General features: G+C 37.9%; 36 protein-coding genes, 16 tRNA genes and 3 riboswitches (1 of these 55 running past the window's edge). Of the genes, 10 read left to right on the top strand and 42 right to left on the bottom strand.

Annotation, left to right across the window (positions count from 1 at the left end; translation table 11 throughout):
* The 11 genes from ACMZ42_RS12365 to ACMZ42_RS12415 form a co-directional block, all read right to left on the bottom strand.
* Positions 1-600 carry the 5' portion of a cytochrome d ubiquinol oxidase subunit II gene (locus ACMZ42_RS12365; RefSeq protein WP_415731664.1) on the bottom strand. 429 nt of this gene lie to the left of the window's left edge, so 600 of the gene's 1029 nt are visible here — the first part of the coding sequence; it begins with the start codon at positions 598-600; its stop codon lies off the left edge, out of view.
* Positions 597-1940, bottom strand: a complete 1344-nt coding sequence (locus tag ACMZ42_RS12370) for a cytochrome ubiquinol oxidase subunit I (RefSeq protein WP_370080790.1) — start codon at positions 1938-1940, stop codon at positions 597-599. The genes ACMZ42_RS12365 and ACMZ42_RS12370 overlap by 4 nt, the downstream gene beginning before the upstream one ends.
* A gap of 129 nt (positions 1941-2069) precedes the next feature.
* On the bottom strand, positions 2070-2846 hold the full coding sequence (locus ACMZ42_RS12375; protein ID WP_415731666.1) for a sulfite exporter TauE/SafE family protein: 777 nt from the start codon (positions 2844-2846) through the stop codon (positions 2070-2072).
* A gap of 1191 nt (positions 2847-4037) precedes the next feature.
* Positions 4038-4670, bottom strand: a complete 633-nt coding sequence (locus ACMZ42_RS12380) for a response regulator (protein WP_370080786.1) — start codon at positions 4668-4670, stop codon at positions 4038-4040.
* Positions 4667-5704 carry a PAS domain-containing sensor histidine kinase gene (locus ACMZ42_RS12385; RefSeq protein ID WP_370080784.1) on the bottom strand — a complete coding sequence of 346 codons (1038 nt, stop codon included), beginning with the start codon at positions 5702-5704 and terminating at the stop codon, positions 4667-4669. Before ACMZ42_RS12385 ends, ACMZ42_RS12380 begins: the two co-directional genes overlap by 4 nt.
* An 89-nt stretch (positions 5705-5793) precedes the next feature.
* Positions 5794-6132, bottom strand: a complete 339-nt coding sequence (locus tag ACMZ42_RS12390; protein WP_415731667.1) for a rhodanese — start codon at positions 6130-6132, stop codon at positions 5794-5796.
* A gap of 210 nt (positions 6133-6342) precedes the next feature.
* On the bottom strand, positions 6343-7749 hold the full coding sequence (locus ACMZ42_RS12395; RefSeq protein ID WP_370080780.1) for an MBL fold metallo-hydrolase: 1407 nt from the start codon (positions 7747-7749) through the stop codon (positions 6343-6345).
* Positions 7750-7770: 21 nt separating this feature from the next.
* Entirely contained in the window at positions 7771-8334 is a 564-nt protein-coding gene (locus ACMZ42_RS12400) for a hypothetical protein (RefSeq protein ID WP_415731668.1), read from the bottom strand.
* A gap of 25 nt (positions 8335-8359) precedes the next feature.
* Complete coding sequence (locus ACMZ42_RS12405; RefSeq protein ID WP_415731669.1) at positions 8360-9553, bottom strand: FAD-dependent oxidoreductase; 1194 nt, start codon at positions 9551-9553, stop codon at positions 8360-8362.
* A gap of 677 nt (positions 9554-10230) precedes the next feature.
* Complete coding sequence (locus tag ACMZ42_RS12410; protein WP_415731670.1) at positions 10231-11874, bottom strand: sensor histidine kinase; 1644 nt, start codon at positions 11872-11874, stop codon at positions 10231-10233.
* Complete coding sequence (locus ACMZ42_RS12415; protein ID WP_402871131.1) at positions 11871-12572, bottom strand: response regulator transcription factor; 702 nt, start codon at positions 12570-12572, stop codon at positions 11871-11873. The genes ACMZ42_RS12410 and ACMZ42_RS12415 overlap by 4 nt, the downstream gene beginning before the upstream one ends.
* 103 nt (positions 12573-12675) lie before the next feature.
* Here ACMZ42_RS12415 and ACMZ42_RS12420 point away from each other — a divergent pair, with 103 nt between their 5' ends.
* The 3 genes from ACMZ42_RS12420 to ACMZ42_RS12430 all read left to right on the top strand — a co-directional run bounded on the left by ACMZ42_RS12420 (position 12676) and on the right by ACMZ42_RS12430 (position 15247).
* Complete coding sequence (locus ACMZ42_RS12420) at positions 12676-13851, top strand: DUF418 domain-containing protein (protein WP_415731671.1); 1176 nt, start codon at positions 12676-12678, stop codon at positions 13849-13851.
* Between the two features lie 204 nt (positions 13852-14055).
* Positions 14056-14610: an SLOG family protein gene (locus ACMZ42_RS12425; protein ID WP_415731672.1), complete on the top strand. Its 555-nt coding sequence runs from the start codon at positions 14056-14058 to the stop codon at positions 14608-14610.
* A 322-nt stretch (positions 14611-14932) separates the two neighbouring features.
* Positions 14933-15247 carry a hypothetical protein gene (locus tag ACMZ42_RS12430; RefSeq protein WP_402871135.1) on the top strand — a complete coding sequence of 105 codons (315 nt, stop codon included), beginning with the start codon at positions 14933-14935 and terminating at the stop codon, positions 15245-15247.
* A 98-nt stretch (positions 15248-15345) separates the two neighbouring features.
* On the opposite strand, the gene ACMZ42_RS12435 is transcribed toward ACMZ42_RS12430, so the two are convergent.
* The 3 genes from ACMZ42_RS12435 to ACMZ42_RS12445 form a co-directional block, all read right to left on the bottom strand.
* Positions 15346-16674, bottom strand: coding sequence for an L-cystine transporter (locus tag ACMZ42_RS12435; RefSeq protein ID WP_415731686.1), 1329 nt, complete (start codon positions 16672-16674; stop codon positions 15346-15348).
* 311 nt (positions 16675-16985) lie between these two features.
* Positions 16986-17942 (bottom strand): GGDEF domain-containing protein, encoded by a 957-nt coding sequence (locus tag ACMZ42_RS12440; RefSeq protein WP_415731673.1) that lies wholly within the window; start codon positions 17940-17942, stop codon positions 16986-16988.
* Entirely contained in the window at positions 17902-18801 is a 900-nt protein-coding gene (locus ACMZ42_RS12445; RefSeq protein WP_415731674.1) for an EAL domain-containing protein, read from the bottom strand. Before ACMZ42_RS12445 ends, ACMZ42_RS12440 begins: the two co-directional genes overlap by 41 nt.
* Positions 18802-19291: 490 nt before the next feature.
* On the opposite strand from ACMZ42_RS12445, the gene ACMZ42_RS12450 reads away from it, so the two are divergent.
* The 4 genes from ACMZ42_RS12450 (at position 19292) to ACMZ42_RS12465 (ending at position 23209) form a co-directional block, all read left to right on the top strand.
* The gene (locus tag ACMZ42_RS12450) at positions 19292-19477 is read left to right on the top strand and encodes a hypothetical protein (RefSeq protein WP_249075639.1); all 186 of its coding nucleotides are present in this window, start codon (positions 19292-19294) and stop codon (positions 19475-19477) included.
* Complete coding sequence (locus tag ACMZ42_RS12455; RefSeq protein WP_370080761.1) at positions 19467-20885, top strand: amidase; 1419 nt, start codon at positions 19467-19469, stop codon at positions 20883-20885. Before ACMZ42_RS12450 ends, ACMZ42_RS12455 begins: the two co-directional genes overlap by 11 nt.
* Positions 20886-21064: 179 nt before the next feature.
* Positions 21065-22225: a PucR family transcriptional regulator gene (locus tag ACMZ42_RS12460; RefSeq protein ID WP_402871141.1), complete on the top strand. Its 1161-nt coding sequence runs from the start codon at positions 21065-21067 to the stop codon at positions 22223-22225.
* A gap of 102 nt (positions 22226-22327) precedes the next feature.
* A complete protein-coding gene (locus ACMZ42_RS12465) occupies positions 22328-23209 on the top strand; it encodes a DMT family transporter (RefSeq protein WP_402871144.1) in 882 nt (293 codons plus the stop codon).
* Between the two features lie 42 nt (positions 23210-23251).
* On the opposite strand, the gene ACMZ42_RS12470 is transcribed toward ACMZ42_RS12465, so the two are convergent.
* The 3 genes from ACMZ42_RS12470 to ACMZ42_RS12480 form a co-directional block, all read right to left on the bottom strand.
* On the bottom strand, positions 23252-23821 hold the full coding sequence (locus tag ACMZ42_RS12470; protein WP_402871146.1) for a YitT family protein: 570 nt from the start codon (positions 23819-23821) through the stop codon (positions 23252-23254).
* Positions 23822-24052: 231 nt separating this feature from the next.
* Positions 24053-24574 carry a DUF2179 domain-containing protein gene (locus tag ACMZ42_RS12475; RefSeq protein ID WP_415731675.1) on the bottom strand — a complete coding sequence of 174 codons (522 nt, stop codon included), beginning with the start codon at positions 24572-24574 and terminating at the stop codon, positions 24053-24055.
* A 316-nt stretch (positions 24575-24890) separates the two neighbouring features.
* A complete protein-coding gene (locus ACMZ42_RS12480) occupies positions 24891-25049 on the bottom strand; it encodes a hypothetical protein (RefSeq protein WP_370080752.1) in 159 nt (52 codons plus the stop codon).
* 213 nt (positions 25050-25262) lie between these two features.
* On the opposite strand from ACMZ42_RS12480, the gene ACMZ42_RS12485 reads away from it, so the two are divergent.
* Positions 25263-25658, top strand: coding sequence for a hypothetical protein (locus ACMZ42_RS12485; protein ID WP_415731676.1), 396 nt, complete (start codon positions 25263-25265; stop codon positions 25656-25658).
* Between the two features lie 156 nt (positions 25659-25814).
* Here the strand turns inward: ACMZ42_RS12485 and ACMZ42_RS12490 are convergent, their stop codons facing one another.
* The 3 genes from ACMZ42_RS12490 to ACMZ42_RS12500 all read right to left on the bottom strand — a co-directional run bounded on the left by ACMZ42_RS12490 (position 25815) and on the right by ACMZ42_RS12500 (position 30008).
* Complete coding sequence (locus ACMZ42_RS12490; RefSeq protein WP_415731677.1) at positions 25815-27113, bottom strand: nucleobase:cation symporter-2 family protein; 1299 nt, start codon at positions 27111-27113, stop codon at positions 25815-25817.
* Positions 27113-27697: a xanthine phosphoribosyltransferase gene (locus ACMZ42_RS12495; RefSeq protein ID WP_415731678.1), complete on the bottom strand. Its 585-nt coding sequence runs from the start codon at positions 27695-27697 to the stop codon at positions 27113-27115. The genes ACMZ42_RS12490 and ACMZ42_RS12495 overlap by 1 nt, the downstream gene beginning before the upstream one ends.
* A 189-nt stretch (positions 27698-27886) precedes the next feature.
* Positions 27887-27988: riboswitch (purine riboswitch) on the bottom strand.
* Between the two features lie 196 nt (positions 27989-28184).
* Positions 28185-30008: an APC family permease gene (locus ACMZ42_RS12500; RefSeq protein ID WP_415731679.1), complete on the bottom strand. Its 1824-nt coding sequence runs from the start codon at positions 30006-30008 to the stop codon at positions 28185-28187.
* Positions 30009-30184: 176 nt separating this feature from the next.
* Positions 30185-30336, bottom strand: a riboswitch (cyclic di-AMP (ydaO/yuaA leader).
* A 615-nt stretch (positions 30337-30951) separates the two neighbouring features.
* Between ACMZ42_RS12500 and ACMZ42_RS12505 the strand changes: the two genes are divergently transcribed.
* Positions 30952-32217, top strand: a complete 1266-nt coding sequence (locus ACMZ42_RS12505; protein WP_415731680.1) for an Nramp family divalent metal transporter — start codon at positions 30952-30954, stop codon at positions 32215-32217.
* A 127-nt stretch (positions 32218-32344) separates the two neighbouring features.
* Here ACMZ42_RS12505 and ACMZ42_RS12510 read toward each other — a convergent pair whose 3' ends face one another.
* The 5 genes from ACMZ42_RS12510 to ACMZ42_RS12530 form a co-directional block, all read right to left on the bottom strand.
* Complete coding sequence (locus ACMZ42_RS12510) at positions 32345-33034, bottom strand: ABC transporter permease (RefSeq protein ID WP_370080741.1); 690 nt, start codon at positions 33032-33034, stop codon at positions 32345-32347.
* Entirely contained in the window at positions 33027-33950 is a 924-nt protein-coding gene (locus tag ACMZ42_RS12515; protein WP_415731681.1) for an ABC transporter ATP-binding protein, read from the bottom strand. Before ACMZ42_RS12515 ends, ACMZ42_RS12510 begins: the two co-directional genes overlap by 8 nt.
* Before the next feature lie 136 nt (positions 33951-34086).
* The gene (locus ACMZ42_RS12520; RefSeq protein ID WP_415731682.1) at positions 34087-35022 is read right to left on the bottom strand and encodes a sensor histidine kinase; all 936 of its coding nucleotides are present in this window, start codon (positions 35020-35022) and stop codon (positions 34087-34089) included.
* A 4-nt stretch (positions 35023-35026) separates the two neighbouring features.
* Complete coding sequence (locus ACMZ42_RS12525; RefSeq protein ID WP_415731683.1) at positions 35027-35719, bottom strand: response regulator transcription factor; 693 nt, start codon at positions 35717-35719, stop codon at positions 35027-35029.
* Positions 35720-36700: 981 nt separating this feature from the next.
* Complete coding sequence (locus tag ACMZ42_RS12530; RefSeq protein WP_415731684.1) at positions 36701-38164, bottom strand: amino acid permease; 1464 nt, start codon at positions 38162-38164, stop codon at positions 36701-36703.
* An 87-nt stretch (positions 38165-38251) separates the two neighbouring features.
* Positions 38252-38428, bottom strand: a riboswitch (Lysine riboswitch).
* A gap of 175 nt (positions 38429-38603) precedes the next feature.
* On the opposite strand from ACMZ42_RS12530, the gene ACMZ42_RS12535 reads away from it, so the two are divergent.
* On the top strand, positions 38604-39812 hold the full coding sequence (locus ACMZ42_RS12535) for a CynX/NimT family MFS transporter (RefSeq protein WP_370080885.1): 1209 nt from the start codon (positions 38604-38606) through the stop codon (positions 39810-39812).
* Between the two features lie 92 nt (positions 39813-39904).
* Here the strand turns inward: ACMZ42_RS12535 and ACMZ42_RS12540 are convergent, their stop codons facing one another.
* The 17 genes from ACMZ42_RS12540 to ACMZ42_RS12620 all read right to left on the bottom strand — a co-directional run bounded on the left by ACMZ42_RS12540 (position 39905) and on the right by ACMZ42_RS12620 (position 42769).
* Positions 39905-40951: a nitric oxide synthase oxygenase gene (locus ACMZ42_RS12540; protein WP_415731685.1), complete on the bottom strand. Its 1047-nt coding sequence runs from the start codon at positions 40949-40951 to the stop codon at positions 39905-39907.
* 413 nt (positions 40952-41364) lie between these two features.
* A tRNA-Glu gene (locus ACMZ42_RS12545) sits at positions 41365-41436 on the bottom strand.
* A 1-nt stretch (position 41437) separates the two neighbouring features.
* Positions 41438-41514, bottom strand: a tRNA-Asn gene (locus ACMZ42_RS12550).
* Between the two features lie 4 nt (positions 41515-41518).
* Positions 41519-41595, bottom strand: a tRNA-Ile gene (locus ACMZ42_RS12555).
* A 7-nt stretch (positions 41596-41602) separates the two neighbouring features.
* Positions 41603-41676: transfer RNA gene (locus ACMZ42_RS12560), tRNA-Gly, on the bottom strand.
* Positions 41677-41679: 3 nt separating this feature from the next.
* Positions 41680-41755, bottom strand: a tRNA-Phe gene (locus tag ACMZ42_RS12565).
* Between the two features lie 9 nt (positions 41756-41764).
* Positions 41765-41857, bottom strand: a tRNA-Ser gene (locus ACMZ42_RS12570).
* Between the two features lie 12 nt (positions 41858-41869).
* Positions 41870-41945, bottom strand: a tRNA-Ala gene (locus ACMZ42_RS12575).
* A gap of 13 nt (positions 41946-41958) precedes the next feature.
* Positions 41959-42035: transfer RNA gene (locus ACMZ42_RS12580), tRNA-Pro, on the bottom strand.
* 17 nt (positions 42036-42052) lie between these two features.
* Positions 42053-42129: transfer RNA gene (locus tag ACMZ42_RS12585), tRNA-Arg, on the bottom strand.
* Between the two features lie 15 nt (positions 42130-42144).
* Positions 42145-42217, bottom strand: a tRNA-Lys gene (locus ACMZ42_RS12590).
* Positions 42218-42232: 15 nt separating this feature from the next.
* Positions 42233-42307, bottom strand: a tRNA-Gln gene (locus ACMZ42_RS12595).
* An 8-nt stretch (positions 42308-42315) separates the two neighbouring features.
* A tRNA-His gene (locus ACMZ42_RS12600) sits at positions 42316-42391 on the bottom strand.
* A 47-nt stretch (positions 42392-42438) separates the two neighbouring features.
* A tRNA-Trp gene (locus ACMZ42_RS12605) sits at positions 42439-42512 on the bottom strand.
* 5 nt (positions 42513-42517) lie between these two features.
* Positions 42518-42601, bottom strand: a tRNA-Tyr gene (locus ACMZ42_RS12610).
* Between the two features lie 6 nt (positions 42602-42607).
* Positions 42608-42683 (bottom strand) — tRNA-Thr (locus ACMZ42_RS12615).
* A 10-nt stretch (positions 42684-42693) separates the two neighbouring features.
* Positions 42694-42769: transfer RNA gene (locus ACMZ42_RS12620), tRNA-Asp, on the bottom strand.
* Between the last annotated feature and the right edge of the window lie 13 nt (positions 42770-42782).

The following is a 42782-nucleotide window of genomic DNA, read 5'->3' on the forward strand; positions in this document are numbered from 1 at the left end:
TCTCATTAAATTAGAAGCATGTTCATCTCGCGCTCTTTTCCCATACCATGTTAGGAAAACAGCTGAAATATACAAAACTGCCACTACACTTAATAGCACAATAGACCACGTTAACGGACTGGTGAAAAGTCTAGCAATTTGTAAATGAGGTTCTTCGTTTACGATTTTTACGAACCCTCCCTCAGATATCGTTAATACAATAGATAGGGATGCAGGTATAAATAAACCAGTAATTCCGTACATCATAGTATATCCGATATGTCCGCCTTTTCCACCGTAGGATTCAAATGCATAATAACTCCCTCTAATTGCAATTAATATTAATGAGATACTAACTGGCACTAGCAAAATTGTGCCATAATAATAAGCCGTTTGAGGAAAGAAACCTACCGTTCCAACAAAGAAAAATACAAGGAAGACATTTGTAATTTCCCACACCGGAGATAAATAGCGCTTAATAACATTTGCTAATATATGATCTTTACCAATTAAGACACTATAAGCATTAAAGAAGCCCGCTCCAAAGTCTATGGACGCAACAATGACATAGCCGAATAGAAATAACCACAGTACCGAAATTCCTAATATCTCTAAGCTCATTGCCCTGCACATCCTTCCACTTGTTGATGTTCTTCAATTTCACGTTCAATCGGATTGTTACGGAACATACGAATAAGTACTACGATACTTCCTACCGCTAATACAATGTACAGCCCTGCAAATAGTATTAGCATAGTATCGACTTGGCCACTTGTTGTAGCACCTTCCGCCGTTTTCATATAACCACGAAGTATCCAAGGCTGACGCCCTACTTCGGCAAACCACCAGCCTGCCTCAACAGCAATAAGCGATAATGGACCACCTGCCACTACTATTCTCTTAAAACTTTTTGAAGAAATAAACTTCCACCCTCGCAACTTACCTAGCACATAAATAGCTGCAACGACAATTAGTAAAGTTCCGATAACTACCATGACGTCAAACAAATAATGGATATAAAGTGGCGGCTGTTCGTCCTCAGGAAATTGATCTAAACCTTTTACTTCTGCAAAAGGATTATTATGCGCCAATACACTCAATGCGTACGGTATTTTGATAGCATATTTTACCTCTTCTCCATCTAATACTCCAAATAACATAAGCGAAGCATCCTCTTTTGTTTCAAAATGCCATTCAGCAGCAGCTAATTTTTCTGGTTGATATTCCGCTAAATACTTCCCAGAAAAGTCACCTACAATCAGTGCTGCTAGCGAAAATACTAGTCCAAGTTTCAATAAAAGATGTAATGCTTTTTTATGATAGACATGCTTCGATCCTCGTAGCATACGATAAGCAGCAATAGAAGCTAATAAAAATGCTGACGTCATATAAGATGTTACTAATACATGCGCTACCTTCGTTGGCATTGCAGGATTTAGCATTGCTAATACTGGTTGAATATTTACAAGCTCTCCATCTACAAGATCAAAGCCCTGCGGTGCATTCATAAAGGCATTCACAATCGTAATAAAAACGGCCGACATAGAAGCACCAATAGCTACTGGGACCAATAATAATAGATGTCTCTTTGGATTTTTGAATCGGTCCCATGTATATAAATAAAGCCCTAAGAAAATCGCTTCAACAAAGAACGCAAATGTTTCCATAAACAATGGTAATGCGATCACCTGTCCAGCCAACTCCATAAAGCTTGGCCATAGTAGTGATAGCTGCAATCCTATCGCAGTACCAGTGACAACCCCGATTGCCACAGTAATCACAAACCCTCTTGCCCATCTTCTTGCTAGTAATAAATAGTGCTCGTCATTATTTTTTAATCCAACCCATTGAGCAATCATGATCATTAAAGGTATACCGACGCCAATTGTTGCGTAAACGATATGGAATGACAATGTTAACTCTGTTAAGGCACGACTCCACATTACAGCTGAATCATTCATTTTATTTCATCTCCTAGGTACCAAAAATTCTTCCAATGATTGAAAGAAACATTATCCCCGCTACTAAAAAACTTATAATTATTAGCTTTTTTTCATGTGACTTATAGGCAACCACTTTTTGTTTTTTCATCATAATAGATCAACCCAAATTTTAATCGCTGTCGCTAAGATGAGTACGGCCAAAATACTTTGCAAAATTTTCGTATTCAATTTTTTACCTACTTTTGCCCCAAGAGGAGCCGCCAGTAAACTTGCCACTATCATAATACCTGCGGAATAGTACTCGACTTGTCCTGTCATTAACTTACCGATTGTTCCACCAATCGATGAGATAAACGTAATAGCTAAGCTAGTGGCAATCGTCATGCGCGTTGGAATCCCAAGTACTACAAGCATTATCGGAACAAGCAAGAAACCACCTGCAGCACCAACGATCCCTGAACCAATCCCAACAATAAATGCTAAAATTGCAGCTAAAGGCTTGTTGAAAGTTACTTCATTCATTGACTTATCATCAATTTGCTTCTTAGGAATAAACATCATCACAGCTGCAATCAAGGCTAAAATACCGTATACGACATTCACACCGTTTTCAGATAAAAACTGTGATCCGTAGCTCCCAACAAAGCTACCGGCTAAAATTGCTCCTCCCATATAAATAATGAGGGGCCTGTTAAGGTAACCACCTTTTCGATATGCCCAAACGCCTGCAATCGACGCAAAAAACACTTGTACTGCACTGATTCCTGAAACTTCATGTGCTGAAAATGCTGCTAAACCAAAAAGTGGCGGTATATATAGTAGCATTGGGTATTTAATGATTGAACCGCCGATGCCCAACATACCGGACACAAATGAGCCAACGAATCCAATCAGGAAAATCACAATTATAAATGTAATATCCATCGTTCTTGCATCTCCTTTTATTCATGTGCTTTCAGTATAGTCCTGCTGCAATTTCAGACATATAGGGGTTTTCCACTATTAGCTTACTCACTGTGACAATATTGCAAATTATTTTGAATAGAAATAAAAAAAAGACCACTCATCGTTTGAGTGATCTCAGCTTGTCGACAAAAGAATAAATATAAAATAACGTGTATCAATAAACAAAGGTTGATTTTCACTCCGAGTTAGCGCTTTCCGCGGGCTTGGCTTCAATCTCCTCGTCACTACGTTCCTGCGGGGCTTTCAGCGCAAGCTCATCCCGCAGGAGTCGCCACTCTCCGTGAAAAATCAACAGTTCCTCACCATCAGTATGAGTTGAAAAGCTGATCCAAATTAGTATTATAGCTATGATTAACATACTAAAATGATCCCGCCTAAATTATAATAGGATATTTTTAATTATTTTCCACGCAAGGCAAGCCTCACCATGGGGAAAACGAGATGGTTTCGACGCTCCTATAAAATACCCGCACAGACAAATCGTTGTTGCTGTAGTTTCGTTTTATCACTATAAATTAGAGTGGCATGCCAGGAGATACATATTGGTTTATTGGAGTGGAGGCTGGGCGACTCCTTGGGAATCAGCGTCACAGTTGAGACCCTGGAGAATAGAGGAAAGAAGGCTAAGAGCATCACGTACTGTGATAACGCCTTCGTGACCAACATCCTTTTGGCCCAAGCGGCTCATCGGACGCCCCCTAAAAAGCGCCCAGCCGGAACGTAAATCAACCCTCATTTTGCGAAAAGTAATATATTAATACAGGCGTGTCGATTAGGAAAATATAGGTTTATTATTGAGCGATAAAAGGATTTTTTTGTTGATATTTTGCTTATGCGTGCCCATTTTTGCTGATTGTAGCGGAGGGCTACACGAGTGCTCCTGTCGCTTCGCTTTCGTCGCAGAGCAAAGCTTCCCGCGGGAAAAGCGAGACAGACGAGACCCTGCACGGAGCGGATGTTTTCTGTGCGAAAGCGTAGTGCTAACGTAGCGGCAGCAACAACAGCGAAGGAAGCGGCTCGACGCTCGCCCGCAGGAAAGCGAGTAGCCCGTAGCAGAAATCAGCGTCTTCTAAATAATTAAAGTGGATAAAAATGGTTAATCAACACGTCTAATATTAATATGCACCAGCTTCTTACAGCAACAAGTTGTTACATATAGTTATTTGCAAGCCCATACTGAATAAGCTCAGCTTTATTACTTAAATTGAGCTTTTGCATAATATTTGATTTATGATTTTCAACCGTTTTACTACTAATATATAGCTGCCCAGCAATTTGGATATTCGTATACCCTAGAACTGTTAACCTCATTATCTCCTGCTCACGCACAGTTAAAATGCATTGATCTTCATGCCCCTTATGTTCAAATAACTTATCCATCTGCTCTTGAGGAATACCAACGTTGTAATATATGCGACCACTATATACGGCATGGATAGCCTCGTAGAGAATTCCACCTTGACTATTTTTTAAAATATAGCCATGGGCTTCAACAGCAATCGCTTTTTGAATATAAGCAACTTCATTGTGCATTGTTAACATAATAATTTTCACGTTAGGCATTTGCTTATGAATTTCTTGAGTAGCCGTAAATCCATCTAACCCATTCGGAATGGATACGTCCATTAAAATGACATCTGGGTTTAATGAAATTGCCTGAGTGATTGCCTCCGCTCCATCACTCGCTTCACCTACAACCTCTATATCTATATAATTTTCCAATAAAAGAACAATCCCTTTACGGATTAGCACATGATCATCTACTACTAAAACACGAATCATCTAAAGTCATCCTTCCAATTAGGTACTTGAATGCTAATTTGTGTACCTTTATTGTGAGCCGAAGTAATATTAAAAAATCCGCCTAACAGTGTAATTCGCTCCTCCATATGCTTTAAACCGAGCCCTTCTTTTTTCAAGTACTGCAGATCAAACCCTACGCCATTATCTTCTATATAGAGTGATAAATTTGTAGCTTTCTTTTCGAGTCGAATGACGACTTTAGAAGCTTTTGCATATTTAATAATATTGTGTAAAGCCTCCTGCACGACGCGATAAATATTGATTTCTACAGATGGATGACAACGTTCTTCAAAATCTGTTTCTAACGATATAGCAATATCAGGATGTACCTTTTGCACTGAATCGACAAGGGTGTCTAATGTAGGTGAAATCCCTAACTGATCTATGCTATGGGGGCGAAGCTGATAGGAATACAATTTAATATCATTCATTACTTGCTCTAGCTCATTGCGTACTTCTTCGATATACGTATTTAGTTTTTCATTGTCTTTGACATAAGATTCTATCGCTTGCAATGCAACAGATATTGTATACAATGACTGACCAACGCCATCATGTAATTCTTGCGCAAGCCTTTTATGTTCTTCCTCTTTTGCCTCAATTAGCTTTTTTATAATTAGCTTTGAAATGCGAGCCTCTTCTTCCTTTAACTGAAGGGTCTGATCGCGCAATACAAGAAGAAATTCTTGCTCGTTTGTTTTACTATCTGTATACATCAGCGCCGTGCTCATTTCAACGTCTATCTTACTCCCATGATACGTCGGCATTTTCGATAAAAAATAGGGAACCTCATTATGCTCTATTAAATAACATGTATGTTCTTTTGGAGATTTTTGACGATTTTCACAAAATGAACAAAAGGGCACTCGATCTCCTATTTCCCATCCCGATAACCGCTTCGCTGAGGGATTCATCATTAAAATTTCACGGTTGTGATTCATTATGATGATGCCATCTTGAATATATTGAAATATTTGCTGTAAATATTTATTTTTCAGCTGTTCTTTCTCCAATCTAAACACACTCCTAGTATTAATTATACCTCGGCATAATTACGTCCGGAGGCTTTAGGTTTACTTGTTACTAATCCGCATACTTTGCCCTATACTTTTTCTTCCATCATGCTATAACTCTTCACTTCATGCCCCGCTTTACGAATGATACGAACACTCATATTTTTTTCTAGCTGTGTTGACGCAATAATATGAAGGGGCTTTTTGGGTAGTTCATGCATGTGACGTACTAAATAGGCAATTGGTAAATTTAATGCATTTGGTGTAGGTGATTTGTAAGAATCATTATAATCACGTACATCTACTATCACCATTCCCACTTTCAACTCTTGTAGTAAACACTCCTGTATTTCACGCACCGGGATATGCCGTTTATAAATAATTCTACCAATAAAAAGAAAGAATATACTCAAACTTACAATAATCATTTTTTAACCCCTTTTACCGAGAAAAAAGGTTGTCTAAATCCGTTTAACTTTCCATTGACGAATCTCACAACGCCTTACTAAAATCTTTGATTTAAAATGACGATTTCCACTCATCATCTTCAAAAGATGCCTCTCGGAAGTACTAAGCAAAGAAAAAAAATAGCAGACTAGACTTACTAGTATGCTATTTTTCTTTTAGAACAACCTCATTTATTTAGTCACTACCTCTTGTTGCCAAGCCATATAGCCACCCGTTAAATTTACAATGTCATGAATGCCATTTGCTTTTAGTACACTTACAGCAATTGCAGAACGAGCACCACCTTGGCATTGAACAACAATTTTTTTAGTTGTTTGCAATTCATCTAAACGTCTAGCTAGTGTACCAACCATAATATGTTGAGCATTTTCAATATGCCCTGCATCATATTCTGTTTGATTGCGCACATCAAGCACATGGACTTTTTCACTTTCAATTAACTGCTTTGCTTCTAAAGGAGTTATATTTTCATAACTATCTAGAGAAGTAGCCTCTTCCAATACTTTCGTCACATCTCCATAGCCAACAACATTGTCGATACCGATAGAACGTAATGCTATTAAAATATCATCTAGTTGGGAAGGATTAATTAGTAAATATAATGGCTTTGTATAATCTACTAGCCAACCAGCCCAATTTGTCATTGAATTATTGTAAGGAATGTTTAGTGTACCTGCGATAAATCCTTGCGAGAAATCTTCCGCCGATCTAGTATCAATCACTTGCTTCCCATCTGCAAGAAGTTGAGTAATCTCTTCATAGCTTGACACGAGCTTCACCGGTGGTAAGTTCTTAATAAGCTCTATTCCTACTTTATTGACACGCTTCATAACAGCGAAATAATAAGGAGGTTCCGGTTGACCATCTAGTAACGCGTCAATAAATTTTTGTTCATCATCAAATTGCATAGCCCAGCTGAATTGCTTCTCATACCCAACTGTCGAAGATGGTACAGCTCCTAATGCTTTACCACAAGCACTACCTGCTCCATGAGCCGGCCATATTTGCATGTAATCTGGTAAAGCCTTAAAACGTTCTAATGATAAAAACATCGCTTTTGCACCAGATAGTGATGTACCCTGAATACCAGCAGCCTTTTCTAACAAATCAGGGCGTCCGATATCACCTACAAAGACAAAGTCACCTGTAAAAATCCCCATTGGCTTATCTGCTACACCGCCACGATCCGTTAATAAGAAGGAGATACTTTCTGGCGTATGTCCTGGTGTATGCATGACTTTAAAAATAAGATTACCTATAGTAAATTCATCACCGTCTTTTAATAATTGATGAGGAATACCTTCTAGATTTTGATACTTCCAATCAGCATCCCCTTCGTCGGAAATATACATCTTTGTTCCAACACGGTCTGCTAACTCACGAGACCCTGCTACAAAATCCGCATGGATATGCGTTTCTAACGCGCCAACAATTTGCATCTTCTCTTTTTCTGCTAATGCAAGATAGGGTTCAATGTTACGCATCGGATCAACGATAACCATTTCTCCCTTCGCCTGACATCCCACAACATAAGAAGCGTGCGCTAATTTTTCATCGTAAAAATATCGTAATAACATGTGTAAAACTCCCCTTTATACTTAGTTTTTTTCTTTTAAAATATCTAATGCAGATTGGACATAATTAAGTGATTTTTGAACAGAAGGATCTTTCATCCATTTAACAATTGAAAAAACATTAATATGCTGAGGCTTTTCTTCTGCTCTTTGCTGTACCATTTTTAAGAAATCCAAACCTGTCTTTCCTTTTTCAACATATGGATCGGCATAGCTCTTTAAATTATTCATTGTATAGTCTGTCGTTTGTTTATCCTGAAGTACTGCTGTAACAAAATCAACGATGTTTTCTAACTGATGAATGATTTGAACAAGCTTTGGCAATTTTTCCATTAGCTGCACAATAGCCGTTATCGTTTCTGAGCCTACATTATAAGTAGAGACAAATTGCTCGTATCGATTTAATGTCTTTTCATCTGTTAGTACTACTTTCCCAAAATCCACAACATTTTCTGCTGAGTCTATCGTTTGCTCTACATTCGGTAATTTTTCCAACAATCGTTGTAAAGAGTGTCGAACTTCTGGTTTTTCAAGCGTTTCGAGTAATTGATATAATTCCTCGCTCATACTTACCGTTGCATTAGCCACGCCTGTCGCCTCCCTTCATTCGTAATTACATAGTGCCTTTCAGCATCCCATCCCAGTACATAACAGGTAGTAAATCCTTTTTCATGAAATACATACTGGATCTTTCCACTGCCTGGTTGAAAGGCATAGATTCGACAGGCTCTTTATTGTAATCAAACTCCGCCAATATTAGTTTGTTGTAGCCTGTTACAATTGGGCAAGAAGAGTAGCCATCATACATTTGCGCCATTGGTTGTTGTCTCATTAAAGCAATAAGATTTTGTGCAACGATAGGAGCTTGCTTGCGAATAGCTGCACCCGTTTTTGATGTTGGTAGATTGGCATTGTCACCTATCCCAAACACATTGCCAAACTTTTTATGCTGCAAAGTAAATTTATCAACATCTACCCAGCCACATTCGTCTGCTAATGCACTTGTTCGTATAAACTCAGGTGAACACATATAAGGTGTCACATGAATCATGTCGTATTTAATTTCTTCTACTGTGCCAGTATCTAAATTTTCAAAAATAGCTATTTTTTCATCAGCCTTAATTTCAATCAAATTACGACGGAATCGAGTATCAATATTTTTCCGCTCTATTACCTTTTCAAGTGCTTCACGATATTTCAAAACATCGAAAATAGCTAGATTGGCCGAACCAAAAATAACGTTAATATTGTCGCGAACATTGACTCTATTAAAATGGTCTTCTGCTAAATGCATAATTTTTTGTGGAGCACCACCACATTTTACTGGCGAATTCGGATGTGTAAATAACGCTGTTCCCTCTTTAAAATTGCGGATCGTTTCCCACGTATAATCCACATGCTTAAAAGAATAATTACTGCATACACTTTTAGTTCCTAGTGCCTCTTTCAGCCCTTTAATAGCTCCCCAGTTTATTTCTATCCCACCAGCGACTACTAAAAAATCATACGTGTATGTTGTACCTTCTAGTGTGATTACCTGGTTTTGATTGGGGTCAAAACTACTAACAGCCTCTTTTAACCAAACAGCTCCTTCAGGGATAACAGAAAGCATCTCACGTTCAGAGTCCCACTTATTTGCTGCACCACCTCCCACCAATGTCCAGAGTGGTTGATAATAATGTTTTTCTGCAGGATCTATGATGGCAATCTCCCCTTGAAGCGAATGAGATTGACGAAGTAAGCGTGCCGCTACTGAAATACCAGCAGTTCCTCCTCCAACGATGACTACTTTAAAAGAAGTCTTCATGTGTATATCCTCCTTATCATGCTGTCTTTCGTATACACCTTTTACACCTTAATAATAGTTTTAAGAGAGAGCCGTTCATATAGGGGTAATCCCCTAAAAACTTACACTTCAATGGTCAACATCACAAAAAGGGCAGTACAAGGTGAATGTTTCATCACTTGTACTGCCCAAATTAACAGTGTTTTACTTTACTTCTTCAATAAAAAACTAGCCATCGCCATAACGTGGAGTTGATTTCCGTTCCGACTGGGCGTTTTGCCGCTGACGCTTCGCTTTCGCGCAGATAAAACATTTGTAGCTGACGCTTTGCTTTCGCTACAGAAAACATTTGTTGTTGCTGTCGCTACGCTTTCGCACAGATAAAACAATTGTTGCTGTCGCTACGCTTTCGCACAGATAAAACAATTGTTGCTGACGCTTCGCTTTCGCACAGATAAAACATTTGCTGCCGCTACGTTAGCACTACGCTTTCGCACAGAAAACATCCGCTGCGCTCCAGGGTCTCGGGCCAGCACGATGCTGGTCACGAAGGCGTTATCACAGGACGTGATGGTTTTAGCCTTCGTTCCTCTATTGCTGATCTCCAAGGAGTCGCCCAGTCTCCACTCCAATCAACTTATATACATGGCATTCATTTTCACAGATGCCCCCAATTTTTGATGATATGCAAAAACCTACTACTTACATTTAAATTTTATTACAAAGACTGTACCTTCCGCTCCTGATTGGACACTAATGGTACCATCATGTAAATCTATTAACTGCTTAGTAATAGCCAATCCCAGACCTGTACCCGTTGCATCGTCCGTAGTATTCGTACCTCGATAATATCGCTCGAAGAGGTTATCAAGCTCCTCTTGAGGAATTCCTGGACCTTGGTCGGCGATTGTCAGCATAATCTCCTGGCCTATATTTTGCGCTTCTACGTTTACCGTTGTACCTTCAGGAGTATATTTTTTAGCATTGGTTATTAGATTATCTAAAATACGTTTTAGTAAAAGCTCGTCCGCTTTAAGCATGACATCCCCATAAACTTTTACAGACACTTGCTCATCTGCAAATTGAAGTAACCATACATTGAGTGGTAGCAGCACTTTTTCAAGCTGTATTGCTTTATTTTTTAATTGATACGTATATGTTAAGTCTTGTATAAGAGCATCCATATACGTCGCCTTCTCCTGCATCGTAGTTGCAAAGACGCGCATTTCTTCCTTTGTCCACTCATAATCCTCGGAAGCTAGCATTGTGGAATAACCATAAATAGAGCTTAGCGGTGTCTTTAAATCATGGGATAAGCCAGTTATCCATTCCTCCCGTAATTGCTCTGCATGCTTAATTTGCCTTTCATTGGAGGAAAGGCGTTTTGATAAATTATTTATCGATTCATCGACTGGCTGAAATAATTTAAATTTCCTCTTTAACTTCCCTGTCTTCCGATGATGGATACTTTTATCTCTTACTTTCCTGTAGTCGAACTGAGCTAGTAGCTCGATACGAGATATTACATAAACAAGCGGGCGAACAAATTGACGGGAAATGCTAACCGATAAAAAGATAATCCCTATTAACAATATAATATGTCCACCAAAGAAGACGGAAACAAATAAAACCATCGCTTTATTAAACGGCTCGTCAAACGGCTTATATGATGGGTTGGGCATCCGTACAACTAGTGTCGAGCCATCCTCTAAAGAAGCATTTTGCGAAAGCTCTTTATACTCAAAAATATCGTAATTCTCTTCCAGCAATTGAGGCTTATGGAGCTTTTTATAGCGCTCACCAATGACTTCTACACGATCCCACTGCTCATTATAGATTTCAACCGAGGCCTTCTTATCCTGTAAACGCTGGAGCAGTTCTGAAGAAACCTCTCCTTTATCCTTCCAATCCCGAACTACTTCCTCAAAAAGCGGCTGAACAGGTAAAGCCGGGAGGAATAACAAATGATATTTAGGAATCTCCCACGTGTGCATTCCTGGCCGTTTAAGAGCCATTTTTTCGTTATCTGTCATACTACATAGTTCACATGTGTCTCCCGTGTAATCAACAATGTCCATCGATTGATTGAACAAATATAATTGCCCTAAGTTCTCCCCTGCTCGCTTTACTAAATAATCAGCAATCTTAATAGATTCCCCTTTTTCTACGACAGCATCATCTTTAATTTCAGAGGAACTCATTATATGAATATCGTCACCAACATGACGATTGATAAAGATTGCAAAAAACACCAAACTTATAATAAAGCCTGTAATGATTAGTAAATAAAAAATGATGAAATAAGATACAAAACGAAGCGTTAATCTTCTAGCTGGCTTCATGAAGAAACATCTCCAGCAAGTTTATAACCAATACCCCTCACAGTAATAATGCAGGTTGGCTTACCTGGATTCTTTTCTATTTTTTCTCGCAGTTTTCGAATATGCACCATCACAGTATTATCATCAAACAAACAGTCACCCCATACGCGCTCGTAAATTTGCTCCTTCGATAACACTTGCCCTGCATTTTCACATAAATATTTCAATAAATAAAATAGCCTACCGCTAATAATTTCCTTTGTGCCATTTACAGTCACCTCTGCCGCATCGATATCGAATGTAAATCGACTGCATGAAAATAAATGACTTTCGGGTACATCTTTTCTCTTTATATATCTTGTAAGCTGGACCTTCACCCTCGCAACAAGCTCAAGTGGATTAAACGGCTTCGTAATATAATCGTCTGCTCCGTTCATAAAACCACGAAGCTTATCTGCATCACTAGCTTTTGCAGTTAAAAAGAATATAGGTGCTTCACTTTGCTCTCGAATCATATTCGCCATATCAAGTCCGCTACCATCTGGGAGCATAATATCTAATAGATAAAAATCAAAAACCTTCATTTCAATTTTCTTTTTTGCTTCTTGAACGGATTCGCAGAGAGTAATGTTTAAAAACCCTTCTTTTCTTAAAATAATTTCTATCATTTCTGCAATTGCACGTTCATCCTCTAATACTAAAATTGACGCATCTTGCATGCTATCACCTTCTTTTAAGATTTCTTTAAGGTAGTCATCATTTCATCATAAGCTTTACCAACTACACTATGTATAAGATAACCAATTGAGGAGATGAATTGCAATGACGACTAACCGCGTTACTTTCATAGATACAATCCGTGGATTTAGTTTATTTGGCATCTTAATGGCAAATCTGTTGATTTTCCAATTTGGCATGTATGGCAAAGATGAACTAAAAGATCTATCCGCCCTCGATAATGGAGCCTGGTATTTTGTGAAAATCTTTATAGAAGGATCATTTATGCCGATTTTCACCATTTTATTCGGCTTCTCTCTTATTAAACTTATAGAATCTATTCGTAGAAAAAAAGATAAGAGTCGATGGTCCATTTTTCGCCGCGCAACAGGGCTAATTGCTTTAGGTTTACTACATTCAATGTTTTTATGGGAAGGCGATATTTTATTTGCCTACGGCATTATGATATTGTTTTTAATCCCATTTATTAATCGTAAACCGAAAACTTTATTCATTTGGGCTGGTATCTTCTTATTACTTATTACTAGCTTATCATTTAGTTCCACAGAAAAAACTAAAAAAGAACAGCAAGAGTTAGCAACCTATGTAGAAAAAGCCGACAATGTATACGCTAACGGGAGCTACTTAGACATTTATAAATACCGTGCAAATGATCTACCTCCGGGCATGGATGATGCAGGATTAGTCTTTTTCTTATTAGTTTTCCTTGCACCAATGTATACCTCTGCATTGACCCTTTTCGGCATGGGGCTTGCTAAAAAGCAAGCTTTTGTGAATATGGAAGATGAAAAAAAATGGTATAAGCTCGGCGCTCTGCTTGTTCCAATAGGACTAGCTTGTAAGAGTCTGAGTTTTATTATAGAAAGCAATTTTTCCGGAATGCTGTTAACAGGTGGGTCTGAATTATTAGCAGTTGGCTATGTCTGCCTTGCAGCTTTAATATATAAAACCCGCCCTGTACAACGTCTCGCTCCTGCCTTTGAGAGTGTCGGTAAACTATCATTAACTAATTATCTAATGCAAACCATTATTTGTACAACAGTATTTTATGGATACGGTCTAGGCTTATACGGCAAGTTAGGCGTGTTTGGCGGTATTTTATTTGGAATCGTCGTGTATAGCTTGCAATGTGTTTTCAGCCTTGCCTACTTCAAGAAATTTAAACGCGGACCATTTGAATCTGTACTGCGTGTATGGACGAATTGGTCTTGGAATGGACAGATCAAAATAAAACAGAAAGGAAGTACTTTACATGAATAGTGACGCCAAAGAGGACTTTACAGATACATGGTGGTTTTTAGGAATCTGCACTGCCGTAGCTGCCGTTTTAACACTATTTGCTTTTTAATATAACAATCAACTTTACTTGGGAACAACTATACAACAATATCTCGGAATTCGTTTTCATTCGCCCCCTACTGTATACTATGACTACACATACTATACAGCTTAGGGGGCGTTTTTTTGCTACAGCGAATTATTATTACTGGCTATAGACCACACGAATTAGGCATTTTTAATGACAAGCACCCGGGCATTGCCATCATAAAAAAAGCACTCGAAAACCGTCTGCGTATATTGATCGATGAAGGTTTAGAATGGGTCATTATTAGTGGCCAGCAAGGTGTAGAAACATGGGGTGCTGAGGTTATTCTTATGTTAAGAAAGGAATTCCCTCATTTAAAATATTCTGTTATCACTCCTTTTTTAGAGCAGGAGAAAAATTGGCAGGAACATAAAAAAGGAAAATATCAAGCATTAGTAGCTCAAGCGGACTTCGTAACGAGTGTAACGAAAAAACCATACGAGGCTCCGTGGCAATTTATCGAAAAAGACAAATTCATAATTCAAAATACAGATGGTCTGCTGCTTATTTATGATGAAGAAAATGAAGGCTCCCCGAAATATATGAAACGTCTAGCAGAAAAATATATGGAAACACACGAATATACACTTTTGATGATTACCGCTTATGATTTACAAGTAGTGGCAGAAGAAATACAGCAACAAGATTGGTAGGGAAAATATTGATATAATTTTCTGATAATTATATACTTGAACTATATTAGTCATAGACTCATGGCTCATCACAATAGCGTGTGGTTGATCTCTGTTCCGACTGGGCGCTTTGTTGCTGACGCTTCGCTTCCGCACAGAGCAAAGCTTCCTAGGGGCGACCAGTCTCCACTCTAATCAACTTAAATTAAAATGGTATTCCTTTTAACATATATCATCCCTAACTTTAGGTGATAAATATTAAGAATTAGGTCAATGCTTTTAAAAGTATTCAAGTCTTTTTTCTACCCTTTGGTGCTAATTTTAAAAAAGGAGCTGCTAATATTTGAGTAAAAAAATCGAAATGGTTCTTGAGTCGCCGCCGGTGAATGTTTCTCATGATACGTACCGCAGAGAGTGCAGATATACACGTGGGATTCATATTGAAGAACAAGAGTTTAAAGCAATTTTGGATGCAATGTGCCACGATTCTCGCTTGTATTTTGATTTCCATAATCCACGCAGAGAGATTAAAAAAGGAACATATTTAAATGGGCACTCTGGGTTAGCGCATAATATTTATAATTACTATAAAACAAACCACAACATTGAACTGCCCGAGATTATAAACGGTAAAGATTTTTATGTAAAAATAATATAAAAATTTCATATTATTAAAGTGGGTTGTTCCTTACATAACAACCCACTTTTATGTCCGTAAAAAAGAGCTACCCTCTATATGAGAGTAGCTCTGTCTTTTTATAAATCAGATACTTGAGCACCTAATTCTTTATTATTGTACATTTCAGTGTCCAATTCTTTTGTAATACGTGCTGTTGTCACACCAGCAGTCATTGAACCACTTACATTAAGTGCAGTACGGCCCATGTCAATTAACGGCTCAACAGAGATTAATATACCTGCAAGCGCAATCGGTAAATCAAGTGCTGATAATACAAGAATTGCTGCGAATGTCGCACCACCACCGACACCAGCTACACCAAATGAGCTGACTGCTACAACTGCAATAACTGTAATGATAAACACTGGATCAAGTGGATTAATCCCAACTGTCGGTGCAATCATAATCGCTAGCATTGCAGGATAAACACCAGCACAGCCATTTTGACCAATAGATAGACCAAATGAGCCCGAGAAGTTTGCAATACCCTCAGGTACACCAAGACGACCTGTTTGTGTTTTAATGTTCATTGGTAAAGCACCTGCACTTGAACGTGAAGTGAAGGCAAATAATAATGTTTCCGCAGATTTCTTTAAGTACGTAAATGGATTTAAACCACTTAAAGTAAGAATTAGTAAGTGTACTATAAACACGATCATTAGCGCTACATAAGACGCTACAACAAACTTACCTAGGTTATAGATTGCCCCGAAATCAGATGTCGCAACTGTACGTGCCATAATTGCTAAAATACCATACGGTGTTAAACGTAAGACAATTGTTACAACGCCCATTACTAATGCATAGATGGCATCCAAGCCCTTTTTAATAGTAGCTGCAGTGTCTCCATCCTTACGTGCTACACGTAAATAAGCAAAACCTAAGAATGCTGAAAAAATTACAACAGCAATTGTGGATGTAGAACGAGCACCTGTTAAATCTAAGAATGGATTTGCTGGGAATAACTCAATAATTTGAGTTGGTAAATCCGGCGCAGTTAATCCAGAAGTTTTTTCCTCTAAATACGCCCCACGCTCTGCCTCTGCAGCACCTTGCATAATATGTGAAGCATCTAAATCGAATACTGTTGCTGAAAAAATACCAACAGCAGCTGATACAGCAGTTGTACCGATTAAAATGGCTAAAATAAGAGCTGCCATTCTTCCGAAGTTTTTACCAACCTTCATTTTCGTAAAGGCAATTAAGATAGAAATAAAAATTAATGGCATCGCAACCATTTGTAGTAATTTAACATAGCCAGTACCAATAATATTGTACCAACTTGTTGTTTTAGTTAACACATCCGAATCAATACCATAAATTAAATGCAGTCCAAGACCAAGTACAATACCTAAGCCTAGAGCCGTAAATACACGATTTGAAAACTTAACGTGCTTTTTATTCATAAAATATAAAATTCCAACGAATACGAGCAAGACAGCAACGTTAAGAATAATTTGTAATGTAGACAATGAAAAGCCTCCTAAGAAGTTTAATTATAATGTAATCGAATTATATACCTATAATCCCTATAATTCAAGTATGTTTTATTTAGATTAATAATTTCCTAAAGTAAAGCGGCTTATTTCTTTTGATTATGCCCTAAAAACCAAATTTAATAAGAAATGCTTACGGAACATGTGAGCTTCTTCGCGGAAAGCGTCCGTTATGAAAAAAAGACTGTGGGCGAGCTTGCCCACAGTCTGACCTACTTCGTCTAATGAACGAGGTAGGTTTCTTTCCCATTGTCATTAACGAGATAACAACTTCCCGAAATTTTTTTACATTGTTTTTTTACACGTGTCACCGCATCTGACAATCGGTCAACAGATTCAAATTGCTGATATTGATTAGTAATAACCGCAATGGATAGCGTAGTACAAGATAGAGGCTCTAATTTACCAGCTCTATTTTGTACTTGGAAGTATGTTAAATCCTCTACATCATAAAAGCTTAAAATAAATGCATCAAATTCATCAATAATTCTTTGACAGATCATGGCAGCCTCATAATGCGGAAGAATCGCAACGAAATCGTCTCCACCAATATGTCCTAAAAAATCTTCTGTACCTACTATATTTCTTTTCAAAATATCAGTTAAATACAGTAAAATTTTATCCCCTTTATTAAAACCATACGTATCATTGTAAGATTTAAAATGGTCTAAATCAAAATATATTAAACTATATTGCGGTAGCTTTAGTGCCTCTTCTAGTTTTTCATCTATTAATTTATTGCCAGGAAGACTACTTAAAGGATTTAAAAAGCTAGCAATAGCTACTTGTGTGTCTACGAGCTTTAACAGTAGCTCCCGAATACTTACTACACCGTAATACAAGTCATTCCTTGTTACAATCACATCATCATATAGATCCTCTGAAGGTCTAGACATCGCTAATGTACTGACCTCTGTTATAGGTATATTGCGATCTACAATTAAAGGATTCTCTTTCATAATCAGCTGATTATGTCGCCCCATAAACAAATTATAGCCATAGCGTGTGCCAATTTTTTGATAGAAATGCGTACGTGTAATATGCCCAATTGGTTTGTCATCTCGAACAACGACAACACTACGTAAAGACGGATTACTTGTAAAAAGTGAATCCACCTCTATATTTTTCACAAATTCATCAATACAAGGAACATTTTCTATGACTTCCCCTATCTTCATGGTCACCCATCCTTATTTTCCCCAAATGTAATTCCTTTGCGGGTTTCCCTACCGCATAGCCTTGTGCGTAGTGGATTCCAATAGTATGTAAATAATCAAGTTCTTCCTGGCGTTCAATACCTTCTGCAATAATTTCCGTTTCAGCTTGCTCTGCGTATCTCATCAGCAATGTAACGAGCTGCTGTTGCTCGCTGTTTTTATCAATAAATTGTATTAAAGAACGGTCTAGTTTAATAAACTCTGGCTTTAAGTAAATAAGAGTTTTCAAGCTATTATAGCCTGAACCCACATCATCCACTGCAATTCGATAGCCCTGTGATCGATAATGCGATAATACACGTTCAAACTCCACAAAATCTACCACTGCACTACGTTCGGTTAGCTCAAACACTACCTGCTGTGGTTTTATGCCAAGGTCCTTTAATAGCTGCAAGGTTTCACCACTATGGTAACTCTTATCTAGTAAAACATTAGGATGTATATTGACAAATACTAAAAAATTTCTGTCCATCCATTCCCCGTGTAGTCGTTCTTTGAAACGCTGTAATGAAAGATTACGACAAAAGCATTCAAATAAAAATACGCAGTCCGTTTGCCCAACAAATTCATAAAACTGATCGACACTATGAAACAATTCTGAAGGCTCTGGACGATTCAGTGCCTCAAAACCAACTGTCTGCCTCGTCTGTAAATCGACGATAGGTTGAAAATAAGTATGTAAACTCTTGTCCTGAATAATTTGCTTCAATGCTTTTAAACGTTTTATATAGAGAGTATTGTTTTGATGCTGCCCGTATAAATACTTTAAATAAGAAAATAAATTACTTGTTTTTATGCTTTGTCTCACAATAGACTCCATTCTCGCACCTCTTAAATTGGTTATTAAGATTTATTGTACGCTTTCATTGTAAAAGCACTGTGAATTTTATGTAAAAACAAGTGTCTCTAGCACTAGAAATCCTTTTCAATAGTTGACATTGCTCTATTCAAAGTAATCTTAATTACTTGATAGAGTAGTATATTTTTCATAATATATGATATATTCAATCAATTGGTTGATATATATCGTGAATAGTGTATGCTTGTAATAATAGTATTTTATTACCTTTTATAGAAATTTATTATTTTTATAGTAAAATAATAACCCATCTCCTTAAACTAAGGATGCTAATTGTAAAAACACTCATAGCGTCACAGATAACCCGATGCGCAAATCTCATCTCCAACGAAGTGCCTAGTCGGAACAAAAAATACCTCATGTTATGGCGATGATTTTTTATAATTGAAGATCTGTTCTTTATAGGGAAGCCTATTTAGATAAAAACTATTTTCAAGGGAGGATCCTGTTAATGAGTTTGTCAATTCAACAATTATTGGAGAATAAAGGAATTACACCAAAATCTGAACACCTTGAACTTCTAAAAGCACGGTGGGAAGGTATGCAATCCCTTCGTGGTAATTTAGAAGGCATCGCTATTGATGATGCTGATATCGCTATCCGTAGCATCCCTGGAGGTGACCACATTGACAACTGATTTACACTTAAAATCTGTTGAAGAATTAGCACCATTACTTGAAACTAAAAAACTCTCTCCTGTCGAGTTGACGAAAGCAATTTTAGATTTTGCTGAAGAAAGTCAGCCTAAAATTAATTCATACATGGCTTTTTATCGTGAAGAAGCCCTAGCACAAGCACAAGTGGTAGAAAAAGAAATTTTGAATGGACAGTATCGAGGAATATATCACGGGATTCCTATGGCATTAAAAGATAATTTGTACTTTAAAGATAAGATAACAACGATGTCATCAAAGATTCATAAGGACTTCGTTTCAAATTATGATGCGACGGTTGTAGAAAAGCTTCGTAATGCCGGTGTTATTTTCACAGGTAAATTAAGCATGCATGAGTACGCATGGGGCATCACGAATAATAACCCTCATTACGGACCCGTTCGAAATCCATGGGATTTAGATAAAATCCCTGGTGGTTCTAGTGGAGGCTCTGGCGCAGCAGTTGCAGCAGGGGCAAGCGTCGCATCATTAGGTACAGATACTGCTGGCTCTATTCGAATCCCTTCATCAGCCTGTGGGATTGTCGGCTTAAAGCCTACTCATGGGCGCGTAAGTAAATATGGCTGCTACCCTCTTGCTTGGAGCTTAGACCATATTGGTCCAATGACAAAGACAGTAAAAGACGCAGCCGGCTTACTTGAGATTATTTCTGGATTTGACCATAGAGACCCTACCTGTACAGACGTTCCAACAGAGAATTATGTACAGCAAATTTCGGGTAATGTGAAGGATTTAGTCATCGGCATCAACGAAGAGTATTTCTTTAACAGAGTAGATTCCGATGTGGAGAAGGCTGTTCGGGCAAGTATTCAAAGCTTAGTGGATCAAGGAGCAAAAGTTGAAATCGTTCGAATTCCATCCTTGCAATATGCAGAGTGGGCAGAGCTCGTTACTTCCCTTTCGGAGGCAGCTGCAATCCATCATTCCGATTTACAGAAAAGACCACAGGATTTCGGAGATGATATTCGTCTGTTATTTGAACTAGGTGAAATACCATCTGCCGTTGATTACCTACAGGCTCAACAGGTGCGACGACAAATCAAGCAAGAATTTACACAGATTTTTAATCAGGTTGATGTGCTTATTACGCCTACATTACCTGTAGTGGCAAGTACTATTGGTGATGACTTTGCATATTTAAATGGTGAAAAAGTTGATTTAATTGATAATATCATTCGTTTTACAGGCCCAAGTAACCTAACAGGGTTACCTGCCCTTTCCGTTCCTTGTGGCTTTAAAGGTAATTTACCAGTTGGCCTCCAAATTATTGGTCCAGCATTTAAGGAAGGTCGTATTCTTAACGTTGGTTACGCCATTGAACAAACGAATCCAATGAAAAATAGAAAACCTAATATTTTCGCTAATATCTAAACTTAATAATGTGGAAGAATCTGCTTGCTTTACGGACTTAGTCTGTAGAACATCAGCAGATTCTTTTTAATTGGTTGGTTTATCAGCGATTCGAATTGCCTTATCAGCTTTTTCACTGGGCTTATCAGTTATAATAAGTAATAGAAGCTCAATCACAAGAAAGGTTGTTTGATAGCCTAATGAACGTAGAGAACTTTTTACAACTGCCAATTACAAAAGATTTTACAGTCGTTGCTGGTCGCAATGGTTTACATAAGCCCGTTCAAAATGTGGAAATTCTAGACTTTGAATTTTCACCCGATATTCAGACTGTGAGAGAAACGATTTTCACACCGAATAGTGTTGTTTTAAGCAGCTTATTATTCGCAAAGCAAAAACCAGAATATTTATGGAATGCCGTGAAAAGCCTTATTGAGCTAGGAGCAAGTGCTCTAGCTTATAAACCTGTTATCTATGAGGATTTGCCTGAGGAAGTGATCGTCTATGCAGATGAACAAAATTTCCCGATATTGCGATTTGGCGGAGATGAATTTTTTGAAAAGATTATTTTAGAAACGATGGCCTATGCAAAAACGCAGGATTATTCATTCTTTTTAGATACGATTATGCGACGTATCATGGAGGAAGAAGTAACTGATGAACAAATAAAGTTTATTTTACAACAAATCAATAAGCCCTTTGAAAAATATGTATTTGTTGCTAATATTCAAATGCAAGATCATGCAAATAGTCAATGGATGCAATCCCTTTTCCAATTAGAGCCTCTATTGAAATCTGGTATGATTTGTAGCTATAAAAAGAGCCTCTTTATTGTAATGACCCATCCATCACAGCAATTTCAATTCGAAAAACTTCTAAATGAATGGTTGACGATGTATGCAATCTCAACAGAATCAATGACCTTTGGCTATAGTCGTTGTCATGTAACACAAACCGAACTCCCTATTGCTGTTCGTGAAGCCTTTTACGCACGCATCATGGCTGAAATTGAAACGGCTCCTATATGCCATTATGAGAACCTTGCTTCCGATTCGTTATTAATTGAATTGCATCGGAAGGACGCTACATTCGCTATGGACTATGTAAATAGCTATCTCGGTCCCTTATTTGAGGAAAAGATTGATCCGGACTTAATGAAAACAGCCATCACCTATGTCGTAAAACGAGGAAATATTAAAGAAGTAGCCGTTGCTCATTTCTGCCATCCAAACACAATCCGTTATCGTATGTCAAAAATACGTCAGCTAGTAGCACCTTTAGAAAATGATTATGTTTTTTATGAGCATATAGCTGCAGCCGTTAAATTGTACTTATTACATAGCAAAACGAATGTTGAATGACAGCTTTGGAATAAGTACAAAAAAACGCCTGAATTTTTAGAATTAAAATCAAACTATTTTCTCCCATCTCATGCTATTCTATTGAAGTTAGGAGGAGGAATGATGAAACAATACATAGCTGATGGTATGCTATTAGTCACTGCAATCGTTTGGGGTAGCGGTTTTGTCATAACGGCTATTGCATTAGAATATTTAACAGCCTATCAAGTAATGGCAGGTAGGTTCTTATTAGCTTCAATTATACTGACAGTCTTATTTGGATATAAATTAAAAAAAGCTTCAAAATCAGTTATCTGGAAAGGTATTTTGTTAGGGACCATTTTGTATATCGCCTTTGCCCTTCAAACAGTAGGACTACAATATACAACACCATCTAAAAATGCATTTTTAACCGCTGTAAATGTCATTATTGTTCCACTAATTGCCTTTGCGGTTTACAAGCGTCGTATAGATGGCTATGAGATGATTGGTTCGATTATAGCTATTGTTGGTATTGGTTTTCTATCTTTGCAGGGCTCGCTAACAATGAACATCGGAGATGCGCTTTCCTTAGCATGCGCTGTCGCCTTCGCTTTTGATATTTTTTGTACGAACCTTTTTGTCCAAAAGGAAGATGCCATTGCTCTGACGATTATTCAATTTATCACAGCATCTTTTTTAGGTGTCTTGGTCTTAGTCAGTCAAGGCGATATCCCGTCCACTCTTGAAAAAGAAGCAATCTATTCAATCGTTTATTTAGCCATTTTTTCAACTACCCTTGCCTACCTTTTTCAAAATATTGCGAATCAATATACGTCTGCTACAAAGGCTGCGATTATCCTGTCTACAGAATCCTTCTTCGGCATGGTATTATCCGTTATATTCTTACATGAGGTATTAACAAGTCGTATGGTTGTAGGGGCAATACTGATTTTACTCGCCATATTAATTGCAGAAGTGAAGCCTGCACATCCTAAAAAGCGAATGATGAAGAGCTCTCGATAACGATTTTCGAAATAGTTTCAGTCCTACTGAAGCTATTTTTTATTAAACACGGCTAGTCATGATACTTGTAGTAATCCCTGCTACCAAAATTGTAATAATAGAGAGCAATAATGTACTAGAAGATAAAAGCAGTCCCCCTATGACAATGACGATTGAATCTATCATAAAAATAAGTATCCCGACATTAATTCCGGTTTTATCACTTAAAAATTGGGCAATCAAATCTGTACCGCCAGTGCTTGTCTGAAATCTAAGCATCAAACCAACACCAAAACCCATAAGTGCCCCTCCAAATATGGCGCTATAGATGGCATCTACATGAATAAGATTCCGGACAGGCTTTAGTAAATCGATACTAAGAGAATATGCAAATAATCCATGGATACTATTGTAAAAATACGCTCTGTATTTATACCAAGAAATAACGAAAATTGGAATGCTAATAATGATGATCATTAAACCTATTTTAAGCTTATATATATAGTGTAAAATAAGCGCTATTCCTACAACGCCCCCATCTAAAATTTGATAGGGTGTTAAGAATAAGTTTATCCCTAATGCTACCGCGGTACTTCCTATAAGAATGACCAAGCCTTTCGTAAAAAAATACATACAACACCCCTCCGAGACTTGCATGTTTTTATAGTATGAAAAAATCGATTTGAACATGTTATTGTTCACGTCTGTCGGTATAATAGTAGTAATATTTTTTATCGAGCTTGGTCGCTAAATTTCTCATATTTAATTAAAATGATGACTGCAATACGTCGTTTCGATCGATGGATCGTGTGGACACAAAAAAAATGCCCTTCTGCATATAAACAAAAGGGCTGTTAGGGAAAACTATTTATGTTTTACCTTCATTCGATCCAGCAAAAATCCCCCTTTAAATGATTTAGGTTCATACGAAATAATAAAAGCATTCGGTTCATAATGCTCAACAATTTGGAACAATTCCGGCTCACGGTTTCTCTTTGTTAATATTTCATATTTATAGCGGTTACTATCTCGCCCCTCACCAATGTAAATCGTGACCGCAAACCCTTCATTCCGAAGAAATTTCACAAGTTCCTCATTCTTATTCTGCGTATTAATGGTCGTATAAACATAGCCAATCGCTAATTTACGTTCAATTTTGGCCCCTAAAAATATACCTAACCCAAAGCCAACTGCATAAAAAACCATAGCTAACATACTTTGCTTCCCACTAAAAACGAGTGAAAGGCCAAATACATACACTAACATCTCCAGCATACCGAATATGGCGGCAAGGAAAGTAACATTCTTCACTAAAAGTATTGTACGTAATGTTAAAAAAGGCACATAAATTAATTGAAGTATTAAAATCAGAAATATACTTTGCATTTGTAAGAGACCTTTCAAAAGTAGTTTTATATATTTTAAATGTATGTTGAGACATCGACTTGCATTCTATTAAGATGTATCTATTTTCTAGATTCCCTAACAATTTAAATTTAAACATCTACTTTTCAAAAAAAAATGTCACCTACTATAGAAGTAGATGACATTTTGTATATTATAGAAATCCTTTAAGCCTGCTCACGCATCAAATCTTCCCGATGCTTTGGCCAAATACTAATTGGGTGGGGGTACTTTGCAGTGGTGGGTATTTAAAGGACACCTCCAAAAAGAAGTGCCCCATAACTACTTTTTTAAATGACTAGCAATCCGAATTCATCGGTACTTTATTTTTTATTAGTTCGTCTATGTAATACTCTTTTAACCAAACTTCTAATTTCATTCTTTCTTCTTGACACATATGTGAATTCATAGTTACTTGTAGTTCTTCAATAACTTCTTTAGCAGTTTTTAAACTCATTTATACCCAACCTTTCCATAAGATTCATGATATTCCATACCCATTTGGATTACAATACCTAATTTTCTCCTTTTAAAAATATATGGACATCAAAAACAAAAATAGTGTAAAATTACACGCAAAGTGAAAGATGGTATTATTTGTAGGTTTAATACTGATTTTGCCGTATTGATAGACTTTTCCAATGACGGGAGATTAAAGGGAGTGATTATATTGAAAAATACGATGGTGTTCATTTTACTGATAGTTAGCTTAAGCGTAAATTTATATATATTTGGGAAGTGGTTTCTGATTGATCAATGGTATGAAGCTACTTCAGAAGAAAAGATTATTTTAAGTGAAATGATTCAAAAAACAGTGGATAGTGAAGATTATAAAAAGTTGGCCGAACAAGAGAAGGTCATTGCTATTGATACAAGTATTAATAAAAATAAAGGTGGTGCCTTCCCCTACTATTTTCATGTCAGTGTTCGTACAGATGAACAGACCTACTTGTTTTCTTGTAATAATAAGCAATGTATGAAGATGGAAAACTACGGATGGACTTATTCTATATATAAAGACGAAAATCCACGACTTCCATTTAAAGAAGCTAATATTCCCCAGTAATAAAGATAAAAAAGAATAAACCTACCCAAAGCAACCCAAATAAAAATAGCAATATTCTTTTTAACTTTATTGATGAAAAATTATTAGGTAGCCCTCTTTCCGCATAAAAAAATGTCACCTACTATGGAAGTAGATGACATTTTGTATAGATTTCCTTTAAGCTTCTCCATGCATCGGGTCTTCCTTACGTTGCGGCCCAATCATGTTAAATAAAATGTTAAGGATAATCGCAGTGACAGAACCACAGACGATACCGTTAGATGTTAGAAGAGATACACTCTCTGGCAGTGCATCAAAAATCCCAGGTACAACTGATACACCAACACCCAGGCTGACTGCAATTGCTGCAATCATGGCATTTTCCGCCGATTGATTCATAACAGGTACTAGCATGCCCATACCTTGCGTAATAACCATACCGAACATCGCTAGCATTGCTGCACCAAGTACTGGTATTGGAATAATCGTTGTTAATGCTGCGATTTTTGGTAGGAACCCAAGTGCTACTAGTAAACCACCTGTGATGTAAATGACTTTACGGTCTTTTACGCCTGACATACGTGTAAGTCCCACGTTTTGTGAGAATGTTGTATATGGGAAAGCGTTGAAAATACCACCGATCACAGAGGCAAGACCTTCAGAGCGGTATCCGCGTGATAAATCTTTTGAATCTAATTTTTTATTACAAATATCACTTAGTGCAAAATAAACCCCTGTTGATTCTACTAAAGAAACCATTGCTACAAGCGTCATTGTAATGATTGCAGATAAATTAAATGTTGGGACCCCAAAATAGAATGGCTGAACCATGTGTAATACGGCAGCATCTGATACTGGGCTAAAATCAACCTTCCCCATAAATACTCCTAGGATTGACCCTGCGACTAATCCGATTAAAATGGAAATAGCACGAATGAAACCTGTAGAAAAACGATAAACGACTAAAATAATAACCAATGTAATAAACGCTAAAGTTACATTAGAACCAGATGCAAAATCTGCCGCATCTTGTCCACCTGCCATATTGTTTAAAGCTACTGGTAGTAAAGAGATACCGATAATCGACACAACCGAGCCTGTAACAACTGGTGGGAAGAATTTTACTAACTTACCGAAAAAACCTGCAATAATCATAACGATTATACCTGATGCAATAATAGATCCATAAATATCAGTAATTCCTTGTTCAGGATTTGTACCGATTGCAATAATTGGACTAACTGCTGTAAATGTACAGCCTAGTACTACTGGCAAACCAATACCGATCATTTTACCTGAATACACTTGTAAAAGCGTTGCGATCCCACACATCATAATGTCGATCGCTACTAAATACGTCATTTGTGTTGAATCAAAGCCGATTGCCCCACCGATAATCAGGGGTACTAAAATGGCTCCTGCATACATCGCAAGTAAATGTTGAATAGCTAGCGTCGTCGATTTAACGGTATTCATTACGCATTAGCCTCCGTAGCAAATGTTACTTTGCCATCCTCAAGAGAATCTACAATTGCTAATGATTCTACGCGAACCCCTTGCTGGCGTAATAATTTTCCACCGTCTTGGAAGCCTTTTTCAATAACAATGCCTACACCTACAACATTTGCACCAGCTTGTGCTGCGATATCAAGCAAACCTTTGACAGCTTCCCCATTAGCTAAGAAATCGTCAACAATTAGAATGTTATCATCTTCATTTAAGAAATTACGTGATACTGAAATATCATTTGTTTCATTCTTTGTGAAAGAATGTACTTTTGAAGAATACAGATTATCTGATAGCGTTAGTGATTTACGTTTACGTGCAAACACTACAGGGGCACCAATTTCAAGACCTAACATTACAGATGGTGCGATACCAGAAGATTCGATTGTTAAGATCTTTGTAATGACTTGATCTGAGAATCGATTTGCAAACTCATGACCAATTTCCTTCATAAGCATTGGGTCAATTTGATGATTTAAAAATGAATCTACTTTTAATACAGATGAAGATAAAACTTTACCCTCTTGTGTAATTTTGTCGTGTAATAACTTCATTTCCTTGATAGCCTTCTTTCTTATAGTAATAACTCTTAATGAGCAACTTACATTCCGTTACAGGCAGGCGCCAGAAGCAATGCAAGTAATAAAAAAACGCTGAATACTTTGATTCCAATCATCTACGAGTGGAGCAAAGCATTCAGCGTAAAAACGTCGAAACGAATAGAAAACATCTTTTATGAAGTCTTCTAAAGCATTGCTACCCATAGTCGATTTATTTACGGTAAATCGGTAGAAACTTGCGAGCCATATTCTCGCTATTATATGAGTGAAATAGTATTAAGCTGTAAGAACTTCCTTTTATTAATACACCTTAGCGTTATTTCCAAAAATGGCACTTTATTCGGTATGTACTTGTTTCTCACACTGAATAAAGTCTATTTTTTCGGAATTTACTATTATTTTACTAACTTTCAATTGCAAACGTTCGTGTTTTACAATCAACGTAATGATTATATCAGACTATTTTCGAGCTTGCTAGTCATTATTTTGATAAATGGAAGGGCACTGTCATAATGACGATATTTCTGTGAAATAACAGCGAAGCGCGAATTAATAGACTCGATTGATTGTGTAACATATGGTGCCATCCTTTTTTCGGTAAAAACTGTGGGATGATAACTGTTACTTGATAGCCCAATTTCGTACATTGATGTTCAACTTTATCAATAAACTTCATCAACGGTTGTGTAATACTTCGATATGGTGAATAGTATGTTACAAGCCGTATATCCGGCTGCCAAGCTTTCCATTTCTCCTCAAACGCTTTTGCGTCCGCTTGATCGAAGGCCACATAAAAGGCAATAATTTTATCAACGTTTAATGTCTGCGCGTAATGCAAAGTGTTTTCGACTACTTTCGTAATACCAGCAACAGGGACAATGAAAACATTACCCTCCACATTCGGTAATTCCACATTATCTAATCTTAGCTGTTCACCAACTGTTTTATAATGCAGTTTAATACGATGGAACGTCCAAATAATAATTGGTAAAAAGATAAACACTGGCCATACTTGAGGCAATTTTGTCACGAAAAACATCATGGCTACAACAAAGGAAATGACCGCTCCAACCGTATTGATCGTAAATTTAGCAAACCAACCTTTTGGCTTTTCTCGCCACCATTTTCGCATCATTCCAGCCTGCGCTAAAGTAAACGGAATAAACACCCCTACCGCATAAAGTGGAATCAAATGCTCAGTTGTTCCATCAAATAAAAAGATTAAAACAATGGCAGCTAAACCAAGCATCATAATGCCATTTGAATACCCAAGTCGATCCCCACGAATTTGGAATATTCTTGGGATAAAACCGTCTTTCGATAAATTGACAGCCAGTAAAGGAAAGGCCGAATAACCTGTATTCGCAGCAAGTACTAATATCATCGCTGTTGTTCCTTGTACTATATAGTAAAAAATATTACGACCTACACTTGCCTCCGCAATTTGTGAGACAACCGTTTCTTTCGCATTTGGAGCAACTCCATAAAAATAAGCTAGACTCACAATACCGATAAATAGCACTGCTAAAATACCGCCCATAGCCAATAATGTTTTAGACGCATTTTTTGGTGCTGGATCTCTAAAATTAGGAATAGCATTTGAAATGGCTTCAACACCAGTCAAAGCTGAGCTTCCTGATGCAAATGCTTTTAATAATATAAATAAACTAATACCTGCAACAGGTGTACCTACCTTTGGATGTAACGCTGCAGGAACTTGCCCTGTTACTACGTTATAAACCCCTACCCCGATTAACATCAGCATCACAATTACAAACAAATAAACTGGATACGCTAAAATGGATGCGGATTCTGTGACACCACGTAGGTTTAAAATCGTTAAACATATAACAAAAAACACAGCGATTACCACGTTATAAGGATGCAGACTTGGAAATGCCGAAGTAATGGCATCTGTTCCAGCCGATACACTTACCGCAACTGTTAAAATATAATCGACAAGCAATGATCCACCTGCGACTAGACCAGCATTGACACCTAAATTTTCCCGGGAAACTACATATGCTCCGCCACCATGTGGATACGCATAAATAACTTCGCGATACGAGAAAATAAGTGCTGTCAGTAACACAACTACCCCAGCAGCAATCGGTAGAGAATACCAAAAGGCAACCGTACTTACCGTCATGAGTACAATTAAAATTTGCTCAGGTCCATACGCTACTGATGACAACGCATCAGACGATAGTATGGCAAGTGCTTTTGTTTTACTAAGCTTTTGTTCCCCTAACGCATCCGATCTTAATGGTTTACCGATAATAAAACGTTTTAATGAGGATCTCATATTCAACACCTTCTAGTTTCATAGAATGTGTTTCGCATTTCTAAATCGATTACACTTTAGCATAATCGTTTTTTGTGCCATTCACCGGGGCCTTGTTTTATAAAATGAAGATAAAAAAATCTACAAGTCATCACTAAATAAGACTTGTAGACGTTCATTCGTCTGCCAAGCTCCACTTTTCTGCTCTTAACGCTTACGAGGTTAGCTGTCGGATTCGGGCCTGAGTAGCCCTACCCCTCAATAAATGAAGAGATTCACCCCAAGGAATACCTATGTAATCCGTAAAAATTGGGTCCCCCGCGTCTAATTGCTTCAGCGATTTAGAAATTTGAAACTTTTATAATGATGTCATATTACGCCTGTATTTAAAAAAAGTAAAGATGAAAAGAACCGTTACAAAAAAAATTTTCACTTGATATTTCGAATATTTTTATTACGTCCCACTACCATAACGTGTGGTTGATTTCCGTTCCAACTGGGCGCTTTCTTAGGAAGCCGCTTCGCTTGCGTTTAAGGTCACCTCTCACCGAGTCGCCCAGCCTCACTCTAATCATTCCTCAACTTTGGCGAGAATTCTTTATTATTTGAAGAATAACGCTTTAATATTGGTAGAAAATATGTGAATAACCGAAATTAGAAATCATTTAAGAAGGCCACCTTATAAGTATATTCCCTCTTTTAAAATTGCTAAGTACATTAATCCTTGGATCATTTTAAAATGAATCGAATATTTTGCTATGATGCTTCAATACATTATGATACACAAACCAAATCAAAGTCTTTTAATGGCAATTGATTTACGAAATCAAAAACATTTCGTATTAAGAAAAAAATTGAGCAAACTCCTTCACATTTTCTTCTTCTAGCTATAAAATAAGAATATATCATTTTCCCCTAGGAAACTTTATTTCACTTGTGATACTCTTTGAAATGAGGGAACAACATGGTTTACAAACGAGTGAATAAATCGTCCGCTGAGGCGGTTTTAGATGGAGATATAAAAGGTTGGCGACGAATCTTACCGTTTCTTGGCCCAGCCTTCATCGCAGCAGTTGCCTATATTGATCCAGGCAACTTCGCAACAAATATTACAGCAGGTTCACAATATGGATATTTACTGCTGTGGGTAATCGCCTTTTCCAATTTAATGGCAGTGTTAATCCAATCCTTATCGGCAAAGCTTGGTATTGCGACAGGCAAAAATTTACCCGAAATAGCACGTGAAAATTTTTCTAAAAAAACTTCTATATTTTTATGGATACAGGCTGAATTGGTCATTATTGCAACAGACCTGGCAGAATTTATTGGTGCTGCACTAGGGCTGTACTTGTTATTCAACATTCCAATGTTGCCTGCAGCGCTTATTACAGCAGTCGGCTCATTTGCTATTTTAGAATTACAGCGCAGAGGCTTTAGAGCATTTGAAGCGGGCATTTCTGGTATGGTGGTTATTGTCGTATTAGCATTTGCATTCCAGACGTTTTTAGCACAGCCAAATTGGGGCGAGGTAACAATAGGCATGTTAACACCACGCTTTGATGGTGTAGATTCTATTCTACTGGCAACAGGTATTCTAGGAGCAACTGTTATGCCACACGCTATTTACTTACATTCTTCACTAACTCAAAGTCGTATCGTTGGCCGAAATGATGCTGAAAAAAAACGTATATTCCGTTTTGAATTTATTGATATTATCATCGCGATGATTGTCGCTGGTGCTATCAATATGAGTATGCTTGTTATTGCTGCAGCAGTATTCCATACTCAGGGCGTAGTAGTTGAAGACTTAGACATCGCTTATAACGGATTAAAAGAAGCGCTTGGTCCGATGGCGGCAGTGTCCTTTGGTCTTGGACTTCTTATTGCAGGTCTTGCTAGCTCTTCAGTTGGTACACTCGCAGGTGACGTTGTGATGCAGGGCTTTATTAAAAAGAAAATTCCGCTCTATTTACGCCGTGCTATTACAATGATACCTCCTCTGGTGATCATTGCATCCGGCGTTAATGCGACATATGCGCTTGTCCTAAGTCAGGTTATTTTATCCTTTGGTATTGCATTTGCTCTTGTACCGCTTGTTATGTTTACAAGTAAACGTGACATCATGGGAAGCCTCGTCAATCATCGTATTACAACTATATTAGGATGGATTGTCGTAGTGATTGTAGTTGCTCTAAATCTTTATTTATTATGGCAAACGGTATTTGGTTAATAAAATGCCAGACACAAAGACCATTATTTGGCTTTGTGTCTGGCATTTTTACATGTAAGGGGTTTTTCATAACGTGGTTTAACAAATATCATCCCCTACTTTTTATGATTGGCTATTTATTTACCTCTTAAATATCTATCTTCTCAATGTTTCGGAATGATAAATAGGCCACGCTTATACCGATAATAGCTAAAGTGATGGGTATGAAAATAATATCATACAAGGTGAAGTTACCTGAATTCGATGATACGGCCGATACAATTATTATAGATGATATAATAGTTGCCGGAATGGAGTATTTTCTCATGCCAAAATACAATGGTATTAATGCAATGCATGATGCTGAAACTGCATTTATGATCACGGCAGGAATTCGTTGTATTATGAAAGAGAACGATAATGTTTCTGGAAGTAGCTGAAAACTCTCGCTAACAGCACAAAAAATCGCTGTTACAAAAATAGTCGATAAAATAATTGCACTAAAGGTAAAAAGAACAACAATGGCTAGCTTTGAAGCAATTAATTTTTTTCTACTTATTGGATACATAAATGCTACTGTGATGGTCTTATATTTGAATTCTCCAATAATGAATTTGGCGATTAACACGCTAGCAAAAATAATAAATACTGCCCTTACGCCTGAATCTATAAGGCCAAATGCCGTCTGATAAGTTCTAAAATCTTGATCCCCTTCTATTTTAGTAATAAATATAAGCATAAATATAACACCTAGTATTATGAAATTTGCAAAAACAGCTTTTTTTATATATGAACCAATATGATACTTTTTCATTTCTAGACGCATTAAATTAAGCACTAGCCACACCTCCATTGATTAACTTCAAGAAATAATCCTCTAATGAGCTTGTTTTTTTGCTGATGCCCTCAATTTCAATATCATGCTCAATCAATGTTTTAGATAGCACCTTTTGTGAAGCTGTCGAATCATAAATTCGAATACAATTGTCATCCATTAGTTTGAAATTAGTAATATTTAATTTACTTTCTATAATAAAGGCAGCTTTTTCCCCATCATTGACAATCACTTCAATATAATCTGTTTGACTACGATTGACAGCGTCCATTGATACTTCCTTAATTAATCTTCCATCTTTAATAACCCCAACTGTATCTGCCAATTGTTCAATTTCACCCAAAATATGACTAGAGATAATAATCGTAATTCCATACTCTTTACAAAGCATCTTGAATAGTTCTCGAAGCTCTTTAATGCCAACTGGATCTAGTCCATTAATCGGCTCGTCTAAAATAAGTAATTCCGGCTTAGTAATAATTGCACGCGCAATACCCAACCGTTGTTTCATCCCAAGAGAAAAGTCTTTTACACGTTTCTTCTCCGTGTTTGTTAGTTTCACTAGATCTAGGACATGGGAAATTTCTTTCTTGTCATAATAGCCCATATATTCACAATGTAGCTCTAACGTCTCCTGTGCAGTTAAATCTTCATAAAAAATTGGGTATTCAATAATCGTTCCCATCCTTTTCAGCACGTCGAATGAGCGGTCCATTAATTTTTCACCAAAGATTTCAATATCTCCACTCGTTGGCTTCGTAAGGTTTGTTAGCATTTTCATGACTGTCGTTTTTCCGGCACCATTAGGACCTAAAAAACCGTATATCTCTCCCTTTTTCACATGCATAGTCACAGCAGAAACGACTTCTTTCCCCTCAAACACCTTCGTAAGCTGATTTGTTTTCACAATATATGTCATGTAGATCTCTCCTTTAAATTTGCTATCCTTATTATAAAAAATGAAACTCTCTAATTTATTACTTGATTCTTACAAATTTCTTAAGCGCAGAAGAAAAGCTTGTAAAGCACTTAAAAAGCTCTACAAGCATGGCTGCTCAGTATGTCATTCGTTTTAAAGAAACTGTAAAAATGGTCTTCTCATATGGGATACTAGAAAGCTGGATGGAACCCTCCATTAATTCTACAAGGCGTTTTGTAATAGTTAAGCCAAGGCCACTCCCTTGGAAGGATTTATTTCTGGAATCCTCAAGTGTATACATTCTTTCAAAAACATTATCAATATGATATTCGTCGATCCCCTTACCACGATCCCATACATCAATAAAAATATTCGTATCATCATTTCTTACTGTGAGCCCAATGATTTTTCCTGCCGCTCCATAGGCAACTGCATTGGACAGTAAATTATTCAAAACCCTATCTAACGCTTCTTCATTGCCACGTGCATATGCGGATATCTCTGGTATTGCTATATCGATCTCTAGGCCCATAGATGTGATCATATCGTAAAATGATAAAATATTTTTCCGGCAAATTTCACTTACATTAATTTTCGTCATTGGATAGTCTGTATCTCCTGCCTCCAATTTTGCCAGGTCAAAAAATGTATGGATTATTTTCAATACTTCCAATGTTTTCGAATGGACGCCAGTGAGCAATCGTCTCTGCTCCTCTTCACTAAGTGAGTGATGAAGCTTCAGCATTTCCGTATAACCTAGTACAACTGTTAAAGGCGTTTTAAGATCATGAGAAATATTGGCCAACATCTTTTTCATAGAGCTTTCCATTTTTCGATGTGTCGCCAGTACTTTTTGGTTGTGGTCTAGCAACGCATTCATCGCAATTAGTAGCTGCTGTAATTCTTGATTAGCCGTCGACACTAAAATCTTTTCGCTCGATTGTTCGTTAATGATTGCTTGCAGTTTTTGATGCATGTATTGAATCATAGCGTTTTGTTGTTTTTTTGCTCTCACCTGAAAAATAATAATACCTAAGAGTAACACAATCATTAGTAATAGTAATATAATCATCAGTTTATCCTTCAAATTTATAGCCGATTCCCCAAAGTGTTTTAATATATAGAGGATTGGATGGATCGTCTTCAATTTTTTCGCGTAATCTTCTTATATGTACATTAATAATATTTTCATCCCCATAGTAAGCATCATTCCAAATCAATTGATAAATTTGCTGCTTTGTAAAAACTCGATTACGATTTGTCACGAATAATTTTAAGATAGCAAATTCCTTTGATGTGAGCTTTACTTGTTGTCCATTCTTCTCAACTGAAAAATTAACAAGGTCGATCGATAAGTTGTCTATCTCTACAATATCTTTCTTCTCCTCTACTTGACTGGAGTATTTTGTAGCTCTACGAATTGCGGCTTTAACACGTGCCGAAAATTCCAGCATCGAAAATGGCTTAGCGATATAATCATCTGCCCCTAATCCTAATCCTAATGCTTTATCAACATCACTATCCTTGGCTGACATAATGATAATTGGAAGTGATGCTTGCTCTCGTATAATCTTTAAAACTTCTAATCCATTAAGTTTCGGTATCATAATATCCAAGATCACTAAATCAAAGGGGTTGTTTAAACAGTTTTGTAATGCTTCTTCTCCATTTACTGCAGAGGTAACAAGAAACCCCTCCATCGTTAAATAGTTTTCTACCATTTCACGAATGGCTTCGTCATCTTCTACTAGTAAAATATGCTTTTGCACTTTCATGCACCTCTTTCTAATATAAAGCAGTATATTTATGACTTGTCATTACTATGATCATCACCACAAAGAGGGGTTGATTTCCGTTCCAGCTGGGCGCTTTGTTGCTGCCGCTTCGCTTTCGCACAGATAAAACATTTGCCGCTGACGCTTCGCTTTCGTGCAGAGCAGAGCTTCCTGGGGGCGTCCGATGAACCGCTTGGGGCAACAGCGAAAGCGTAGTGCTAACGAAGCGTCAGCAGCAGGATGTTGGTCACGAAGGCGTTATCACAGGACGTGATGGTTTTAGCCTTCGTTCCTCTATTGCTAATCCCCAAGGAGTCGCCCAGCCACCACTCCAATCAACTTATATGCATGGTATACGTTTCAACAAATGTCCTACCCAAAATTTGATGATGTGTTATTTATCTATCATTTTACCATATTAAGGTTGTGCACCAAAAGTGGGGACGATTCGAGAAACTAAAGTCCCCTTTTTATTCTCTCCAGTAATTTTATCTGAAGCCTAAAATGCAGATTTGTAACATACTGTATTGATCGGTATATTGTTAGCAATAATCAAAATAATTTAGAAAGGGCTGGAGAAATGACTTTTAGAAGGAATTACGGTTTTTTTCTATTATATTTTGTATTATTGGATTGTTATTGTTTTATGCTAGTTCATTAAGTAAAAACGGCATTTTTGGTATTTACTTTTATTTAGGTGCTCTACTGTGGATAACGAGTGTTTATTTTGGGGTATCCGGAATTCGATCAAAACAAACAGGTATTTCTAAATATTTAGGATTACTCATCATTTTGCTTATTCTTGTCATCTACGGATCGATGATTGCAATTATGGTGATACGAGGTTTTGAACCTTAAAGATTAATCGTTCACTTGGAGTATTTTGATTGTACGTCTAGAATTACAAATTTATTATTAAACTAAAAAAACTGCCCTGCAAGTCAATTTCTATGACTTACAGGACAGTTTTATTTTTTATTGTTCGACTTTTAAATCACATTGCTCTAATGGAAGCATTTTAGTTTTATGCTTGATTTTATAGCCAAGCCATAAGAATAAGAACAGTGGAATACCGATATAGGAGACAAGGACTCCATACCAGTCTATTGTATTACCCATAAAGGCATTGTAGTTTTGTCCAATAACAACAATCATACAAACCGTAAAGGCAAATAGCGGGCCGAATGGGAATAGCCTTGCTTTATACGGTAACAATTTCGGATCTAAGCCCTGTACCTCGAATGCTCGACGGAAACGGTAATGGCTAAATGCAATTCCTAGCCAAGCAATGAAGCCAGACATCCCAGAGGCATTTAGAAGCCACATATAGACTACACCATCACCAAAGAATGAAGCTAAAAATGCTAGGGAGCCTACAGCTAAAGTCGCCAGTAATGCGTAAATCGGAATACCTCGACGGCTTAGTTTAGCGAAAAATTTCGGTGCATGTCCATCTACTGCCAATTGCCAAAGCATACGAGAAGATGCGTACAGCCCTGAATTCCCTGCTGACAGCATTGCCGTTAAAATGATAGCATTCATCAATGAAGCAGCAAAGGCAATTCCTAAACGGTCGAACACTAGTGTAAATGGTGAAACAGCGATATCTTCAGATAGCAAACGTGAGTCTGTAAATGGAATCAGCAGCCCAATTGCACCGATCGCTAAAATATAGAATAAAAGAATTCTCCAGAAAACAGACTTAACAGCTTTCGGAATATTTTTACCAGGATCATCTGTTTCACCTGCTGTTATTCCAAGTAGCTCTGTCCCTTGGAACGAGAATCCAGCAGCTAAGAAAATACCAAATGTAGCAAGAAATCCACCGTGGAATGGTCCATCACTGATAAAGAAATTCGTAAAGCCTACCGGAGCGTTTCCTCCTAAAATACCAAAAATCATTAGGAAACTGATAATAATAAAAATGATGACAGTTATAACCTTTATCATGGCAAACCAATATTCACTTTCACCATAGCTTTTTACCGATAATAGATTGAACGTTAAAACGACAGCAATAAATAAAACAGTCCAAAGTGCTGATGAGCTATCTGGGAACCAATATTTCATAATTAATGAGACAGCAGAAATTTCTGCCGCAATTGTAATTGCCCAGTTGTACCAGTAGTTCCAGCCAAGCGCAAAGCCTAGAGCTGGGTCTACAAATTTTGTAGCATACGTACTAAATGAGCCCGATGATGGCATATAAGCTGCCATTTCCCCTAAGCTCGTCATTAAAAAATACACCATGATTCCGATTAATGCATAGGCGAGTAGTGCACCGCCAGGGCCTGCTTGCGCAATGGCACCTCCACTAGCTAAAAACAATCCAGTACCGATTGTACCGCCTAATGAAATCATTGTAATATGACGGCTTTTTAATTCTTTTTTCAGCTTCGGTGCTTTATGACCGAGCTGATTGACTTTTATTTCACTCACGATATAGCTTCCTTCCTTTTTTAAGAGGCGAAAAAAATGCCATCACATGAACGTTGCTGTGATGGCTAAGTAAATCCTCTGTTCCTTCAAAATGATAGCTCAACACGTTGTTCAAACGTGACAGTTCTGTTCCTTTCGGAGACAGCCCCAGCATGAGGTTTTCAAGTCCCCTCACACTTCGGCAGTATTTCCTTTCAGCTAATTTCTCTAATGCTTGTCATTTCCATTAACATACTCTTAAATACCGCGACCTCTACCTCACTACAAACATGAGGCATTAAATATTAAATTTATGATGGGTATTAGTTTAACATACGACCTATGGCATTTCAATAACTCAATTAATATTCTATATTTTGTGAATTTTCCACTATTTTTATTAATGTGATAAAGTGGTATAGTGATTCAATCAAATTTGTTCTAACAAGGGGGGATTTATCTGACTACTCATGAACATACCGATACTTATCCTAGCAGGAAAATTAACTGGAAAGGTACAACCTTATTGCTCGTTATCGGAATAATTTGTATTGCCTCGACATTACGGATGCCGCTAACAGTTGTTGGACCTATCATTTCCTTTATCCGTGAAGACCTCGGCATATCCAATATACTAGCAGGCTTTCTAACAACGATCCCATTGCTAGCATTTGCAATCATTTCACCATTCGCTCCAATTGTCGCACGTAAATTTGGACTAGAATTAACATTATTTTTATCAACTATTCTTTTAGGGGGAGGGATTGTACTACGCTCCCTTGGCACAACTAGTTTACTCGTATTTGGTACGATGCTAATTGGTATAGCCATTTCATTTGGTAATGTACTAATTCCAGGATTACTTAAATTGAAATTTCCCTTTCACGTAGGTTTACTTATGGCATTTTTCACAATGTCGATGAATTTGACGGCTGGACTCGGTGCTGGCATTAGCTATCCTGTTGCCAATTCATCACTTGGTTGGCAAGGTGCACTGGCCATTTCACTTGTTCTTGTGGTGTTAACTATTGTAATTTGGATTCCACAGTTGAAATTTAATAAGCCTGAACCGACTAATAAGACTACGAAAGAACGTACACCATTATGGAAATCACCTGTTACTTGGGCAGTAGCAGGGGCTATGGGATTTCAGTCATTATTATTCTACACAACTGCCGCTTGGATTCCTGAAATATATATATCACAAGGATTAGCTGCAGATCGCGCAGGCTGGATGTTTTCCATCATGCAATTTTCACAAGTTCCAATGGCTTTAGCTGTTCCTATTATCGCTAGTAAAATGACATCTCAACGTCCTCTCGTATTAATGTTTACAGTATTTTACTTAGTTGGCTTTATCGGAGTAGTCATGGAATGGACGACCCTCGCTGTACTGTGGATGGTGCTACTAGGCTTAGCCGGAGGCGCTTCATTCGCATTAGCGATGATGTTCTTTACACTACGTACCCGTACAGCTTTTGAGGCAGCTGATTTATCAGGATTTGCACAATCACTAGGATATTTATTAGCCGCAATCGGTCCAATCTTATTTGGTTATTTACATGATTTATTCGGTGGTTGGAATATCACCGGCTGGTTATTTGTTGTCGTAACATTTATTCTCTTTATATGTTCATTTAGGGCTTCTAAAAATGAATATGTGAATTAAAAAGGGCGGCTCATGATTAAATTATGCCTCGGCATAATTGATCATGGGTCGCTTTGTATTTGCACAATCTTAAAGTGTGCTGCCTTTCTCTACTAATAAGGTGGTTTCTGATAAAAGTAATTTGGTGTATTGTAAACATTAACATAAGGTTTATGGAAAATATGAGTCGTAGCTGGTGAGAGAGGTGGAATCAACCACGTCCAATTGCCAGTAACCTTTCGATCCGCTGCTGCTTCTGTTTCCTCAAACAATTTAAATTGCTGTGCAGCTGTATGATGATCTACTATGCTGACACCGTCTTCTTTAAAGGAATGCAGAACGGCAATATTTAGCTCAACTAATGCGCGATCACGCCATAGAGAAGCCTGTTTAGTTGTATCAAGATTGAAAATTTCTGCTATAGCGGGCAACATATTGTAACGCTCATGATCTGCTAAATTACGTGCTCCAATTTCTGTACCCATATACCAACCATTGAATGGGGCCGCCTCAAAATCAATACCTGCCATTTGAAAGCGCATGCTTGAAATAATCGGCACTGCATACCATTTTAATCCTAGCTTCTCTACTTGAGCAGATTCCGGATGACGAATAGGTACCTCTAGTACATATTCGTCAGGGATAGTAACCACTTGTGGTTCCCTTCCATCCACCTGTACAACGAGTGGAAGCACGTCAAATGCTGTTCTCTTACCTTGCCAGCCGAGTGACTCACATACTTTTGTAAACTCAACAGAATGCAGATCACCAACGATTCCAGATTCCGTTTCATAGCCAGCATAACGGATTAGCTGATGATTCCATATACGTACACGCCCCGGTGCAAAAATCGTTATTGTTGGACGAATTTTTCCATCATTTGTTGCATATTGAATATGTTCAAGCAATGCGTTGAAAATATCCTCTTCTTTTGAAATATCACGGGCATCAACAACATGCAGCGATTGCCAAAACAATCGACCAATACACTTATTACTATTGCGCCATGCTACTCGCGCACCAAAGATTAATTCTTCCGTTGTCGGTATATATTCGCCTGCTATTTTAATTTGCTGTAATTTATTGTCTAGCCATGTTTTTGATTCATTTTGTTCTACTTGATAAAGTTCTAAAAACCGCTGTACTTCATGTAAATTCATATTGAATTCCTCCATCTCCCCTCATATTAGAGGAATGGAACTATAATCACCACGATAAAATCTGCCAGAAAACATACATATTTTATATATGAAATACTTTGTTCAATATTTTATAGCATCTCTCTTTTATTTTTCTAAAACTAAAGTTATTTATGGATTATGATGCCCATTTTGAGTAGACATTATTAAAATTAGGGGAAATTACAGAGGGAATAACTGTTGAGCATGGATTTGCCGCTTTTTTACGCTGATCCCCTTTCGTACGAAGTCACGGTTGACCAGACCTGATTTCATTGTACGGCTGGGTTTTTTTCTCGTCCATAGCTAGAAGCTCTTTAGAACCCCTCGCATAGCAAGGGGTTTTCAAAAGATACAAAAAAAAAGCATGTCGCACTAATGTGCAACATGCTTGATGACCCGTACGGGATTCGAACCCGTGTTACCGCCGTGAAAGGGCGGTGTCTTAACCACTTGACCAACGGGCCGTGGCTCCGAAGGCAGGACTCGAACCTGCGACAACCTGATTAACAGTCAGGTGCTACTACCAACTGAGCTACTTCGGAATAATGGTGGGCCTAAATGGACTCGAACCATCGACCTCACGCTTATCAGGCGTGCGCTCTAACCAGCTGAGCTATAGGCCCATTATTTTGGAGCGGGTGATGAGAATCGAACTCACGACATCAGCTTGGAAGGCTGAGGTTTTACCATTAAACTACACCCGCAGATGGTGGGTCAGGACGGAATCGAACCGCCGACACTTAGAGCTTCAATCTAATGCTCTACCAACTGAGCTACTGACCCGAAAAAATATGGAGGAGGTAGAGGGATTCGAACCCCCGCGCGGTGTTACCCGCCTGTCGGTTTTCAAGACCGATCCCTTCAGCCAGACTTGGGTATACCTCCGAAATATATAAATGGTGGAGCCTAGCGGGATCGAACCGCTGACCTCCTGCGTGCAAGGCAGGCGCTCTCCCAGCTGAGCTAAGGCCCCATGTTAGGAAAGATGGTCGGAATGACAGGATTCGAACCTACGACCCCTTGGTCCCAAACCAAGTGCTCTACCAAGCTGAGCTACATTCCGATACTATTAGGCTTTTTTGGCGCGCCCGACAGGAGTCGAACCCATAACCTTCTGATCCGTAGTCAGACGCTCTATCCAATTGAGCTACGGGCGCATTTATAAAAACTGATGAGCCATGAAGGACTCGAACCTTCGACCCTCTGATTAAAAGTCAGATGCTCTACCAACTGAGCTAATGGCTCATATTAAAAAATGAATGGCTGGGGTACTAGGATTCGAACCTAGGCATGACGGAATCAAAATCCGTTGCCTTACCGCTTGGCTATACCCCAATTATAAATGGGGCGACTGATGGGAATCGAACCCACGAATGCCGGAACCACAATCCGGTGCGTTAACCACTTCGCCACAATCGCCACTATATGTAATCACAGTAGTTTTTGATAACGAGTACCTTGAAACCTGGCAGGGGCAGTAGGAATCGAACCCACACCAAAGGTTTTGGAGACCTCTATTCTACCGTTGAACTATGCCCCTAAAAATGGTGGAGGGGGACGGATTCGAACCGCCGAACCCTAAGGAGCGGATTTACAGTCCGCCGCGTTTAGCCTCTTCGCTACCCCTCCAAGGGATGGTGCCGGCGATAGGAGTCGAACCCACGACCTACTGATTACAAGTCAGTTGCTCTACCAACTGAGCTACACCGGCAAAAAAAAAATGGCGGTCCCGACCGGGATCGAACCGGCGATCTCCTGCGTGACAGGCAGGCATGTTAACCGCTACACCACGGGACCATTTTGGTTGCGG

Origin of the sequence: Lysinibacillus sp. NPDC056185, assembly GCF_047737915.1 — a bacterium.
In the GTDB taxonomy this organism is placed as follows: Bacteria; Bacillota; Bacilli; order Bacillales_A; family Planococcaceae; genus Lysinibacillus.

Coding starts and splice junctions, on each gene's coding strand:
- ACMZ42_RS12470 (WP_402871146.1), bottom strand. CDS start 23,821: ATGTATTTTTTTACGAAAGGCTTGGTCATTCTTATAGGAAGTACCGCG.
- ACMZ42_RS12420 (WP_415731671.1), top strand. CDS start 12,676: ATGACGACTAACCGCGTTACTTTCATAGATACAATCCGTGGATTTAGT.
- ACMZ42_RS12515 (WP_415731681.1), bottom strand. CDS start 33,950: ATGACATATATTGTGAAAACAAATCAGCTTACGAAGGTGTTTGAGGGG.
- ACMZ42_RS12460 (WP_402871141.1), top strand. CDS start 21,065: ATGAACGTAGAGAACTTTTTACAACTGCCAATTACAAAAGATTTTACA.
- ACMZ42_RS12370 (WP_370080790.1), bottom strand. CDS start 1,940: ATGAATGATTCAGCTGTAATGTGGAGTCGTGCCTTAACAGAGTTAACA.
- ACMZ42_RS12480 (WP_370080752.1), bottom strand. CDS start 25,049: ATGAGTTTAAAAACTGCTAAAGAAGTTATTGAAGAACTACAAGTAACT.
- ACMZ42_RS12440 (WP_415731673.1), bottom strand. CDS start 17,942: ATGAAGATAGGGGAAGTCATAGAAAATGTTCCTTGTATTGATGAATTT.
- ACMZ42_RS12405 (WP_415731669.1), bottom strand. CDS start 9,553: ATGAAGACTTCTTTTAAAGTAGTCATCGTTGGAGGAGGAACTGCTGGT.
- ACMZ42_RS12495 (WP_415731678.1), bottom strand. CDS start 27,697: ATGAAGTTATTACACGACAAAATTACACAAGAGGGTAAAGTTTTATCT.
- ACMZ42_RS12490 (WP_415731677.1), bottom strand. CDS start 27,113: ATGAATACCGTTAAATCGACGACGCTAGCTATTCAACATTTACTTGCG.
- ACMZ42_RS12410 (WP_415731670.1), bottom strand. CDS start 11,874: ATGAAGCCAGCTAGAAGATTAACGCTTCGTTTTGTATCTTATTTCATC.
- ACMZ42_RS12415 (WP_402871131.1), bottom strand. CDS start 12,572: ATGCAAGATGCGTCAATTTTAGTATTAGAGGATGAACGTGCAATTGCA.
- ACMZ42_RS12390 (WP_415731667.1), bottom strand. CDS start 6,132: ATGATTATTGTAAGTTTGAGTATATTCTTTCTTTTTATTGGTAGAATT.
- ACMZ42_RS12450 (WP_249075639.1), top strand. CDS start 19,292: ATGAGTTTGTCAATTCAACAATTATTGGAGAATAAAGGAATTACACCA.
- ACMZ42_RS12445 (WP_415731674.1), bottom strand. CDS start 18,801: ATGGAGTCTATTGTGAGACAAAGCATAAAAACAAGTAATTTATTTTCT.
- ACMZ42_RS12500 (WP_415731679.1), bottom strand. CDS start 30,008: ATGAGATCCTCATTAAAACGTTTTATTATCGGTAAACCATTAAGATCG.
- ACMZ42_RS12435 (WP_415731686.1), bottom strand. CDS start 16,674: ATGAATAAAAAGCACGTTAAGTTTTCAAATCGTGTATTTACGGCTCTA.
- ACMZ42_RS12475 (WP_415731675.1), bottom strand. CDS start 24,574: ATGCAAAGTATATTTCTGATTTTAATACTTCAATTAATTTATGTGCCT.
- ACMZ42_RS12505 (WP_415731680.1), top strand. CDS start 30,952: ATGGTTTACAAACGAGTGAATAAATCGTCCGCTGAGGCGGTTTTAGAT.
- ACMZ42_RS12380 (WP_370080786.1), bottom strand. CDS start 4,670: ATGATTCGTGTTTTAGTAGTAGATGATCATGTGCTAATCCGTAAAGGG.
- ACMZ42_RS12395 (WP_370080780.1), bottom strand. CDS start 7,749: ATGTTATTACGATATTTTTACGATGAAAAATTAGCGCACGCTTCTTAT.
- ACMZ42_RS12520 (WP_415731682.1), bottom strand. CDS start 35,022: ATGATTATATTACTATTACTAATGATTGTGTTACTCTTAGGTATTATT.
- ACMZ42_RS12465 (WP_402871144.1), top strand. CDS start 22,328: ATGAAACAATACATAGCTGATGGTATGCTATTAGTCACTGCAATCGTT.
- ACMZ42_RS12540 (WP_415731685.1), bottom strand. CDS start 40,951: ATGAATTTACATGAAGTACAGCGGTTTTTAGAACTTTATCAAGTAGAA.
- ACMZ42_RS12375 (WP_415731666.1), bottom strand. CDS start 2,846: ATGGATATTACATTTATAATTGTGATTTTCCTGATTGGATTCGTTGGC.